The sequence below is a fragment of the Pseudoalteromonas fenneropenaei genome (genome assembly GCF_042643375.1).
In the GTDB taxonomy this organism is placed as follows: Bacteria; Pseudomonadota; Gammaproteobacteria; order Enterobacterales; family Alteromonadaceae; genus Pseudoalteromonas; species Pseudoalteromonas fenneropenaei.
This window is the reverse complement of sequence record NZ_JBHRSD010000002.1, coordinates 57,672-115,212: the sequence shown is the minus strand read 5'-3', so window position 1 is coordinate 115,212 and position 57,541 is coordinate 57,672. Positions and strand designations below refer to the sequence as shown.

Here is a 57,541-nt window from a genome sequence, read left to right as displayed (position 1 = left end):
CATCAATAAATGATGGAACTGATAGATAAAACCTAAATGACGATTACGAAAGTCTGCTTGTTTAGCACGGCTTAAACGGCTGATGTCAGTGCCTTTGATTAGCACTTTGCCTGACGTTGCGCTATCTAATGTGCCTAAAATATGTAGTAAGGTGCTTTTTCCAGAACCTGAGCTGCCAAGGATAGCTACCATTTCACCTTGTTGAATGGTGAGATCAACCGCTTTGAGTACTTCAGTTTTGCCGCTACCATCTTGATAATGCTTGGCCACTGCTTGGCATTCTAAAACTAACTCACTCATATCTTAACACCTCAGCGGGTAATACTTTTGCAGCTTTTCTGGCTGGAAATAAGGTCGCCAAAAAGCTTAATCCTAAACTTACACACGCCATCATGGCGATACTCATTGGTTCTATTAATACAGGTAGTCGCATTCCACCGAGCAAGTCCAATCCTGCTAAGGTAAGCGCTTCATTGATGTAATGAGCCAGCAATAAACCACCAGCAAGCCCGCAAACAGTGCCAATAACACCATTATAAATCCCTTGTACCATAAATACTTGCGAGATGCGCGCAGGTGTAAATCCTAAGGTTTGTAGAATCGCGATTTCAGCAATTTTCTCATTCACCATCATAGATAACGCAGACAGGATATTAAACACCGCTACCAGCACGATAAGCGCTAACATTAAAGTCATGATGCGCTTTTCCATGGCGACTGCGGCAAATAAAGCACCTTGTTCACTGCGCCAATCACTTACCTTAAACTCAGCGAGTTCAGTTTGATATTGCGATTGGAATAACGCAGCGTTAAACGCGTCGTGAAGCATAATACTGTAGGTCGTTGGTGTATCATCCCGTAGACGCAACAGTTTGCTTAAGCTAGAGAAATTGGTGTAAGCCAGATGGAGATCCGCTTCGCTTTCGGTGCTAAATAACACCCGCACTTCAAATAAGCGTTGTACCGGCACGCGGCCCATTGGCGTATAGTTTGATACTTGTGGAATTATCACCCGAATTTGGTCGCCGATGCCAACATTGAGCTGAGTTGCAAGATAGCGACTGATACCTATTGAAAAAGGGATTTCGCTTAACTCTTGCCAACTACCTTGTTGAATAAATCGGGTCAGACTAGTATCACTGCTCACGCCGCCTTGCAGCATCACACCTTGTAACTGTCGATTGGTTTGTAGTACCGCTTCGCCAGCTAAATGCGGTCCGACTTGCCTTACTAATGGATTGTCTTGCAAGGTCTCGGCAAATGCCGCGAGGTTAGCCGGCTCGCCACTTATCTGCACATGAGGAATGAGGGCTAGCATCGACCCTTTTAAATTTTGTTCAAAGCCGTTCATCACCGAATTCACAGTGATAAGTGCTGTCAGGCCTAACGCAATCCCGGCTATCGAAAAAAACGAGATAAACGATATAAAGGCATTGCCCTTGCCGGAACGCGAATAGCGCAATCCAACAAACAAGCTAACTGGTTGAAACATAATCAGTTGCATGTCTTGAAAATCATCATGCTGTGAGTCTAACACATTCCCAAAAGGCTTGGGTACGGCGAAAAATGTAAAAAAGAATTAAAAAATCCAACCACTTGTCACTTCATTTTGGGCTAGAATCGCCAACCAGGTTATTTGAGGAACACAAACAGGGCTTTCAATGTTATCTAAATCTAGATTTAAACATATGAATATAAAAGGAGATCTATTCGGTGGTGTAACAACTGCGATTATCTCCTTACCATTGGCACTGGCGTTTGGGGTGGCATCAGGTGCTGGCGCTGAGGCTGGAATGTGGGGTGCAATTCTAGTTGGATTATTTGCCGCCTTATTTGGTGGCTCTACTTCGCTTATTTCAGAGCCTACCGGCCCTATGACAGTGATCATGACAGCCATTTTAACGACTATGATGGCGAACTATCCGGAGCAAGGTCTTGCCATGGGGTTTACTGTGGTCATGATGGCTGGCGCGTTCCAAATTCTGCTTGGCACGCTTAAACTCGGTAAATACGTCACACTGATGCCCTACAGCGTAGTATCGGGGTTTATGTCCGGTATTGGGGTGATTTTAATTATTCTCCAGCTTGCGCCTTTACTCGGCCATAAAGCTCCTGCAGGTGGCGTCATGGGCACCATCACCCACTTGCCCGATTTACTACTAGGCCTGCACTTTTCCGAATTGTTCTTAGGCGTACTCACCCTATTAGTGCTCTTTTATTTGCCACAAAAGTACCGCCAATATGTTCCTGCCCAACTGGTCGCATTAGTGGCAATTACCTTGTTGTCAGTAGTGCTTTTCGCTGATGACGATATCCGCCGTATTGGCGAAATTCCGAGTACCTTGCCTAACCTTGTGTGGCCAACATTTGAAGCCGAGATGTTTACCAAAATGGTGATTGATGCTCTGGTGCTTGGCACGCTTGGCTGTATTGATACGCTACTGACCGCGGTCATTGGCGACAGCTTGACTCGTACTGAGCATAATTCGGATAAAGAGCTACGTGGCCAAGGTATCGCGAACATGGTTGCAGGTGCATTTGGTGCGCTACCTGGGGCTGGTGCAACCATGGGCACGGTGGTCAATATCCAAGTGGGGGCACGCTCGCCGCTAGCGGGAATTTTTCGAGCATTGATCCTCATGGCTGTAGTGTTTGTTGCAGGCTCGCTAACCGAACCTATTCCCATGGCGGTACTGGCTGGTATCGCGGTTTATGTTGGCTTCAATATCCTTGATTGGAGCTTTATTCAACGCGCCCACAAGCTCAGCGTGAGCCAAATGGCGATTATGTACGGTGTAATGCTGTTAACCGTATTTGTCGATTTAATGGTCGCGGTTGGCCTTGGGGTCTTTATCTCCAATATCTTAGTGATTGAGAAATTAAGCCGCGTTCAATCAGAGCAGATCAAAGCCATTTCTGATGGTGACGATGATATCGTGCCCCTCACTTCCTCTGAGCGCGCTTTGCTAGACAAAGCCAATGGCCAATTGCTGTTCTTTTACCTTTCTGGCCCAATGATTTTCAGTGTTTCCAAAGCGATCGCGCGCCAGCATCGCCACGTCAGTAAATTTAAAGCGATGATCATCGACCTCTCAGACGTGCCAATGTTAGACGTCACGGTAAGCCTTGCTATCGAAAACGCCATTAGCGATGCGCTCGATGCCAATGTTGCGGTGTATATCTACTCGCCAAACCGCGAAACCAGTTTACAGCTCGAAAAACTCAACATTCGCAGTAAGTTGGAGCCTTTGGCTTTATGCGCAAGTCGTGAATTGGCGCTGGAACGTGGTTTAGCGGCGATTGAAATGCAGCAAAACAATGCACTTCCGGCTTAGAACCTTAACTTTTACCCTGTGCAACTAAGCGTTGCTGCACAGGGTAATTCACGCTATTTAATCGCTTGCCAAAGACCTGCTATTTCATTAAACACGCTGGCATCATCTATGGTTGAAGGAATTTGTAGCGGTTCTCCGTCTACCAATTGGCGCAGATTCTTACGTAAGATTTTCCCTGAGCGCGTTTTTGGTAAACGCGGTACAGTTAATACCCGTTTTAAACAGGCAATTGCGCCTATTTTGCTGCGGATCTCAGCGACAATTTGCAGCTCAACTTCGTTGGGGTCTAATCGGTTGCCATCTTTCAGTACTACCATTGCTACTGGCAACTGACCTTTTAACTCATCTTTGCTGGCAAACACGGCGCATTCTGCCACAGCTGGATGGGCTGCAACTATCTCCTCCATTTCACCCGTCGACAAACGATGACCGGAAATATTTATCACATCATCTATGCGTCCCATGATGAACAAGTAACCATCATCATCAATAAAGCCACCGTCTCCTGTTAAATAATAACCGGGGTAAGCATTGAGATAGCTACTTTTATAGCGTGCGCTGTCCTGCCAAAGACTGGTTAAACAGCCCGGTGGTAAAGGTAACTTAATTGCCACTGCGCCTTGTTCATTAGGCTGACAAGGTTCACCCAGTGCATCCAAAATCTCAACTTGATAACCAGGAGTGGCTTTGGTCGCACTACCCGGTTTGGTGGTAAAAGCGTGTAAACCCATGGGATTGCTAGCAATCGCCCAGCCAGTCTCGGTTTGCCACCAGTGATCTATCACTGGGAGCTGCGTTTTCGTTTGTAGCCATTCATAAGTTGCAGGGTCTAAACGTTCTCCGGCTAAAAACAGGGTTTTTAAACTTGAGGTATCGTAGCGTGAAAACAACATTGCATCTGGATCTTCCTTTTTCATCGCTCGGAACGCCGTCGGGGCGCTAAAGAGCGCATTGACCTTATGCTCCTCAACCACTCGCCAAAATGCGCCTGCATCCGGCGTACGCACCGGTTTCCCTTCATACAGCACAGTAGTACAGCCGTACAATAAGGGGCCGTAAACGATATAAGAATGCCCTACCACCCAACCTATGTCTGACGCCGCCATAAACACTTCACCGGGCTCCATGCCATAAACGGTTTTCATACTGTAGTGGAGCGCTACGGCATGACCACCATTTTCGCGGACCACTCCTTTGGGTTTGCCTGTCGTGCCTGAGGTGTAAAGAATGTATAAAGGGTCCGTGGCATCTAAACTCACTGGCGCAACAGCTTGCGCGGCTTGACTTGCCGCATACCAGTCTAAGTCTCGGGGGGATTTCATCGGAGCTTGATAGTGTTCGCGCTGCAGTACAATACAGTGTTGGACCTGATGTGTGGCTTTATGCAGAGCTTCATCTAACAGAGGTTTGTACGCCACTACACGGTCGATTTCAATGCCACAAGACGCACTGAGAATTACTTTAGGTTTTGCATCATCAATACGTACGCTCAGTTCATGAGGAGCAAAGCCACCAAACACCACAGAATGAATCGCACCAATCCGAGCACAGGCAAGCATGCCTATGACAGCCTCTGGCACCATAGGCATGTAGATGACGACTCTGTCACCTTTTACCACCCCAAGTTTGTGCAATAGCCCTGCAAATTGTGCAACTGCATCACGCAGCTCAAGGTATGTGTACTTGATGACTTTTTGTGTGACAGGCGAGTCGTAAATCAATGCAATTTGTTCGCCTCTACCATGTGCAACATGATGATCAAGCGCTAAATAGCAAGTATTCAACTTACCACCAGCAAACCAATGGTCAAGGCCTTCGCTATCTTGCGTTAGGGCACAGTCCGGTGGTGTATACCACTCGAGTTGCTGCGCCTTTTGCAGCCAAAACGATTGTGGGTCGTTTAAAAAATGTTGGTACTCAGCCTCGTATGCGTTTGTCATCATTCTTTCCTGCTGTGAGAGATACTGACAAAGTAGGAAAGCCGTGACATTAACTCCATTAGACTTTAGGTTAAATCGCGCGGGAGTTTGACTTAGCGCATACCCCTGATGTACACATCCATTTTTGCACATTCAAACTGCTTCAACACTCTAAGCTGCGCTAACACACTAAATAGCAACGAGGTTACTTTAATGTGCTTGCACCTTGCCCATGAAAAGCAGGCTTTAAAGAGCATTTGATACGATTGCCACTTTTTTCATGCCAGTCAGGCACCTGTCCCGTCAGTTTCGCTAGCAAGGGTTGTTTAGCCCATTGACTTCGGTCATATTCAATGGCTTGTTTTACCGCTAAGTCTGGCATCGCGAGAATACGCTTACTAAGTAGCAGCATTTCATCACACAATACGCTTAAATCTACCGCGGTTAACTTCACTAAGCGCAGTGCTTTGTCGGCGTTGTTGTTAAGTAATAACAAGTAAACATTGTGCGCTGCAGTTGAGAAAACCCGTTCGCTTGGCACATTCAAATCGTGTAGAAAGCCGTTACATTCACGGCTAAGTGACCACAAAAACCGAAATAATGCGACTGTTTCGCCACTCGGCTCAAGGCTTGAGGTTTGGGGTGGTGTAAAGGTAACTTCCATTATTGCTTATCCTTGCAATTCTATGTACCTAATAAGACTAGCGAAGCCACTACCTGCGCGCAACCCATTTGTTTCACTTTAGTTACACAAAACCAACAAGCGGATTAATCCGGCCATCTTATGCTTTAGTCTAAACTGGTTGCTACTTATCTCTTAATGCTTGATTTTGTCGACAACAATGCTTTACTCGAAAACGAATCCAAAAATTATCTGTGTAGGCAGAAAAGGAATCTGTAAATGGAAAAGGTTAATAATCGATTAGAAGAATCAAGATATAATGGTTTAAGTTACCATACTGGAGAAGTGAATAGTGAGTTAAGCTCTCTCACCATCGGTGACTACTTTGAACATATTGTCGACAAAAATCCTGAATCCCCTGCAATTATCGTAAGCCATCAGGGCCACAACTTGAGCTACCGAGCCTACCTAGACAAAGTTAATAAAGTTGCCGCAGCTTTGGTTGCTCTCGGTATCAAACCGGGTGATCGAGTGGGCATTTGGTCACCGAATAATTTAGAGTGGTCTTTAGTACAATTTGCCACCGCTAAGCTCGGTGCAATTATGGTCTGTATCAATCCTGCTTATCGACCAGATGAGCTTGCCTACGTAATTAATAACGTTGCTTGTAAAACGTTAATCATGGCCAAACAATTTAAATCCAGTAATTATCTCGACATGTTACGACAACTCGCGCCAGAGTCCTTACATGACGAATTTGACGCACTTAATAGCGCGCGTATGCCCTCATTAAAGCAAGTTATTCTTATTGACGATGATACCGACGCGCCCGCAGGGGTCATGAATTTTAACGCGCTTTATGGCTTAGCCGCCGCACATCATCACCAAGAGTTGCGTGACTACGCACAAACCCTGAGCTGCCACGACCCTATCAATATCCAGTTTACATCTGGTACTACAGGTAACCCGAAAGGTGCCACGCTCAGTCACTACAATATCCTCAATAATGCCAAGCTCGTCGCAGATGCAATGCAGCTTACTGAGCACGATAAACTCTGTATTCCGGTGCCACTTTACCACTGTTTTGGGATGGTACTTGGCAACTTGGTATGTTTGAGCGTTGGCGCCTGTGCGGTATTTCCAAATGACAGCTTTGATCCGTTAAAAACACTTCAAGTGGTTGAGCGAGAAAGGTGTACCGCTTTGCACGGCGTGCCTACCATGTTTATTGCTCAGTTAGAACATCCACAATTTCATCAATTTGATTTGTCATCTCTGCGTACCGGTGTAATGGCAGGCGCCACCTGCCCTGAGAAGGTCATGCGCCAAGTGCAAGAACAAATGCACATGCGCGATGTGCTGATCGGCTATGGGCAAACTGAATGCAGCCCTATCAATCACATTACAGATATTGCCTCCCCACTTGAAAAGCGAGTGCAAACGGTCGGTAAAGCTATGGCTCATACTGAGGTCAAAATTATTGATGAATTGGGTCAGCTAGTGCCGATTGGCAAACCCGGTGAAGTGTGCGCGCGAGGTTATTGCGTAATGCTCGGCTATTGGCAAGATGAGGAAAAAACCAAAGCGACAATAGATCCAGACAAGTGGCTGCATTCGGGTGATTTAGGTGTGATGGACGAGGAAGGCTATGTACAAATTGTTGGTCGTATTAAAGATATGATCATCCGCGGCGGGGAAAATATCTACCCTCGCGAGATAGAGGAAGTGCTCTACCATCATCCGGCAATTCAAGATGCCGCAGTATTTGGCATTCAAGACGAAAAGTACGGTGAAGAAGTCTGTGCTTGGCTACAACTTAAACCCGGCCAATTTGCCTCTGAGCAAGAGTTCTCTGCTTATCTCAAAGATAAAATGGCTTACTTTAAAGTACCGCGTTACCTCAAGATTGTTGAAAACTACCCAATGACAGTGACTGGCAAATTGCAAAAATTTAAAATGCGCGAGCAGATGGAAGCTGAACTCGCTACGCAGGATAGTCAAGTCATATAACACTTTAACTTCTCGTTATGGTAAATAAAAAGGCGCCCAGAATAAAACAGGACGCCTTTATGTTGCTTAACATTAATCTGTTCGTTGCGGTACTATTTATTCGTTAGATCCGCATAAGGGTTTTTTACTTGCAAAGAAATTGGTTTATCAAATCCAGGCACATTGAGCTGCTCAGTATCAATCGTGAGTAATGCCTCATCTATCATACCTTCACCAAAGCGATAGATAAGCTCGTACTGGCCAAGATCAGCTTGGGTTTGATAGGCAACTTGCGCTGCGTGAGTTTGATTGAGCTTTTGCTGATATTCAGCCAACTGTTCTGGGGAATAACGGCTAGATAATAGTGCCATTGTTTTGGTTGGCGAGAATACCGTTGCAGTAGCATTATTACCGCCAAAACCTTTTGAGTTAATAAAGGCAATATCCATCGCTTCGCACGGATAGTGAGCGTTGCGAATATCCAAATGCTCGGCATATACATCATCCGCGACTTTGTCGATAGTCGTGATCCCCGGCATAATGTTATGGCTAAACACCCCAAGCGCCATGGCAAGTTGATCGCCACTGGCCGGAGCTATGGTATGGCCCACAAAGGCTTTTGTTGCCACAACCTTCCAACCATTAATGCTAAAGGCCTCCGCGACTTTGTGGTAAATCAGTGACTCTGTAACCCGGTTTTGTGGTGTGCTTGAACCGTGAGCCAGGATAAAACTACGTTTTTGTACAGACTCTAACCCTGAAATCTCCGCAGCCAATGCGACAGATTTTGCCATCGTGATGTAGTTACCAGGACCTGGCGCAGTAATCGACTTTTTAATACCGTCGGCGTTTACAAACACATCAGCCACTGACCCTTGGATCTCAGCGCCAAGTTCAAGCGCTAACGCATCATCCATTAAAATTGCAACTTGCGCCCCTTCACCGATAGTAAAGCCACAGTTTTCACCAAATGGACGACTGGTACGGCGATAATCCACTTCAGTGGTGTTATCAAGTTTGCGCAAACCTTCTTCGTTGGCAAGGGCACTCATATTGCCAAAACCTTCGATAATTTCCGGTGTAAGCGCACATTCCACGCTGGCAACTACCGCCACGCGCGTACGTCCTGCTTGAATATCATTTACTGCGGCACGTAAGTTATATAAAAACGTTGCACATGCACCTGAGGTCGTAAAGGTTGTGCCCACATTGCCTGTCACATAAGCATTGATAAAGTCCGTTGACATGGTATTTAAACCAAGTGCCAATTGCTTGGTGCTCACCCGCTCACCCAGTAAACGACTTTTTAGTAGGCCACCAAAACCTTCATCATTGACTTGACCTGCTACCGATGCCGAATAGGTGCCGACCTTATCCGGTTCAACACTATTCATCACCTTTTGCCAATCTAGGCCTGTTGACTTAATCGCATCTGTGGCAGCAAAAATAGTCACTTGCAAACCACGCGGCTGATAACGGCTGTTATACAAAATTGCAGGGTCAAAACCGCTCGGTAACTGCCCTGCCGCTTTGATTGGATTATCGCGGTAAGTATCGTGTTTAACTTCAAGTACGCCTTCGATACTGACTTCAACGGTTTTAGCATCGAGTTCCGTTAGCACCCAACCTTTCGGCAATGGCTCAGGTAAATCACGTGTTTTAGCGACAAAACGAATTGCCTCACCGGCTTTGCTGTTCATTGTCAGCTTGGTATGACCGTGCGTTGCATCAACGTCAAAGTGCTGTTTCTCTATCTTACGGATCAAAGTCCCTGCTAAAATTTGCTCACCGAGCTTACTTTCGATGTCATCTTTACTGATTGGTTCTCCATTAGCTAGGCGTAATTCACCTTGGCTGAATTTAACCAAATTCATTAATGTGGCTAATCCCAAAAATGTTTCTTGACGCGCAGTGCCAGACAGCTGGCTTAAGACGATGCGTCGAAACCCTTGGTGAAATGACGTACGGCCAGCAGCGTTAATGCCACCCATGCCAACGATAACGGGTAATGCAGTCATTATTTTACCTAACCAAAATACTACTATTGCATTTATTCTAAATGCTTTAATATCATATGACTTTACATATAGGGCCACGAATCACTCATTTTAGGCCAAAGTTAACTGGTCGGAGCATTATGAATAAACCCGTACGCATTGCTTTTGTGATTTATGAACAGATGCTATTAACCAGCTTAACATTGCCGATTGAAATGTTGCGCGCAGGTGAGGCCTTTGCTCGGCGCCACGACCGCACGAACTTTCGCGCTATTGAAACCTCACTGCTAAGTGAACACGGTGCGCCTATTGAAAATGGTGTGCTTGCCCCGATCTCAAGCCAATCTATCGCAAGCGTTGATGGCAACTTCGATTTTGTTGTCGTACCGAGTATTTGGCGCAATCCGCGCCCTGTGATCCGCCAAAGCTTAGATACCATAGCTTGGTTGGCGAACAGTTGGCAGCAAGGTTCAACCCTGATTGGGGTCGGCACTGGGGTGTGCTTACTGGCAGAGTCAGGTTTATTGAACACCCATTCTGCTACGACACATTGGCATTACGCCGACCAATTTAAGCGTGATTACCCTAAAGTGTTGTTAAAACCCGATTTCTTCATCACCCAATCAGAGCGTTTATATACCGTAGCAAGTTTAAATGCTTTGGCCGATGTCATAGTGCATTTAATTGCGCAATTTTATGGCACACTCGCCGCGCAACATGTGCAGCGCAACTTCTCTCATGAAGTACGTAAGCCGTATGAAGAACAAAGATTTTTAGAAGGTGGTAATGACCGCCACCCTGATGAACTCATGGCCGCAATTCAATTTTGGTTAAAAACCAATATCGCCAATGAAATCGATTTTTCACAGTTAGCTGAACAATTTGGCATTTCATACCGCACCCTTACCCGCCGTTTTAAACAAGCCACCGGTCAAAGTGTGTTGGATTACCTGCAAAAATTGCGAGTTGAGGCAGCAATCGAGCTATTGGCAAGCAGCAATTTGACAATTCAAGACATCGCGCTCGCAATTGGCTTAAGCAATCAAAGCCAGTTTACCCGTTTATTTAAACAACACCTTGGGCAAACTCCGAGCGAATACCGCAAAGTCGTCAGAAAAAAGCTTTTTTCTTAACTTACCGTTCCTATATCAGGATGCTAACCTCTAACACACAAATTCAACCGTCAACGTTTGGCTACGCCCCGCATGCTCAAAGACCACCTCATCATCTGCCATTAAGCCTTGCAAACGCATGCCAAGCGGTGAAGCTAACGTGATCACTACAACGGCTGTCCCAGCGACAAACACTTTAAGGCCGCCTTCATGCGGGCCGAGATAATAGTAGTGGCGCTCGTCTTGCTCATTAACCAGCGCGAATAGTGCTCCAGGCTGAATAGTTTGGCACGGTTTACCAAATAGCGCGTTGAACTCGCTTAAATGCCTGCTTGCGGCATCACAGCGTTCGCTATGGCCATGTGCAAGGTAGGCAGATTCAATTGCGAGTGAATCGTATTGAGTTTCAGCAACGCTTTGCTCATGCACAGCATCCTCGCGGGCACTTGCTGCGGCTTGTTTGGCCGCAATAATGTTTGCTTCTAAGGCAAACTGCAGCTGTGCTTCAACTATATGCTTACGTATTAGTGCGGTGGTCATCGCAATACCTCAAATTCGCGTGTCACAATAGCGCCATCAGCATGCTCAATGCGGATCTGCCAAGTCATTTTGTCAGTCGTGCATATGCCCACCATGCCCTCGGCAATAAACACACCGGAAGTACTTGCTTTAAATACTAAGGGGATATAACCCATTTGCATGGATAGCCCAACAATTTGCCCTTTGGGCGGTGTTGGTGCTTTCACTACAATATAAAATGGCGTTTCTGGTGTGATCTGAGCTGAGCTGAGTACTATTTCGCCACTCAATAAAGTATTTTTGCACAATTGGTCATTTAAACACCAATCTTGAAATTTTGAACTTTCACTTTTTTCTGAACTTTCGTGTATACTCTCAGTTGAGTCTTTGCACCCAATCATCAGAGTGCCAAGAATCAGCAACAACAAGGCATAAAATGCCGACATGAATTTCATAAATAGACTCGTTTTCTCATTCAGCGCGAATGATAACAAAGATCGCTTTGAATGTCAGAACAGCATCCGCAATAAATCGCGGTCGAAAATTTGATTGATGTCATTATTTTATGCGATTGCGGTATCTTTTTATTTGCAAAAAAATTATCATTTTCCTTGCAAAAAATAAGGTTTCTCGAGTTCGTTTTTTGTACTTTTCAAGCACTTGTGACGAGTTTTTGAGCAAGTATATGAAACGGGTTTGTTGAAAATATAACAGGGCCTGTTTATCAGGTAATTCATTTCTAAACGCATTAATTGCAGCGGAATCCAGAAAATGAGCCAAACAGTAGCATCACAAACTGAGTACAATTATAAAGTTGTACGCCAATTCGCTATCATGACAGTGATTTGGGGCATCGTTGGCATGGGTGTTGGTGTGTTTATCGCGGCCCAGCTTGCCTGGCCGTGGCTAAACTTCGACACGCCATGGTTAACATACTCTAGACTACGTCCGTTACACACGAACGCAGTTATTTTCGCATTTGGTACCAGTGCGCTTTTTGCAACATCTTACTATGTTGTACAACGTACCTGCCAAACTCGACTTTTCTCTGACAAACTTGCCGCATTCACCTTCTGGGGTTGGCAAGCGATTATCGTATCAGCAGCTATCACTCTACCTTTGGGTATTACTTCTTCTAAAGAATACGCAGAACTTGAGTGGCCTATTGATATCGCAATCGCGGTTGTTTGGGTATCTTATGCGGTGGTGTTCTTTGGTACGCTTATCAAGCGTAAAGTATCACACATCTATGTAGCGAACTGGTTCTACGCTGGCTTTATTATCACTGTTGCGATTCTGCACATTGTTAACAGCATGGCTGTGCCTGTATCTCTGACTAAATCTTACTCTATCTACGCAGGTGCGGTAGATGCGATGGTGCAATGGTGGTACGGCCACAACGCAGTAGGCTTCCTACTCACTGCCGGCTTCCTTGGTATGATGTACTACTTCGTACCTAAGCAAGCAGGTCGTCCGGTTTACTCTTACCGTCTATCTGTTGTTCACTTCTGGGCTCTAGTTTCACTTTACATTTGGGCAGGCCCACACCACTTACATTATACTGCTCTACCAGACTGGACTCAGTCTTTGGGTATGGTGATGTCAGTTATCCTATTCGTACCTTCATGGGGTGGTATGATCAACGGTATCATGACGCTTTCTGGCGCATGGCACAAACTACGTACTGACCCAGTACTACGTTTCCTAGTTGTGTCACTATCGTTCTACGGTATGTCTACATTCGAAGGCCCGATGATGGCTATCAAGTCAGTAAACGCGCTTTCTCACTACACAGACTGGACTGTAGGTCACGTTCACTCTGGTGCGTTAGGTTGGGTTGCGATGATCTCTATTGGCGCTATCTATCACCTAATTCCAGCTCTGTTCGGCCACGCTGGTATGTACAGCGTTCGTTTGGTTAACACGCATTTCTGGTTACACACTGTAGGTGTAGTACTTTACATCGTTGCAATGTGGATCTCTGGTGTTATGCAAGGTCTAATGTGGCGCGCAGTTAACGCTGACGGTACATTAATGTACAGCTTCGTACAAAGCCTTGAAGCGTCTAAGCCATTCTACATCATGCGCTTCTTAGGTGGTGTGTTCATCGTAACAGGTATGCTGGTAATGGCTTACAACACTTACCGTACAGTTACAGCGAAAAGCGGCTCACTAGCTGACGACGCTAAAGCACAATTGGCTTAAGAGGTGTAAAACATGGCTAATCATAATTCATCCAATAAACATGAAATTGTTGAAAAGAACGTTGGCCTGATGGCTATCTTGACAGTGTTCGCTATCAGTTTCGGTGCTTTGGTAGAAATTACACCACTTATGTTCCAAAAAGACACCACGCAACCAGTTGACGGCTTACGCCCTCTAACTGCGCTTGAAATGGAAGGTCGCGACATTTTCGTACGTGAAGGCTGCTACGGCTGTCACTCGCAAATGATCCGCCCTTTCCGTGATGAAGTAGAACGTTATGGTCACTACTCAGTAGCAGGCGAATCAGTATGGGATCACCCATTCCAATGGGGTTCAAAACGTACTGGTCCAGATCTAGCTCGCGTAGGTAAGCGCTATTCAGATGACTGGCATTATGCTCACTTAATGGACCCACGTTCTGTGGTGCCTGAGTCGAATATGCCTGGCTATCCTTGGTTAGATAAAAACGTACTAGATGGCAAATTAACTGCCAAGAAACTTGAAGTTTTCAAAGGGTTTGGCGTGCCTTACACCGACGAAGACATCAAGAACGCGCAAGCCGCGGTTGAGGGTAAAACAGAAATGCAAGCTCTTATCGCGTACCTGCAGCAACTTGGTACTCACTTAAAATAATGTTGAAGTAATTTACTATGGATTACGGCACATACAGAGGCATTTTGACTCTGGTAATATTGGTACTGTTTATCGTGATCGTTGTGTGGGCGTACAGTAAACGCACAAAAAATCGTTTTGATGATGCAGCAAACGCTATATTTGAAGACGAGAAAGCCCATAGCGACACGGTCTCTAAAGAGGAAAAGGAGTCTGAAAAATGACTAGCTTTTGGAGTATTTGGGTCATCGTATTGACCATAACATGTCTGGCTCTGATCTTTGGCTTACTACTTTGGAACCTGAAAAACTACACAGGCGTTAAAGAAGGCGAAAGCTGTGGTCATGAGTTCGACGGCATTGAAGAGCTCAACAATCCATTACCTAAGTGGTGGACTATCATGTTCTTTGCAACCTTCGTTTGGTCGGTGTTCTATCTTGCCGCTTACCCTGGCCTAGGTAACTGGGAAGGTCTCTTCAAATGGACCAGCTCTAACCAAGGCGTGACGTCTTTAACTGAGTCAAAAGAAGCAGTTATTGCCGCGCAAGAAAACGGTGAGCGTGTACAGCTTGACGCTGAATACCGTGCAGCAGAAGACCGCTTCGGTCCAATTTTCAAAGAGTTTGCATCTAAAGATATCGAAACTTTGGTAACTGACGCAAAAGCATTGGAAATCGGTCAGCGTTTATTCTCGCAAAACTGTGCGCAGTGTCACGGTTCAGATGCTCGCGGTGGCACTGGCTTCCCTAACCTTGCGGACAACGATTGGCTATATGGTGGTACACCTGACAAAATCAAAGAAACCATCCTAAATGGTCGTGTTGCAGCAATGCCAGGCTGGAAAGATGCACTAGGCGAGCAAGGCATCAAAGAGATGACAGCTTATGTACTGAGCCTATCTGGTCGTAAAGTGAACCAAAAAGACGCTGATGCAGGCCAAGCTAAGTTTGCTATGTGTGCAGCTTGTCACGGTATGGACGGTAAAGGTTCTGTTGCGCACAACTTACCATTCGGCGCGCCTAACCTAACGGACAACATCTGGTTGTACGGTGGATCTCAACGTGCAGTTGAAGATACATTGGCACATGGCCGTCAAGGTGTAATGCCAGCGTGGAAAGACATTTTAGGTGAAGACAAAGTTCACCTATTGACTGCATATGTTTACAGTCTGTCGCACAACAGCGCAGCGCAATAATCTTAAGATTATTTAAGATCAAAAAAGCCTCCGATAGGAGGCTTTTTTTTGGGTTTTTTCCGCTAATTAAGATAAAATGGCGCCACCATTTTTTCGTTGTTGAGTCGTTATGAACCCTACTCCGTGGTATAAAAATTTTTGGCCTTGGTTTTTGATGTTTTTCCCCTTTATAACCATAGTTTCTTGTGTACTGCTGGTTTTTATTGCTGTTGGTAATGGCCCTGACATGGTTGTCGATGATTATTACAAAAAAGGCAAAGCCATTAATTTAGAACTCAGCAAATTCGATAAAGCCAAAGCGCTTTATTTGCATGGCGACCTTGATGTAACAACAAGTCGTATCGTCTTTAAGTTCACCAAAGGCGATGCAAGTCAGGTAACCGCCTTAAAAGCGTCGTTTTATCACCGCACGATTAAAAGCCACGACTTCGCAGTAAACCTGTTAAAAAATGCCAACGGCGAGTTTTCTACCAGTGTTGAACATTACGAGCCGGGTGCTTATACCATCTTTTTAGAGCCGATGGACGGCAGCTGGAAGCTAAAAGAAAACCTGTTGTTACCTACGGCAACAACGGTATCGATAGCGCCTGAATATAAATAGTAGGTGGATATGACACAAAGTTGTTTCCACTGCCTTGAGGCCGTCCCATCCGGTTTTAATGGCACAGTGCGCTATGATGGCGAATCCCAACCAGTGTGTTGTATTGGTTGCCAAACCGTCGCCGAGCATATTCTGCAGCAAGGTTTGAGTGATTATTATAAGTTTCGTACCGTTAAAGCCGGTAAAGTTCAGGAGTTGGTGCCTGAGCAGTTGAAGATCATCGCCAGCTACGATAATGCCGCTATTCAGGAAGATTTTGTTGCCAAACAAGGCAACCTCAACGAAGTGTTACTCAGTGTCGAGGGCATTAGTTGCGCAGCCTGCGCTTGGTTAATTGAAAAGCAACTCCTTGCTATCAAAGGCGTTGCGCGAGTCGATGTGAATACCTCGACGCATCGCGCCATGATTTTATGGGACCCTAACCAAGTTGCGCTCAGTACCTTAATTGAGAATCTACATACCATTGGCTACAAAGCCTATCCTTTTCAAGCCGACGAAGAAGCTCAGCAAAAACAAGCCGTAGCCAAAGCCTACATCCGCCGCTTGGGCGTTGCAGGACTCATGACAATGCAAGTCATGATGTTTGCTTTTGCCATGTATTTTGGCATGTTTTCCGGCATGGATGATAATTTCGAAGAGTATTTTCGCTGGATAAGCTTTGTCCTTGCAACTCCGGTTATCCTCTACTCTGCTTTACCCTTTTTAACCAATGCCATCAAAGGCCTCAAAGCCAAGCAACTGAATATGGATTTGCCGGTCTCGATGGCCATTTTTGGTGCCTACGTTGCAAGTAGCTACGCAACCGTGATGAATACCGGTGAGGTTTATTTTGAATCTATCTGTATGTTCACGTTTTTATTGCTCCTTGGTAAATACCTCGAATTTCGCGCGCGCCTTAAAGCCAGTGAATTTACCGCCAATTTGCATAAATTATTGCCCCTTACCGCAAGACGGATTTCAAGCGATAAGCAAGAAGAAATTGTGGCCGCAAAACAGCTGCAACTTGCTGACCGTATTTTGGTTAAAGCAGGCGAAACCATCCCAGCTGATGGCCTAGTTATCAAAGGCGTGACCACAGTCGATGAGTCAATGATGACAGGTGAGCATTTACCGGTACGCAAACATGCCGGTGACCAAGTCTTTGCTGGCACCATTAACCACGACGGTGTAATTGAGCTAGAAATTAACAAGCTTGGGCAAAATACGCTGTTAAATCAGATCATTCGCTTGCAACATAATGCTTTAACCAAACGTCCTAAATTGGTTGAAGTCACAGATAAAGTAGCGCAGTGGTTCGTTGCCTGTTTATTGGTGTTTGCTTCAATTACCGCCATTGGTTGGTATCCCGTCTCTCCAGATAAAGCCTTTTGGATAACAATTGCGGTTTTAGTGGCCACTTGCCCTTGTGCACTGAGCCTTGCTATCCCTACGGCATTAACCTGTGCGGTTGCGACCTTAACCAGAAAAGGCATTCTTATCAAAGAAGCCCATGTGCTGGAAACCTTAACTAAACTGACCCGCGTGGCGTTCGATAAAACCGGAACGCTCACCGAAGGTCGTTTTACCATCAACAAGGTCAATAAGTTAACCGACTCTTGGTCCGAGCAACAATTACTGGCTATGGCAAGTGCGCTGGAATCCTATTCAGAGCACCCTATTGCCCGTGCTTTTGCCGACATATCCTCAGACACAATTAGCTTAACTGAGGTGCAAGTTGATGCTGGCACAGGCATAAGTGCAAACACAGTAATTGATGATGTTGTGCTGAATGTGGCAATTGGTAAGCAAAACTGGTTTGGCGAGCGTACAGGTGACGCTCAAGCGAGTTTGTTTATCAATCAAGTGGCGGTAGCAGACTTTTACTTTAATGACCAAGTTAGAGCCAACGCACAAACCGTTGTTGGTGAGCTTAAGCGTCAAGGGCTGACATGCCATATGCTGACCGGTGACAGCTCAGGTGCAGGTGAGCAATTGGCAGCGCAACTGGCGCTTGATTCTGTGCAAAGCGCGTGCTTGCCTGAAGATAAGCAACAAGCCGTTGATAACTGGGCTGCGCAGGGTGAAGTGGTCGCTATGGTGGGTGATGGCATTAACGACAGCCCAGTGTTTAACTCAGCGCATTTGTCGATTGCCATGGAAACCGGTGCTGATATTTCCAAAAACACCGCCGATGTGGTGTTGCTGCGTAGCGACCTCAGTGCCATTACCTCGCTCTACGTGGTCGCAAAACAAACTCGTCGCATTGTGAAACAAAATCTGGCATTGTCACTAGCTTACAACGGCTCTATCTTACCCCTTGCCGCCATGGGCTGGGTTGAACCTTGGCAAGCCGTAATAGGTATGACTACAAGCTCGATAATCGTGATTTGTAACTCATTGAGGTTACTGAAAGTATGAGTATTATTTACGTTCTGATCCCTATTGCTATTTTGCTGGTGTTAATTGCCATCGGCATTTTTTTCTGGGCGGTAAGAAGTGAACAATTCTCTGACCTTGAAAAACAAGGCCATAGTATTTTGTTTGACGACGACAAAGCCCAGCATAACAAAAGTAATGAGCGAGATTAATCTCACTGCAGCCTTCATTATGGGGCTATTCGGTAGCGGCCACTGCATTGTGATGTGCGGTGGCATCGCTTCCAGTTTACAACTGGCGGGGCGCGATAAAAATGCCCTGCTGTTGGCACTTTGCTATAATTTTGGCCGTCTTGCCAGTTATGCCTTGGCAGGCGCTTTGGTGGCCAGCTTCGGCGCTGCTTTTGCCAGTCGCAACAATGTACTTGCACTTAGCCTTGGCGCCCTAAGTGGTCTTTTTATTATTCTTTTAGGTTTGTATGTGATGCGCGTTGGTGCAACCCTACAATGGTTTGAGAGAATCGGAAAATCGTTGATTTGGCAGCATATTGTCGGTCTTAACCGCTATTTGTTACCCATCAATAGTTACCCCAAAGCACTTGCGTATGGCGCGCTCTGGGGTTGGTTACCTTGTGGATTAGTTTATTCTGCACTCATTTGGACCTTAAGCGCTCCCAATGCCGCTTATGGTGCGGCTCTGATGGTAGCTTTTGCCCTTGGCACTTTCCCTCTGATGTTGCTAAGCGCCCAACTCGCCAACAAGGTTGCTCATTTTATCAATAACTTAACCGTACGTCTTATTTTAGGCAATGTGTTCATTTGGTATGGTGTTTATCTACTAATCATTGCAACCAACAAACTTGTGCATTACTCTAACTGATATAAAGGCGTCGTTATTAATGGATTTATTATGGATTTAAGTCATCACAATCGTGCAAAGTCACAATGTGCCATCAGTTGTAACAACTGTAGTATTAGCCAACTGTGTCTTCCATTTAGTCTAAATGGCGCGGAAATGGATAAGCTGGACGAAATCATCGAACGTAAAAAGCCTCTACATAAAGGTGATTTTTTGTTCGAGTCTGGCGCAGCATTAAACTCAATCTTCGCGGTGCGCTCTGGTAGTTTTAAGTCCTTTACGCTGTCCGAGCAAGGTGATGAGCAGATCACAGGCTTCCACTTGGCTGGCGATTTAGTTGGCTTTGACGCGATTAACAAAATGCAGCACCAGAGCTTTGCCCAAGCACTAGAAACCTCAATGGTGTGTGAGATCCCGTTTGAAACGTTAGACGACTTAGCGGGCAAACTACCAAAGTTACGTCAGCAGATCATGCGTTTAATGAGCAGCGAAATAAACTACGACCAAGAAATGCTGTTGCTTTTAAACAAGAAAACCGCAGAAGAAAGATTAGCGACCTTTATCTACAACCTATCTAACCGTTTTGGTGAGCGTGGTTTTTCACGTCGTGAGTTTCGCTTTACTATGACCCGTGGTGAAATCGGTAACTATCTAGGTTTAACCGTTGAAACCATTAGTCGCTTGCTCAGCCGTTTCCAAAAATCTGAGCTTATTAAGGTCGAAGGTAAGTTCATCACTATCCTTGATGCGGCTAAATTGGCACAAGTTGCAGGGCTATCTGTTTGATCTAAGGCAAGCAATTTGCGCTTTCTCCTTTCACCTCAGGGGATTTGGTATACACTGATACTATACTGAATCAGCCTGAGGCAATAAGGAGTCTGTCATGGAAAGTATCAAGAATATTCTTGCGGTTATCGACCCCACTAAAGAACATCAACACAGTCTGGACCGCGCCGTCAGCCTTGCCGCCAAGACTGGCGCAAAAATTACCGCATTTCTCTCTATTTACGACTTCTCTTACGAAATGACCACAATGCTCTCCAAAGAAGAGCGTGAAGCGATGCGGGACGCTGTGATCAGTGACAGACAAAACTGGATTGTAGAGCTGTTAGCGGAATACCCTAATTGCGCTATTGAAAGCCAAGTAGTTTGGCACAATCGCCCTTTTGAATCGATTATTAAAGCGGTTTTAGAGCAAAACTATGACTTGGTAGTGAAGAGCACGCATCAGCACGATACGCTAAAATCGGTGATCTTCACCCCGACAGATTGGCATCTTATTCGTAAATGTCCTTCCCCCGTGTTATTGGTAAAAGAGCAAAGTTGGCCAGAAAACGGCCATATTCTAGCTGCGGTGAATGCGGTTTCTGATGATGAGCTGCATCTAGAGCTTAACGACCGCATTATGAAAGACGCGCAATTTATTTGTCGCCTTGCCAACGCCAAACTGAGTCTAGTCAATGCTTACCCAGCAACGCCAGTGAATATCGCCATTGAGATCCCTGAATTTAACCCATCACAATACACCGAAGCGGTTAAAAAACATCATCAGGATTCAACTTATGCACTGGCTGAAAAGTATGGCCTAAGCAAAGAGGACTGTATCGTTAAAGAAGGCTTACCGGAGGATGTTATTCCTTTTGTTGCCAAAGACAATCGCACTGAGCTTGTTGTGATAGGTAGTGTTGGGCGCACCGGTTTAAGTGCCGCGCTCATAGGTAATACCGCCGAGCATGTAATTGATAATCTAGATTGCGATGTGCTGGCATTAAAACCCGACGGCTACAAAAGCCCCCTCGCTGACTAATGCCCAAATCTCGCGTTCAGGTTTATAAGCTGTCAACTTGAAGCCGCGGCGGTGTTGGTTAGGTTTGCTGAGCCCAATCACATAGTAAATCTATGTGATTGGGGATTCGTTCACTGGCCGCCTCACAGCAATGCCAAGTCATTTGGGTGATAATCTGGAGCGCTGATTATTGCGCCCTTTAATACCCGCCCTACTCGCATTTTCTATCCGTTTGGGTATAATTGCGCCCTCAAATTTGCCGTCAATGATTAGGGGGGCGCGTGTCGCACTCAAAAGAAGCGAAAGCTGCATACAATCTCAATAAATTACAAAAACGTATCCGTCGCCTTGCAGGCCTTGCGGTTGGCGATTTTAATATGATTGAAGACGGCGACCGTATTATGGTGTGTTTGTCTGGTGGTAAAGACAGCTATACGCTGCTTGACACTTTACAGCATTTACAGCGCGTTGCGCCGATTAAATTCGACCTCTTTGCGGTCAACTTAGACCAAAAACAACCGGGCTTCCCAGAGCATATTTTACCCCAATACCTAGACACGCTTGGTATCGAGTACAAAATTGTCGAAGAAGACACCTACAGCATAGTGAAAGAGAAGATCCCTGAAGGGAAAACCACGTGTTCACTGTGCTCACGTTTACGCCGTGGTATTTTATACCGCACGGCGAAAGAAATGGGCGCGACCAAAATTGCCCTTGGTCACCATCGCGACGACATTATCGAAACCATGTTTTTAAACATGTTTTACGGCGGCAAACTCAAAGGTATGCCACCAAAACTGATGAGTGATGATGGCGAGCATATGGTTATTCGTCCATTAGCCTATGTAAAAGAAGCAGATATTGAGAAATACTCAATCAGCCAAGGCTTCCCTATCATTCCTTGCAACTTGTGTGGTTCACAAGAGAATCTACAACGTGTGTTTGTCAAAAACATGCTACAAGAGTGGGATAAAAAGCATCCGGGTCGTATTGAGAGCATCTTTACTGCTATGCAAAACGTGGTGCCTTCACACCTTGCAGACGCCAATTTGTTTGACTTTAAAAACTTGGACAAAAGCCAAGTAGTTGATGGTGGCGACTTAGCGCTAGATAAACCTGAGTTTAAAGCCCCCGTAGTTGCAGATGAAGAAGAAGCTGACAACAGCGTACAAATTCAAACTATTGAATTAGCATAAACGCTTGCTATTTATAGCGCACAAAGCCACCTAACGGTGGCTTTGTTGTTTCTAACCAAGCAACTTTACCCCAATGCTTGATGTGCCACTTTTATGGTTTGGCATAAGGATAGCGCGCAATGAGGCTTGGGTTGTAATAGCCATCCAGCCCATTGATACACACACTGCCCGCCGCCACTAAATCCACATGGCCGTCATCACCAATAAGTTCAGGCGGTAAATGCAGCGCCATAATTTCGCCAATAACAAAAACTGTGCCGTTTAACGCGAGGGTTTGATGCGCTTTATAATGCATGGCGAGTTTTATCACCGACTCTTTGACAAAAGGCGCGCTAAAATCATCAATAAACTCTTCGCTTAACCCTGTGGCGTCAAACTCAGATTGTTCCTTTGCATAACGCGCAGAGGTTTGGTGAGCTTGCTCTGTAATATGCTGATTAATATGATTAATGGTATAACGCTCAGTGGTTAAAATGTTTTCTAAAGTATGCCGAGAAACTGAATGAGGACGAAACACCACCCCCAACAAAGGTGGGTTTGCCCCTAAATGTACCACTGACGACACCACCGCCAAATTGGTCTGCCCTGCATCGTCTATGCTGCCAATAAGATTGGCACTTTTATACCCGGACACCGAATTAATCAGCTTTGCGCGATAACGCTCGTCCATATTGTTTAGATCTGATTTTGTAATACTCATCTTCACCACGCTATTGGCTGCTCTTGCCAATCAATAAATTCAAGCTGCGTGCCGTTGAACGGCCGCGCAACTAGGCTAAGGATTTTTTCCGCAACAAACTGCGGGGTAAAAAGCTTGTCTGCTGGTACATTTTTTTGAAATGGCCGCGACAGCGGCGTGTCTGTTGTGCCGGGGTGGAACAAAATCATTTTTGCTAAAGGATGCGTGCGTGCCAATTCAATGGCGTAACACTGACACGCCATATTTAGCATTGCCTTACTCATACGATAGCTATACCAGCCGCCCGAGCGATTATCGCCAATACTGCCAATCCGTGCGCTTAGCACTATGACTTTAGACTGCTGACTTTTGCCAAGCACTTTGTGCAAATGCGCAAACCACAGCATATGCGGTAAAACATTACTTTGCGTTAGACTCAGTAAATAAGCTGGGTCAAACTGTGCGACCTTCTTTTCCGGCATGGTATCTTTTAAATGCAAACGGCCATTAAAAAATAGCACCGCATCAAATATCAGCCCATTCGCAACAAAATGCTCAGCAAGCGCCTCTACGCTTGGCGCACTATAATCGCTCAGATATGCAACCACAGGCGCATCTAACGCCAACAGCTGGCTAGAAACGCAATGTAACTCAACACCGGTTGCGCCATACTTAGCAATAAAACCCGCAATAGTTGCGGTGGCAATCGCACTCGATGCACCAACAATTAGAACCCGATACATAGCTTACGCCCTCGCCTAAGCACCATAAGAATTTACAGCAGTTTGGCCAATGTACTTGGCAATTAACCACTATAGAACGCTTATAACGCACTGATGTAATACATAAAAACTGGTACGAGAAAATGATAAATTTAGATCAAAACAAGCGATTTTAGTCTAAGCTTGGTTAATGTGCAGGATTGGTGAATTTGCTTGGCGAGCTGGAGTTTTTGAGGGTTACAAAGGGTGGAATTAGTTAAATTGACAGGCTGGTTTAAGCGAAGCAGACGCTCGATTTCTCCAAATAATGAAGCAAGTGACTTGACCCCTTTATCCTCCGCGCAAAGGCACAATCAAGACGGATCAGGCTGATATCCGACTGAGTTAGCAGCGTCAAGGAGCTGCTTAAATTCAACGAATTATCCTAATTAAAAGGATTGGGATGGGATGTGCTGCGCGGGTTAAAAAAAGGTTGCTTACAGACCCTGAGTTAGCTGTAATAGAGACCTAAAAACACGACTGAGCGATGCTAGGAAGCGTAAAATACGGTAAAGGATTGAGCAAATCACCTAATTGCCCCTTAGACTTAAAAAAGCAGATTCCCATAGCATAAACTACACCAAGCTACGTGCAGGTAACGTCTCAGTTCAACAAGGGATTATGTGACACAAACAACCTGTCCCATAAATACTAAGATGTTAAGCATCATATAAAGTTGGTGACAAAATGAAAAATAATATTCGATTTGATCTTTCTGATTATCTTATTCACTTTTTCCGTGATGTTGATTTGCAAGGAAAGAACTACATTCACTTTCCAGAGCATTGTGGATTCAACAACCTAGCCCACTCAGATTACCTAGATGCACGTTTTTTACTTCGTTGTGCTATTAGGCATTGTAAGATTAGTGCCTCATGGTCCTTTCGAGGTGCTGTACGTACAATTTATGGTGAATCGCCAGCGGTGTGTTTTACTGATATGCCTGTTTCTGCATTCGTGAAAACCAGCGTAGATAGATTGGGCATGGGCGAAAATATAGGTTTATATGCCTTGCTTCTACCTAAAGCTGATATGTTCAATGTCGGCGCTAGACCTGTGATTTATGGCTTAGATGGTTTTGGTTCGATCTTACCCTCTGGATATGATGGGGGTAAGCGTATTATTAACTCGAGCCTTCTCCCATTAAATGAGCAATATAGATATGTTACATATGTACCTGGGTCAATAGATTGGACACATGAAAGGGAGTGGCGTTGGCCATTCCGTGGGGAGATGGATGACTATGAAGCTGAAATTAAAGAGGATGGTCGTCATAGTGATTTTGAAAATACTCCGGGGCTTGAATTAGAGTATGTAAATTTAAAAGGTGCAGGAGTAATAGTACCTAATAATCATGACGTAAACCACATCCTTAATGATTTGTTAACGTTAATTGATAGGAACATACTTTCAAGAAATTCGTTTACTTTTATTATTTCAACTGAAAATCTATCTTCATATACAGACATTGTCGATCCCGCCTCCTTGTCTGATTATATTAATCAGAATTTACTAGATCTTGATAAATTCTTTAATTTTCCAGGGCCAGTTGTTGATAAGTTTGGCCATGATGTAGGCAATATTATTTCTTCTGAGTTAGCTAAGTATTTACCAAGTTGTAGCTCACACAGCCAAGAGTTTGGAAGAGCTTGGGTTTGGTTGCTAGACAACAAGTCAGATTTAACGAGAGCATTACTGGAATATGGTATTGTTGAGGTTAGTAAAGAGGGGCGTTATCTCTTGGATTTGGGTTATAGAGTATTGAATAATTTAAATCTATCCCAACAGGAAGAGTTTGCACGTATTGTAGCCAAAGAATTGAATCGAAAATATGGTGTCTTATGTTCTTACTTTTCAGTCCTTAACTCTGAATCATATGATGATATTCCATCCTATGCAGGATATCATGATGAAGCACATGAGTTTTTTAATTCGACACTACGTGTTGACTGATGCTTAACAAGAGACTATGGCGTCAATAAGTAATTTCAAACCGACTTTGCGTTCCACATGACGCCGTCTCCGAGCATCGAATTTAAGATCACAACCATCTTCCTGACACAGGCGATTATGGCTACTTTTTTCGGTTTCCCGTTAGCAACCAGCCGCTGGTAGGTTGATTTAAAAACCGGGTTACACTGCATCGCAGACATCATCGCCATGTAGAGAACGGTTCGCACCTGAGGCCTGCCGCCCTGGATGGTCCTGAGTCCCTTATAGCGGCCGCTTTCTCGGTTCATCGGGGCTACAGGTAATCCTCCCGAGGAAAAGCTGGGGGTCAAGTCTAATGAAATGGTTCGCCTCAATATCACCTGTTAAGGTGTTGTTGAGAAGACAAAATAGAGAGGCAAACCATGACCCATATAAAAACACTCGGAATCGATTTAGGCAAGACTAGTTTTCACGTCATTGGATGGGATGAGCGAGAGCATCAAGTTAAAAAAGCTAAGTACAGCCGAAGTAAGTTAATTGAATTCATCACACACTTGCCACCTTGCGACATCGCGATGGAAGGCTGTGCCGGAGCACACTGGCTTGCCAGAAAATGCCAAGAACATGGCCATAACGTTAAACTAATCCCAGCGCAATTTGTGAAGCCGTACGTTAAGAGTAACAAGAACGACTATATTGATGCGGAGGCTATTTGCGAAGCATCTTCTCGGCCTAATATGCGGTTCATTCAAGCTAAAACAGAACAACAACAGATTATCAGTGCGTGGTGTCGTGTTCGTGAAGGCTATGTGGTGCAAAAGAATCGAGTAAGCAATCAAGCTCATGCCTTCTTGTTAGAGTTTGGTTTTCCTCAACAAAAGGGCAAAAAAACGATGAATAATTTAATGTCCTTAATCGAAGATGCAGAGTCCCCAATTCCACACGGTTTGCGAGCTGTGTTGAATACACTCTATGAGGAATATAAACAGCTAAAAGCGAAGATGTCGGATGTTGAAAACAGGCTGACAGAATTGCTAAAAACCGAACACTTAGCGCAAAAGCTACTTGAAATTCCTGGTGTTGGACTGATGACGACGGCGTTACTCATAGCAAAAGTTGGCGACGGTAAACAGTTTAACTCGGGTCGCGACATGGCTGCATGGATAGGTTTAGTTCCGAGGCAACATAGCACAGGTGGGAAAAACACATTGCTCGGTATAAGCAAGCGAGGTGACAGCCACTTAAGACGTTGTTTAATACACGGCGCAAGGTCAGTCATTCAATGGCAAAAAGATAAATCGAATCGTTGGACACGCTGGTTAAAAACATTACAGGAAACGAAAAAACCAAATGTGGTGATTTGTGCCATGGCGAACAAACTTGCACGGATTGCTTGGGCGGTAATGACAAAAGACGAGCGTTTTAAAGCGAATGCATAACTAACTTACAGAGAAAGATTTCAGCACAAAGCTTGAAAGTCGTGACGAAAACCAGCTTTACGGTATCACCATAAGCCTGAAAAATGCTTAAACAGTCACATGTTGACGGTCTTGATAGGATGGTGATATGCGTATTTTCATAGCGGATATAGGGCTAACAACTCCTATGGTAAATCCGAATACATTGACGCAGCTCATTTCGACACGATAGATAAGTAGTGCCTGAATTAATTTGACGAGACGAAGCGAACCATACATTGCTTTTTGCATAATGTACGCTGTTGGCGACGAGCATACAATTAGGTTTGCTGGGGGGAGTTAATACTAAGCCCAATCGCAAACCTAACCTCTATAAATACCAATATTTTTCAATACATTGAATATTGCTAAGATTTATACTGCATAAAGTACTCAGCCTCACTTTCGCCCACTTGCACAAAACCAAGTTTTGCATATAAATGCTGGGCTGGGTTGGTTTTTAGTACACTAAGTTGAATACTACTGTTTGTAGAATTAGCTTTATCAATTATTTGCGCAATTAATGTGCTGGCAATCTTGTTGTTTTGATAGCTTGGCTGTATTTGGATTTGCACTAAATGCCATTCGTTGTGTGCGTGGTCAAATTTGGCTTTAAACAGACCTATGGCAGTACCATCGACTTCAATAATTTGTGCATGGGCAAATTCATATAACACGCGGCTTAAATACGCGTCATAAGTGGTCGGCAAGCCGCATTCTTTAAGGTATTTGCCCATGGTTATATCACGCAGATTAAGCAGAAACTCTATATCTGATTGTGCTGCTGGTCGCAGTGAATACTTCATGCCCGCTCCATCAAAAATAATATCAATTATCAAACCCAACTTGAGAAAGTGTTTTGTAGTGCGGGTTTATGCCGTTATATTGACTTTCCAAGGTGGGCTTAAACGATTCTCCCCCGCCCAGTAGAGCTTAATTTTATTGCCTGACGGGTCTTTTAATACCGCCTCTCGCCACAGATATCTTTCATCGGTTGGCATTTGCTCAAAATTAAAGCCTTTCTCAACAAGGCTTGAAACCCATTCATCGAGGTGCTCGCATTCAAAATAAATCACCGCACCATTACAAACTTCACCCTCTTGCAGCGAAAGCGAAAATGTTGCGTCGCCTTCTGGGCATTTAAAGCGCGCATAGTGTGGCGTCGCTACTATCTGCGTAAATCCAAGCGCAAGATAAAACTGTACGCACTCGGCCATATTGCTCACCGGCAATGTAACTTGATTGAGATTCATCCACACCTCTTACTAAAAGCCACATTCAGCCCAAGAGCTTGTAAAGCCAATTACCACTTATTTACCGTGATCACATCAATATGGTGCGGTAGCTCTAGCGGATGATATGACACGCAAGTCAACTGAAAGCCTTTATAATGCTGCATATAGTAATTTCTTTTTTGCGTGAATATCCAAAAGATCTTGCGATTTACATGTACAACGACAGCATCAGGATTGTTTGTTAAAGCGGTAACAAAGTCTTGACTGGAGACAATATTAATTTGGTTTTCGCGTAGTCGACCAACGATATAAATTAACGCCAATACCATTAAAAATTCCATTTAGAACGAACTCCTTTGTTATTTTTGTTTTTTAAGTTTGTCAGCACCTTTTTAGCTCCGCTGGGGTGTGGCTGAATTCAAAAGCGCTATGTACAGATTTTTAACACAATCTGGGGCACTATGCCAGATCGGCGGGAAAAGCTAGCAAGTAAAAATGAACGTTAAATGAGGAAGTTAGCTAAAACTAGGGAAAGCGTATTTTGGCTGTTGGCGACTTATATTGCACCGATAAAGTGTATATAAGCCGCGCAAGAAGTGCTTTACTTTACAATCCAAGGGGTGACTTTTTTCACCTCAGTTTGGATCAAAGGGAGTTTTACACTTTGCCAAGCATCGTCAATTTTAAACTGGCACACTTTATCAGCACAATTTACGCCGGGCAGCGGCAAATTGACTGGCTCGCTAAATTCGACTTGAACCCCTTGTTGGCTTGGCAACATAAATGCCAATAACTTGCCGACAAAAAAACCAGACAAATCGGTCAAAAGCGTGTCAAATTCAGTATTGAGCTGTGCCAAGGTTTGCGTGTTTAGTTTATCTGCGCTGATGTTATCCGCTTCAATTTGCATTTTAAGCTGACAATCGTGCGCAGGGTCGCTTGGTTCTACCACTATCACTGCTTTATCGGTATCCAACTGTTTATCATATGGCAAGAGCAGCTGTGCATTAGCAGTGTAAGTGAGTGGCAAACTATAGTTTTCTGTCACTAACTTGCCACTTGCAATAACACAAGGCGCCATAGTGGCAATATCCACTAAGTAAAAATTGACCCGCGCATATTCAAATTGGCCTTTTTCAACCACTTTAAGACGGTCATAAAATCCGTCATACGAGACCACAAATTCCTTTGCCATGGCGGCGTTGGCAAGTGTTGCAATGGCCAATGCCGATAAAACTTTGACGACTTTATTCATTAAAATAAACCTGATTGTGGCGGATCATCTCATTCAGTTCTTCAATATATTCAGTGCCTCGCTCTGAATATGAATGTAAACCAGAGGCCAGTTTACCCGGGTCTAACGGCTCGCGGTTGAGGCGCATTTCAGCTCTAAGGTCGCGCAAGCCGCGATAAGCTTTATTGGTGTTGATGTTACGGAAATACGAACTCACCGACGCTTGTACAGATTTAAATGCCGCCACTTCATGGTCAGCGCTATCATCACGGCGTTTTGGCACCATGCCGCAGCCTTTTTTATAGCACCACTGGCCGAAAAAATTCAGGCCAATGCGGGCAAAGCGCGATGTGCCCCATGCACTCTCGTTGGCGGCTTGCATTAAAGCTAATTCCCTTGGGATCACGTCAACACGTTTTAACGCATGTTGAAGTAGCTCAACACTGACCTCTTCTTCACCCAACTTATAGGCAGTAAGGATCTTTTTAACTTTCCTGACTTGAGTACCAGTAAGTGGCTCGTCGTATTGCAGCATCATCACCGCAATCTCAAGCGTCGCACGGTCTTCAAGGATGCGCTTATTTTCTGCAATGACATGCGGTTTAATAAAATCAAAAAATGCCTTTTTCTTTTCCGTCACATCAGAAATCGCGGAAAAGTCTGGTAACCTTACGTTATGGAGCGGTTTTTCCTCTGGCTCTGGCTCTTCGTCAGGCACGCTGATAACCACTTCTTCTGCTATCTCGACTTCTTCCGGTGCGTAAAGAAAAGGATAGCTAAATGCCCAAACGGCAAGTAACAATACAAGAATCTTAGATACAAAACTTCGCATTCAATGCCTCAAGTTGAAATAGACGCGCTAACGCCTCACTAATTTCGACAAAAATTGTGCTGCATTATACTAAAAATAACAGCTAAAGGCGAATTAGCCAGATGCCCGATTGACAGCGTTTTATGTACTTGTTTACATTTGTTTATATAGCCGTAAAGAACCTGAATTATGACTGAAGCATGGCAAGCGCGTCGACTCGCGCAGCACAAAAACAGACCCAACGATAACCGTTCGCCTTGGCAAGTCGACCGCTCGCGCATTATTCATGCCGCCGCATTTCGCCGTTTGCAAGCCAAAACGCAAATCATGAGTATTGGCGTCAACGACTTTTATCGCACCCGCTTAACCCACTCTTTAGAGGTCGCTCAAATCGGCAGTGGTTTACTGCGGCACTTACGCAGGCTACACCCAGATTACCGCGAGCTGGTTTCCACCAGCCTGATTGAAACCCTATGTTTAGCGCATGATATCGGCCACCCACCGTTTGGCCACGGCGGCGAAACCGCACTTAATTTTTTGATGCGCAACCATGGCGGGTTTGAAGGTAACGCACAAACCTTGCGAATAGTAGCCAAACTAGAACCCTATAGTAACGGCTATGGCATGAATCTAAGCCGCCGCACTTTACTTGGCTTTATCAAGTACCCGCAATATATCGATACACTGTGGCATAGCCAACCTAACATCAACCCGAGCAAACGTTTTATTGAAGCCCATGCGTGGACGCCAGCCAAAGGCGTGTATCGCTGTGATAGCGACTTGTTTGACTGGATTTTAGCGCCGCTCAGCCCTAACGACCGAGATTTACTTTCCTCTTTTCAATTATTTAATGAGTATAAAAGTAAAACTCAGTTTAAATCTGTGGATTGCAGCATTATGGAATTGGCCGATGACATTGCTTATGCCGTCCATGATTTGGAAGATGCAGTAGCGACTGGCACGCTCAGCCGTGCCCAATGGGAGCAATTTGCCCTGCCCAAACTGCAAGATATTCAATCCGATTGGGTAAAAGCCAATATTGCCACTGTGACTGAGCGCCTATTTAGCTTTGACGAAGCAACACGTAAGGATTTAATAGGTGAGTTGGTGAACTTGTTTATCGTCAATGCCAGCTTGCAAGTTCAACATCCTGAGTTTGAATCTGAATTGCTACGTTATCAGGTGCAACTTTGTGATGAATATCAGGCGCTGCTTGATGTGTTTAAAGTGTTTGTATTTGAGCAATTGATCCGCGAACCTAAAATGCAGCAAATTGAGTTTCGTGGCCAAAATTTGTTAATCGACTTGTTTGATGCGTTTGCCAGTGCCCCGCTACGTTTACTGCCGAAAACCACCCATGATGCGTGGCAACAGGCGCCGGACGACAGCGCGCAATATCGTATTCTGTGCGATTACCTTTCGGGTATGAGTGACGAGTATGCGATGCGTACGCATCGTAGACTATTTGCGGGAAATGATTAGGCTTACTTACCACACTATGCTGTAGCATAAAGGTTTATGTAATTTGCGAATAACAAAGTAGTGGAAACCTTTGGTTAAACGGTCAGGCAAAGCGGAGCAGTTATTACCCCGGAATATAAAATCGAACCCACAGGGTACGAGGCGCTCCACCTTTCACCAAGCTAGCTATAACAATGATTTAATTATAGATTTTTGGCAAAACTTAACTGTTGATAATGACCTACTGAAGTAGGCGGTTTCGGCCCAAAAACGAAAAAGGCACTTGCCATGCAAAGTGCCTTTTTACTTGTTTATCATGCGCTAAATGTCATGATTAACGCAATACCACGCCAAATTAGATAGCAGCGTGTTGGTATTGTTTTACGAATTCTTTAACTGGCATGTTGTTACAGCGTAGTGAGTGTGACTTAAAGCCTAAGCTGTTTACGCCGCTTTCAACTGCTTTAAGGCACAGTTGTGTTTCTTCAGTTGCTTGCTTAGCAACCAACTGAACCGCTTTCGTCGTGCCAACGGCTGCTGTTTTGCTAACGTTTGCTAGTTCGCGGATATCCTGACCATTACAGTTTAGAGTGGCAGAAAAACGCGATACAACCATGCCGTATTTACGTGCAAATTTAGCAGCAGCATCAAAACCTTGGTTTGCTGCAACAGCACACACTTTAGATTCTACAGATGCGTTTGCTTCAACATAAACTTGAGCGTTTGCAGAGAAAGCAGTAGCAGTAACAACAGCGATGAGAGAAAGTGACTTAAACATAATAAACCTCTAATGAACGAGCTGCGCGCATTATATAGACGAACAGCTTGCTGTAAAGCACATTTATTATTCAAAATGAACATTTAATACACCGTTCACAGCTCGCTAATCTTGCGCTACATTGCCGTTAATTTACACTGAATTGTTAACAAAAGCTGAGTGTGTCCTTAGCGTCAGTTCGATGCTAAAATTGCACGCGACAATAACAATCAAGGAATCGCATGAAAGTCGTCTCTTTTAATATAAACGGCCTACGCGCCCGTATTCATCAGCTTGCTGCCTTAATTGAAAAACACCAGCCGGACATTATTGGTCTGCAGGAAATTAAAGTGCATGACGAAGCCTTCCCGCTCGAGGAAGTTGCCGCGCTTGGCTACCATGTGGCTTTTCATGGTCAAAAGGCGCACTACGGGGTCGCACTGTTATCAAAAACAGCACCTATTGCGGTTCAAAAAGGCTTTCCAACCGACGATGAAGAAGCCCAGCGTCGTATTATTATTGGCACCTATAACACCAGCAGTGGCCAAACGTTGACGGTTATTAATGGCTACTTTCCACAAGGTGACAATATTAGCCACGAAACCAAATATCCTTACAAGCGCCAGTTTTATGCAGATTTAATGACCCACCTGCATAGCCAATGTGATAATCAACAACATCTGGTGGTCATGGGGGATATCAATATTTCGCCAACGGATTTAGATATCGGAATAGGCGAAGCGAACCGCGTGCGGTGGTTAAAAACCGGTAAATGCTCATTCCAACCAGAAGAGCGCGAATGGTTAGGCAAGGTATTGGATTGGGGTTTAGTGGATACCTTCCGTCATTTACAACCAACTGAAGCGACTAAATACTCGTGGTTTGACTATCGTTCAAAAGGTTTTGATGATAATCGCGGCCTGCGCATTGATGTGATCCTTGCTACTGCGGGCCTCAATAGTTTGTGCCAAGTCAGCGATATTGACTATGAATTGCGTGGTATTGATAAGCCTTCAGATCACGCGCCAGTTTGGGCTGAATTCGCACTCGACATTGTATGACCTTGAGCTTATTGCTGGCCGTTTGCGCGTTTGCGCTCAGCATTGAGCGCTCGGCCTACTTGCAGCTTTATCACACCCCTGCGCGGCAAACCGGTGTGTTTGCAACCGCTGTGGTGCTTTGTTTATTATGGCAAATCAAAGCTGGCATTTTACCCGGACTCCATATTCATGTACTTGGGCTTACCGCAGCTACGCTTATTCTCGGCTGGCGTCTTGGTCTGTTAAGCGCAACCTTGGCAACTTTACTCAGTTTTGTATTGCAAAGTGAAACTACGCTCGCGGAACTTGGTGACATCTGGCTGCTTGGGGCGATTTTCCCAGTGTATTTTAGCTACGGCTTATTTTTGCTGGTGTATCACACTTTGCCGCGACATTTTTTCGTCTATATTTTTGTTTGTGCCTTTTTAGCTGGCGGCTTAACCGCAGCCATGCGTATTGTGCTTACTTCAGTCTATTTTTGGGCGAGTGGTGAATATGATTGGCACACGCTACAAGAAAACTTCTTTTATTTTTCAGTGATAATGTGGTTCCCCGAAGCCATGCTAAACGGCATGGCAATAACCTTACTTATCACCTATCGCCCGCACTGGGTAAAAACCTTTTATGACAAGGAATACTTGAATCAATGAGCATGCTCTACCGCTGCCCGCTTTGTGGTTTGGCGCTGCATAAACAGGAACACGCCTATTTTTGTGACAACCGCCATCAGTTTGATATTGCCAAAGAGCACTACGTTAACTTATTGCCTGTCCAGTTCAAAAAATCTAAAGATCCTGGTGACAATTTGGCTATGGTTCAAGCAAGAAGGCAGTTTCTAGCCTCTGGCCACTATCAGTTTATGTGTGATGCGCTAGCAAAACGTATTGCTACGGATAATCCCAGTACTTTGCTTGATATGGGATGTGGCGAAGGTTTTTATACCAGTCAATTAGCAAATCAGATCCGTACGCAAGTCCATGGTATCGACATTTCCAAAGCCGCTATCCGTTACGCAGCTAAACGTTATCAAGATTGCCACTTTGCGGTGGCATCAGCTAAGCAAAGCCCGTTTCAAGACCACAGCTTTGATGCCATTGTCAGTATCTTTGCACCACTCTTTGTAGAAGAGTGTTTACGGCTATTAAAACCAGACGGCTTGGTTTATCAAGTAAGCCCAGGTCCTCGGCATTTATTTGAACTGAAAAGCTGTATTTATCAACAAGTGAATTTACATCAAGCGCCTCAAGCGCCAGCGGGAATGCACTGCGTTGACGAAATTGTGTTAGAAAAACAAGTGGTGCTGACCGAGCAAGAAGCGTTAGATTTGATCTATATGACGCCATTTGCGTGGAAGTTTCAACCCGAGCATTTAGCAGAGCTGCGCGCACAAGCTAAAATCGTGGTCACACTCAGCTTTATTATTTCCGCGCTGGCACGCGACGCCGCGTAACCTAAGATGGGCAAAGGAGCAGTTTAAAACTGCTCCTGAGTGAAGGCTTTATCCATTTTTTCAAACATGTCACGCAGTAACTGCGCTAACTCAAAGTAACGAGGTTTACGCGCACAGGCTTTAGCTTGATAACCGTTAGCGACCATCTTTTGATGTAGCTCTTGATACCAGCTGGTCATGGCTGGGGTTAAATGGGTTTCAGCACGTTTGCCTAGCCACAGTAGCCCTTGTACTGGTAAAGACAAGAAAAATAATGCCATCGCCAATGCCTGCGGCAAATACTGATTGCCAAGCAAGCTGGTTTGCAGAAATACAGTTAACACAGCGAGCATAGGCATAACTTGCAGTGCCAGCTCAGTTGCTTTAATCACTCGATATTCGGCAAATATCGGCGCTAATTCCTTCCGCAGCGGCCATGCTTTTGCATAGTCGCGTCCAAGTCGAACTTGAGAAATCATACTTTTTTGCATCATGTCCCCTTGGTGCTAACGTTTTTTCGAAAATTCGGGTAAAATTTACAGATAACTCAGTCAATTCTACTTAGGTCTAGTGCGTCTGACTCAGAGCGCCTACACTTAGAGCTTAATACGCGTTTACGGTTATTGTCAAAACGGATATCAATCTATGCCTTCTCAACATGTCCTCGTGCTCAATTGTGGCAGCTCAAGTCTTAAATTTGCCATCATCGACGCCAATCAAGGCGACGAAATTCTCAGCGGCCTTGCTGAGCGTCTTGGTGACGAATCACCCTTGCTCAAGTACAAATATAATGGCACTAAACAGCAGCTTTCACTCCCAGCGGGCAGCGCACACCAAGTGGCAATTTTGCAATTGGTTACCCTGATTGAACAGCTTTCTTTAACGAATCAGTTAGTTGCGGTAGGCCACCGAGTGGTCCACGGCGGTGAAACCTTTACTCGTTCAGTACTAGTAGATGAGGGCGTAATAGCCGCAATTCAAGCCACCAGCACCTTGGCCCCATTACATAACCCTGCCAATTTAATTGGTATTGAGGTTGCAAGTAAAGCTTTTAGCGATTTACCGCAGATTGCCGTGTTCGATACCGCATTCCATCAAACTATGCCAAAAACGGCGTATTTGTACGCAGCCCCCTACCGTTTGTACCGTGAACATGGTGTACGTCGCTACGGATTTCATGGCACCAGCCATTACTATGTATCGGAACAAGGTCGCCAAATTTTAGGCTTAACGAAAGAAAATAGTCGAATTATTTGTGCGCACCTTGGTAATGGTTGCTCGGTCACGGCTGTATTAAACGGTCAATCTGTTGATACCAGCATGGGTATGACACCACTTGAAGGCTTGGTAATGGGTACCCGCAGCGGCGATATTGACCCTGGCCTTATCATCTTCCTAAGCCAGCAGCTTGGTTACAGCATGGCAGAAGTGGACACCTTATTGAATAAACACAGTGGCTTACTTGGTATTAGTGAGTTATCTAATGATTGTCGCAGCATTGAAGAAGCTGCCGCAAACGGAGATGCGCAAGCGCAATTAGCGCTAGATATTTTCTGCTATCGTTTGGCTAAATATATCGCGTCACTCGTGGTGCCACTGGGTGGTTTAGATGCCTTAATTTTCACCGGTGGCATTGGCGAAAACTCGGATCTTATCCGAGCTAATGTGCTCAAGCAGTTACAATTCCTAGGTCTAGACTGCGACAGTGAAAAAAACACCGCAGCACGTTTTGGCCAAGCGGGCGTCATAAGCTCAGACACAGCTAAAACCGTTGCGTTGGTCATCCCAACAAATGAGGAATGGGTTATCGCAACGGATGCTGCCCGTTTGGCTCAGGAGGTGTAAATGGGCAGACGTATTATGTTAGTGCCGATTTCAACGGGAGTCGGCTTGACTTCAGTTTCTGTCGGTTTAGTTCGCGCACTCGAGCAAAAAGCGGTGAAGGTCAATTTCTTCAAGCCTATCGCTCAGCCACGTAAGGACGAGAGCGGTCCTGAAAAATCAACGCTAATAGTAAGGCACGGCTCCAATATTAGTCCACCTACCCCTTTTGAGCTTACCTACGCCGAAAACATGATTGGTGGTGGCAAAGGGGATGACCTACTTGAGGAAATCGTCGAGCGTTTTGAAAGCGCGACTAACAGTGACGAAGTGATCATCATTGAAGGCATGGTGCCCACCCGTCGCCAGCCGTATGCAGGGCGAGTAAACCGTGAAATTGCACAAGCGCTAGGTGCAGACATAGTGTTTGTGCTCACGCCGGGCAACGATTCAAATGATGAGTTAGAAGATAGATTAGAAATCGCTGCTGGCAATTATGGTGGTGTAAAACACAACCGTGTGTTGGGCTGCATTTTTAACAAAGTCAATGCGCCGCTGGATGAAGAAGGCCGCGCTCGTGCTGATCTGGTTGATCAACACAAACCAGAATTACTCGAAAACGAATGCCATCGTTTAGCGTCTTTGCCAATCTTCCGTAAACATCCGTTTATGTTGCTTGGGATGATCCCGTGGGATTTCGATTTAGTCGCGCCGCGTGTCAAAGACTTAAGTGCCTATCTTGATGCCGAAATCATCAACGAAGGCGATATGGCGCATCGTCGTTTACGCCGCGTTACATTCTGTGCTCGCACCGTATCAAATATTCTTAACCACTTTACCCCAGGCGCCCTGCTGGTAACGCCGGGCGACCGTTCGGACGTATTAGTGGCAGCTTGTTTGTCAGCCATGAATGGCACCAAATTAGGCGCAATTTTGCTCACCGGTGGTTACAAACCGGAAGAGCGCATTATGAAACTCTGCGAGCAAGCGATGCAAACCGGTTTGCCAATCCTTGCGACCCATGAAGATACTTGGCGTACCTCACTGCTGCTGCACAACTTTAATATGGAAGTGCCGTCAGACGATGAACAGCGTATTGAACGGGTTAAGCTCCACAATGCCCAACATATAGATTCTGATTGGTTAGATAGCCTTGCGCAAGGCGTGGCTCGCACGCGCAAATTATCGCCGCCGGCATTTCGTTACTTACTCACCGACCTTGCCCGTAAAGCTCAAAAAACCATTGTGCTGCCAGAAGGTAACGAACCTCGTACGATTAAAGCCGCTGCTATTTGTGGCGAGCGCGGTATAGCCAAGACCATTTTACTTGGCGATAAAGACGAGATCTTACGCATCGCCGAGCAGCAAGGGGTTGAGCTTAACGACAACGTAAGCATTTTTAACCCGGCCGAGCAGCTTGAGCACTATGTTGCTCCTATGGTTGAACTACGTAAGAGCAAAGGTCTTACCGAAGTAGTTGCCCGTGAGCAACTACAAGACAATGTGGTGCTTGGCACTATGATGTTGGCAGAAGATGACGTGGATGGACTGGTCTCTGGTGCGGTCAACACTACAGCCAATACCATCCGCCCTGCTTTGCAGCTGATTAAAACTGCACCGGGTTCGTCTTTGGTAAGCTCAGTGTTTTTTATGTTGTTGCCAGATCAAGTCTTGGTGTATGGCGACTGTGCCATTAACCCCGACCCAAGTGCTGAACAACTTGCTGATATTGCAATTCAATCCGCCGACTCAGCCGCCGCATTTGGCATTGAGCCACGGGTGGCAATGATAAGTTACAGTACTGGTACATCAGGCCATGGTGCAGATGTTGATAAAGTGCGTGAAGCCACAGCAATTGCCAAGCAAAAGCGCCCTGACTTAATGATTGATGGCCCGCTGCAATACGATGCTGCCATTATGGAAAACGTCGCGAAGAAAAAAGCGCCGAACAGCCCAGTTGCGGGTAAAGCAACAGTGTTTGTGTTCCCTGATCTAAACACCGGTAACACCACTTATAAGGCCGTGCAGCGTAGTGCCGACTTAGTCAGTATCGGCCCGATGCTACAAGGTATGCGCAAGCCAGTTAATGATTTAAGTCGTGGCGCGTTAGTGGACGATATCGTCTACACCATCGCTCTTACCGCTATTCAAGCCAAACAATTAGAGCAGCACTAAGCTGCTCTTTTTTGCTTTGCAAGAAACGGTTTTAATTTTAGTTAGTTGTCTATACTATGGTTTAAAGCGACGGAATTGAGCATCACTATGTCTAAGCAAACACTGCAGTTATTACCTCAGAGTTTTACTATTCACAGTTTGGACGAGTCTGCGGCCATTCCTGCTGCGGTGTTCAGTGCTGAGGTGTTTTTTATTGCTAAAACGGCTGATGAACTTTCTATCGTTTGTCCTAGTGATATTGCGATGCCAAGTTACGCCACTGAACCGAATTGGCGAGCACTTGAAGTTATTGGCCCACTGGGGTTTTCCTTAACTGGGATCATGGCAAACTTGTCTGGCGTACTGGCAAAAGCGAATGTCTCTATTTTTGCAATCTCAACCTATGACACTGACTATATTTTGGTAAAGCAACATCAGGTTGACCTTGCGGTTAACGCATTGAAAAAAGACGGTTATCAGTTTTTAAAATCGTAAGGCACTTTGTACTTATCTACCAGTGAACTATGCAAACAACTATCCAGTATTGCCCGATTACCCAAATTGCTGCGCCGCTCTTTAATGTCGCAAGCCCCTTTTCTGGCAAAGTCCACCCTTTAACCCAGCACCCTGAAGCCCTTTTTGCTACTAGCCTGCTTGGTCAAGGTGTGGTGGTAGAACACAACGGTCCTCTCATGGTGTCGCCATTTGACGGTGAAATAGAAGCCATTAAACGTTGTGGCAGTGAATGGATAGTGCGCAACCAACATATTCGCTGCTTATTGAATTTACATCTGCCAGATTTATACCTCTCACCTGAATATCTCAAATTGCAACGCGTGAATTTGGGCCCAGTTGCACTTGGTGAGCCTTTATTGCGCCTTGATTTACCAAGCGATATCAAGCCTATTGCGGCTGTGGTAATATTAAAACCTTATTCATTTAGTGCTTGCTACTATCCGCTTAAGCAAGTCCGAGCGGGAAAAGATCCGCTCCTGACAGTAACCTAGGAAGTTAACTCATGAGTACAGTCATGTACGGTATCAGTAACTGCGATACCATTAAAAAAGCTAAAAAGTTTCTTACTGATGCGAATATCGAATTCACTTTTCATGATTACCGTAAAGACGGTTTAAGCCCGACTCTGCTTGATACTTTGATCGCTGAATTAGGCTGGGAAGCGCTACTAAATAAGCGCGGCACCACATTTCGAGCGCTGAGCGATGAACAAAAAAATAATCTTAATGAGACCAGTGCAAAAGCTATCATGCTAGCACAACCTGCGATCATCAAACGACCGGTATTACTGCACCAAGGTAGCTATCATCTTGGCTTTAGCGCAGCCCAATATCAGGCTTTGGTGTAAGCCATGTCTAACCTCAGCGAAACCGTTAAACTAGCCCAAGCATTAATTCAGCGCCCTTCTGTTACACCAGAAGACGCAGGATGCCAAACCCTTATCAATGAACGCTTGGCCAAACTTGATTTTAATGTTGAAGAACTGTTCTTTGTCGACACGCTCAATACTTGGGCCCGCAAAGGCAACCATGGTCCACACTTTTGTTTTGCTGGCCACACTGACGTGGTACCGACTGGCGATGTTAACGCATGGCATTATCCGCCATTTGCAGGCACCATAGCTGATGGCATGTTACATGGCCGTGGCGCGGCAGATATGAAAGGTGCCTTGGCTGCCATGGTGGTTGCCACTGAACGTTTTGTGCAAAAGCATCCAAATCACCATGGTTCGATTTCCTTTCTAATAACCTCAGACGAAGAAGGCCCCTTTGTAAACGGCACCACAAAAGTGGTTGACTTGCTAGAAACACGGAACGAGAAAATCGACATGTGCTTAGTGGGCGAGCCTTCCAGCCGTGCGCAGTTAGGTGATGTGGTGAAAAACGGCCGTCGTGGTTCATTAACTGGTCACTTAACCATTATCGGTAAACAAGGCCATGTTGCGTATCCTCATTTAGCGAAAAATCCTATTCATATAGCGGCCCCTGTTTTACATGAGCTTGCCTCTACCGTTTGGGACCAAGGTAATGACTATTTCCCTGCAACTAGCTTCCAGATTTCTAATATCCATGGCGGCACCGGTGCCGGTAATGTGATCCCAGGGACGTTAGATGTGCAGTTTAACTTTCGCTTCAGCACTGAATCGAGCGCCGACAGCCTGCAGCAGCGAGTGATTGATATTCTAAATAGTTTTGGCCTGCAGTATAAACTCCATTGGACCCTTAATGGCCTGCCATTCTTAACTGAACCGGGTGAGCTGTTAGATGCGACATTAAAAGCCATCAAAGCCGTGACCGGTATCGACAGCTCCCCAGAAACGTCTGGTGGCACATCAGACGGCCGTTTTATTGCGCAAACAGGCTGTAAGGTTATCGAGCTTGGGCCAATCAATGCCACTATTCATCAAGTAGATGAATGCGTCAGTATCGCAGATTTAGATGCGTTAACGGATATTTATGAGCACATTTTAACTGAGTTACTGGCATGAGAACGCAGCTCGCCGAGGCGCTTGGCTTAAACACTGAACACCTTGTCGCCTGTGGCTCTCAATCGATGCACCGTGAAACACTTAAACCTTGGCTGGCACTACAAGCCGCCGCACGCGATGCCGGTTTTAACTTGCAATTGGCCTCCGCACACCGCGATTTTGCCCGCCAAAACCTGATTTGGCAGGCAAAATTTCAAGGCAAGCGTCCTGTTTATGATTTAGCGGGCAATATGGTCGACATCGAGCCCTTGAATGTGCTTGATAAAGTCCAAGCAATCATGCTTTATTCTGCTTTACCTGGGTTTAGTCGTCACCATTTCGGCACCGATTTTGATGTCTACGATCCAAATCTACTTCGCGAAAATGAACAGTTGCAGTTGACCCCTTGGGAATATTTAGAAGGACCTATGAAGCCGCTTAACGACTGGTTGAATACCCATCTCAGTCAATTTGGCTTTTATCGTCCCTACGATTGTTATCGTGGTGGAGTGGCACAAGAACCATGGCACATTAGTCATAGTCGTGTTGCGGCTGAATATGGTGGGTTATTAACACCAGCGATTGTGGCGGATTTGGCACTAGAGCAGCAAATTGCTGGTGCTGAGGCGATCGCTGCCAACGCGACACTGTTGTTTGAGCGTTTTATCTCTAATGTCGCAAGTCCGACATAAGATTACGCAACTTCATGTCAGCAAAAATCAAAAAGGCCACATAATGGCCTTTTGCAATGGTTGTCAGCAATACTGGTTACTGCTTGTAGTGGCTGAAGAACCTTGCCACTTTTGCCATCGCTGGCTCTAGCTCGTCTTTATGTGGCAAAAAGACCACACGGAAGTGGTCCGGTTTTGGCCAATTGAACGCGCGACCATGCACCAATAAAATACGCTCTTCACGTAATAGGTCGAGTACCATACGTTCATCGTTTTTAATGTTGAAGCGGGCTATGTCCACTTTAGGAAATGCATATAGAGCGCCGCGTGGTTTAGTACAGCTTATCCCGTCAATTTCATTTAAGCCTTGCCACACAATGTTGCGCTGTTCAAAGAGCCGCCCACCGGGCTGGATCAATTGATCGATTGATTGCACACCACCGAGCGCTTGTTGAATGGCAAATTGCGCTGGCACGTTGGCACATAAACGCATCGACGCAAGCATGTCTAAGCCTGAGATCAAATCACTCATCAGGCCAATTTTACCGCTCAGTACCATCCACCCCATACGCAACCCTGCTGCACGGTATGTCTTTGCTAGGCCATTGAATGTAATAAATGGTAAATCGTCACACAGTGACGCGATAGAAATGTGCTTCGCATCGTCGTAAAGAATTTTTTCGTAGATCTCGTCACTCAACACAAGCAGGTTATGCTCGCGCGCAATATTCAATAATTCCTGTAAGAGCGCTTCACTGTATACCGCTCCGGTTGGATTGTTAGGGTTTATCAATACCAAAGCTTTGGTGCGTGACGTCACTTTTTTACGAATATCCGCGATATCTGGGAACCAGTCTTGTTCTTCATCACACAGATAGTGCACTGGCGTCCCGCCTGCTAGCTTTACAGATGCAGTCCAAAGCGGATAATCAGGTGCTGGAATCAGTACCTCATCGCCATCGTTTAATAACGCCTGAGTGACCATCTGAATAAGTTCACTGACACCATTACCGATGTAAATATTATCGACGCTAATATTAGGTAGTTTCTTCTGTTGATAATGCTGATAAACAGCAACGCGCGCCGAATATAGCCCTTTAGAGTCACAATAGCCTTGCGCCGCGTATAGGTTGCGAATGATATCGCGATGCATATCTTCAGGCATGTCGAAGCCAAAAGCAGCCGGATTACCAATATTCAACTTGAGGACTTTTAACCCGTCTTCTTCCATTTTTTTTGCTTGAGCCAGAACTGGCCCGCGGATGTCGTAACAAACCCCATGCAGCTTGTTACTTTTTGTAATTTTTGACATTTTCCCCCCTCTGTAGACAACTAGAATAGCCTACTGTGGAGGGAAAAAACCAGAGGGAAAATCATGTCGCAACAATGAATTTTATTCAATTGTGACAAATTAGCTGTTGGCGTCTACCCAAGCCTGTAAACGGACTTTAGAACCCGCAACTTGTTCGGCTAAATTGTCTGCCATTTCTTTTGCCATCGCAAAATCATCTTGCATCAAAGACTGCTCAATCGCCCGCGCCACATTGCTTAAGCTAATGGCACCAAATTGCGCGGCATTCGACTTTAAACTGTGTGCATGCCTAATGGCGGCTTGTCTGTCGATATGTAAAGTCAGCATGACTTCGGATTCTAACCGCTCAAACTCACTGCAACAAAAAACCACGGTATCAACAAACTGCTCACCTAACAGTGACTGCATGCTTTCTAACGCGTCTTCATCAATTGTTACATTCATACTTTTTCCTTAGCCACTTACCTGATAAACTCAGCCCAAATTTCCAGCACTCGTATTAATGCTAGTCAAATCTTGATATTAAGCAACGCATTTTAACGTATTTGCTCGCTTGATAACATGCTAAAATGAAGCGAGAACATTGATTTAACTCGGTAAACCGATAGAAATTTGTATGACAAACCGAAGCTTATGCACTCGTTGTGGCTACGTTATCAACACTTGTTTGTGCGCGGCGCTACAGCAGCCCATTACAAACCAATGTCGAATACTTATCTTGCGAGACACTTCCGAAGTCAGCAACGTAAAAAACACCGCACATTTACTGAAGCTCGGCTTGGCACGATTAGACATTATAGATGGGGATGCACCGCCGCATTTTGCCGCTGCACTACAACAGCTTGACCCAACTACAACAGCACTGCTGTACCCAGGTACGCAAGCCCAGTTGCTGCCTCAAACTCCCAAAGAAGCAATAGCCAAATTTAGCACTTTAGTAGTTCTAGATGGCACTTGGAAGAAAGCTTATAAGCTTTTTCAACAACTCCCAGAACTCAAACGCTTTTCACAAGTTTCTTTTGCTACAGTGCCTGCATCGCAATATGTGATCAGAAAAGCCGAACAATCTTACAGCTTATCTACGCTTGAAGCTGTTGCGCTGTACTTACATTATACCGAAGCACTGGATCCCAAACCTTTATATCAATTACTTAGTGCCCTCATTGAGCAACAAACTCAGTACATGCCAGCTGATGTAAAACGCCGCTATTTGGGTGAAAATATATGAAGAATGTCGCTTCACGCTCAGGTCCAGATTATCGTTTTGGCGATCAGGTGGATTTTGACGATATCCGTATTACCTTTGGCTTTAATACCATCAAAATTGGCAGTTGGGTCACAAAACAAGAACGTTTAGTTGCAGCCAACTTGCTTTACGATGCCTTGGCAGATCTCACCCAAATCTTAGCTATTCCGCCACTCATGATTGGTCTGCGCCAAACATTGAACCTTGCCTATGGCACCGGTGGTAGAGCTGGGGTTCAAGCGCATTACGATGCAACAAGCCGCACGCTTGCCATGGCAAAATTTGCCGGCGCTGGTGCACTTGCACATGAATGGTGGCACGCTTATGATCACTATATCGCCAAGCACCTATTCAGCGCAGCAAGGCCTCTAGACTTTGCTTCGTCAATGTGGCTAAAACGTGATGATGTTCGCCCTCATCAACTCAATGAATTACTCAATCGCTACTTTTCGGCGGTATTTTTAAGCCCAGATAAAAAAACACAAAGCCACTTTGTAATGCAAGCGGTGAGTTTAGACCAAGCCCAAGGTGGGTATTATTACGCTCGCCCAGAAGAGTTAACGGCACGGGCATTTGAATGGATAATCGCGCAGCAACAGGAACTGCAAAATTCATATCTGGTCTCTGGGGTACTTAATTCATCGCTAGCTCAAGCGGGTGGATTTCCAGCAATGTCACAATATCAGCAATTAGCTGGACCACTACTCCGATATTTCAGTTACTTAGGCTGCTTGTTGCATCCAAAGTAATTTGAGAACTGCCCAGCCAGTCGCGATATTCACTAAACGACATTGGCCGCGCAATATAGTAACCCTGCCCGTAATTACAGCCTTGGCGTTTTAGCATCATATAGCACTTATGGCTTTCAATACCTTCGGCAACTACTTTAGCCCCTAAGCTGTGCGCCATATCACAAGTTGCCTTGCAAATGGTTTGGTTGGTTGGCATATTCTCCATGTTCATTACAAATTGTTTATCAATTTTAAGTTCGTCAAAACCTAAGTGCGTTAAATAAGCCAGTGATGAATAGCCAGTACCAAAATCATCAATCGCCATTTTCACCCCAATTTGCCGGTAATCTTCAAATACTCCACGGATGGCACTGGCGTTGCCTATAGTCGCAGATTCAGTAATTTCCAAGGTGATTTTCGACGGTGCCAACTCCAATTGCGTCAGCAAAGTGATCAGGTGTACAGGCAGCTCTCTGCGCGCTAAATCTTTACCCGATATATTTAACGACAACATATGTTCGGCATGAATGTCCACCAGCTCTTTCTGATAAGTTAGGCCTTTTTCAATGACCCATTCGGTTAGTTCGTGGATCATGCCTGATGATTCGGCAATTGGAATAAATTGATCTGGGGGAATGTGACCTAATACCGGATGTTGCCAGCGCAAGAGAGCCTCGGCTCCGTAGACTTGCCCAGTCTGAAGATTCACTTGTGGCTGTAGATAAAGTTCAAACTGATTTTGCTCAATTGCGTCCTTTAAAGCTGCGGAGATCTTAACTCTTCGCTCAGACATCACCGAATTTGCAATATCAAAAATATGCCAACGATCAGCACTAATGGTTTTCACTGATAGTGCTTGCAGTGCTCGTTGTACTAACTGATCAGGATTACTTGCATGGAGTGGAAAATTCGCTACGCCCACCTCCATCTGGTCAACCAATTGCGCGCCTTTAAATTTAACTCCCTCCTCAAACACAGAAGACAATAAACACACATATTGCTCAATTTGGCTAAGCTCCATTTTGCCTTCAAGCACAATTGCAAAAACGCTATCTTCAAGACGATATACGTACACATTACCTTGCTCGGTGGTTTCAATCACAGATTTGGCCAACACAGATAATTGGTCGTTAAGCTTGTTTAGTAAGATCTTCAAGTGCTTTTGCGCATAGTCCATACCAAAATTAATGCGCGTTTGTTCAATCACCAAAGGTTTAAATAACAACAAAGTATGTTCACGGTTGTGTTCGACTAATGCTTTGAGGTTTTTGAATAAGAAGGTTCGATTTGGTGCTCCAGTTTCGCTATCGTGCTGAGCATAAAAAGTAAATGCCTGTTTTCGTTGCTGTTCTCTTAAAAACATCGCCAGACTTAAACAACCAACATGGGCAACCATAGCAACATGCACAGTAAAGTGCATCGACCAAGGTAAGCGGACACCAAATTGCACCAATAGCCAGTAAGTAAAAAGCACCAGCAGCATTACCCACGCAGCCAACACTACATTGGTTGCGATAGACTTTCTGCGGTAATAGCTTATCATCCACAAATTGACCATTGCTCCGGCCACGATAAGACAGGCAATAACTTGAAACGGCAACGTTAAGGGGCTAATTACCACCATCCCAGCAAGTACAACTAGGGTTACAATTGCAATGTGTAAACCCTGATTAAACTTAGGGTCGTGGTCTTTTAACCGGTAAGTCATGCGATAAAAGCTGAGCGAAAGTACAATTGCTAAGATTATCCAGACATCCTGTAACGCAACCAAAGCGCGACTCACTGATGGCGAAAACAACGTTGCAGCTATGTTGCTCATACTGAGCATCAAGAGTGTGATACTGGCAAAGTATCCCGCGACATAGCCTGAAATTGGGTTTTTAGTAACAATCGCGACAACCGCAATAAAAACCGCAATAAAACTGATTAGGCCAATCTCAAGCCCCAACCAAGCTTGATTGCGGCTGTTGATTGCAAAGTAGCTTTCAGGGGTCAGCACTTGCAGCTTGATTTTATCTTTGAATGGCGCTTCAAATCGCAGATATAGGGATGGGTTACCTTTAGCTGACACAAAAAGTACGTGTTCAGCACTTATGTCTTTGTCGTCATGTGGTTTTAATTCTGCGGCTAGCTCACTGGCATTGACGGGCGTTACAGTACCTATTGAGGATGAGACAAGCTGTTGTCCAAACTGATTAAAAAACGCAACCTTCAAGCCAAAAGTCGCTGGCACTACAATCACATATTCTGCCTCAGCACGAGAGCTGTCTAAATGCAAGCTAACCCAGTGCGCCAAATTACGCTCAGTAATAATCACAGCATCGCCCATTAACGACACTTGCTCGGTTTGCTGTAAAACGCGATCTGGCGTATTTTGGTTGCTTGGATCAGTCCAATAGGTGGCACTAAAATGAGGTTTTTTGCTGCCAAACTCAGCAGCAGAAGCCAGTGCACCATTCATTAGGATAAAAGCGAATATCCCAAAGATAAGACTGAGCAACCGGCGCATTTGCATTTCGACCTCCTTGAACTGAAAACGCCGAAGCTTAAATTCAGTATGTAAGAAGGTCAGGAAATTACCAGTTTTAAGGTAAGAAAATACCTGTTTGGGAAAACTAGTGGAGCGAAAGAAGTAAAACTCAAGCTTTCGCTCTACCACATTTGGTTAGCTATTGTCGTCGCTGATACGGCTGGCAACCGCGCTGTTCTGCCCTTTATATTTTGCGTCTTTACGCTTGTTATAAGGGGAATCCGCGGGACTTGTCATAGTTTCAAAACTTAAAGCACCTATTTTCATTTTTGGTCGTAGTGCCAGTGGTAATTTACCCGAGTTATAAAACTCTAAAACAATATTACCAGACCAACCTGGGTCAATACGATGCGCTGTCACGTGAACCATAAGCCCAAGCCTAGCAAGCGATGAGCGGCCATCTAACCAACCGACCAAATCATCTGGAATGTCAACCGACTCATAGGTCATTGCTAGTGCCAACTCTCCAGGATGGAGGAAAAATGCTTGACCTTCAGCCAGTTCGATTTCATCGCTCATGATAGACTCCATCGCGGCATTGATCTGTTCTTTCTTACCGCTTAAGTCAACATACGGTGCTGCGTGGTCTTGAAATACGCGAAACTTGCTGCCAAGTCGTAAATCAACGGTGATCCCTGAGATCATATCGTCGCTTGGCATTGGGGTAATACTGATTTTCCCTGACGCCAAGGCTTCTTTAATGTGTTTGTCTGAAAGTCTCATTGTGTTAATCGTCCGTTATGACAATCTCCACCGCAGTGGCGGTGTGTGTCTGATAATATAATGTACTGGCAAGCTGCCGCGCAGCACTTTGGTACAGCGGTGCCAGCTCATCATGACGGCTATCGCTCCCCGCTTCGCCTTGCTCTCGGATACCTACATGTAGCGGGATCTCCGCCAACAAGGGTACACCGTGGCGCATAGCTAAACGTTTACCACCATGCTGACCAAAAACCGCTGTTTCGCTACCACATTGATTGCAAACAAAAAAGCTCATATTCTCAATTAAGCCAAGAATGGGCAGATTCACTTGCGCAAACATAGCAATGCCTTTTTGCGCATCAGCCAATGCTAAATCTTGCGGGGTCGTTACAATAACAGCGCCACTGGCTGGGACTTTTTGTGTCATGGTAAGTTGGATGTCGCCCGTCCCCGGCGGCATGTCTACCAATAAATAATCAAGCTCACCCCAAGCCGTTTCGTTCAACAGTTGCTGAAGCGCTTGTGATGCCATCGGCCCACGCCATACAGTTGCTTGCTCCGCAGGCACCAAAAAGCCTATCGATTGCGCTGCGATATCATGTTTTTTTAGCGGTAACAACGTTTTGTCGTCCGCAGCCTCGGGTCTTGCGTCCAAGAGACCCAACAAGCTAGGTAGCGAAGGCCCATAAATATCCGCATCGAGTATGCCAACTTTTGCACCCTCATCTCGTAATGCTAACGCTAAATTCACTGTTGTGGTTGATTTACCAACGCCGCCTTTACCAGAAGCAATTAACACTATGTGCTTAATATCCTTAAATTGATTTTGCTTGGGTAAACTCACTCGGCATTCGACTTCACACTCTTGGCCGCTTTTACCATTCAGATACGCGGCTATTTCTGGCGCACTTTGTTTCGCAGCAAAAGGCAATTGCAACGTTATCTTTAGCTTGGCTTGTGAAATACTGACGTCATTGAGCCATTCAGCCGCAATACCAACTGGAAACACCTCCGAGCGAAAGCCACTTAACCAAGTAATGAGCTCTTGCTGCAATGGGTTTTCTTTTTTAAACCATTTGCCCAAATTGAACATAGTAATAAAAACACGAATCTATGATGAAAAAAGCTTGGGAATTATGTAACATTCAGCACATTAACACCAGTCTCATCGTGGTGAATTGCCTTAATAGCAGACCAATTTGCCCAAAGCGTATTAATTGACGGAATCACAGCATGACTAAGAGAAAAATTCTCATCACCAGCGCCCTGCCCTATGCCAATGGCCCAACGCATTTAGGCCACTTGTTAGAATATATTCAAACAGATATTTGGGCTCGCTTTCAGAAAATGCGTGGTCATGAAACCTATTATGTCTGTGCCGATGATGCGCACGGCACGCCAATCATGCTTAATGCCCAAAAACAAGGCTTAACACCTGAAGAAATGGTGCGTAATGTCAGTGTTGAACGTCAGCGCGATTTCGCTGATTTTAACATTGAATTTGACAACTACCACAGCACCCACAGCGAAGAAAACAAAGTCCTTGCGGAGCTTATTTATAATCGCTTAAACGCAGCGGGTTACATCAAAAAGCGCACTATTTCGCAGTTATTTGACCCTGAAAAACAAATTTTCTTACCTGACCGTTTTGTTACCGGCACTTGCCCAAGCTGTAAAGCCGAAAACCAAAATGGTGATAGCTGTGACGCATGTGGCGCTACTTACAGCCCAACTGAGCTTATTAGTCCTCGCTCTGCGATGTCGGGCGCGGAGCCTGTACTTAAAGATTCTGAACACTACTTCTTTGATTTGCCAGCCTTTGAAGGCATGTTGAAAAACTGGCTGCACTCAGGTTCGCTTCAGCAAGAAATGGCCAATAAGCTTGAGGAATGGTTTGCAGAAGGTCTACAGCAGTGGGATATCAGCCGTGACGCACCATACTTTGGTTTTGAGATCCCGGGCGCACCGGGTAAATATTTCTATGTATGGCTAGACGCACCTATCGGCTATATGGCGAGCTTTAAAAATCTTTGCGACAAAAAAGGCCTAGATTTTGATGCGTTTTGGGCTGAAGGCTCTGACGCTGAGCTGTACCACTTTATTGGTAAAGACATTATTTACTTCCACAGCCTATTTTGGCCAGCAATGCTAGACGGTGCTAAGTTCCGTAAACCAACTAACATTTTTGCCCACGGTTTTATTACCGTCAACGGCGCAAAAATGTCGAAGTCGAAAGGCACTTTTATCAAGGCACGTACTTATTTAGACCATTTAGACCCAGAGTATCTACGTTATTACTACGCGGCCAAACTCAATAGCGGTATTACTGATCTTGACATTAACCTTGAAGATTTTGCGCAGCGCGTGAATTCAGACTTAGTGGGCAAAGTCGTTAATATTGCCAGCCGCTGTGCAGGTTTTATCACTAAACGTTTTGACGGCAAACTGAGTGACACTTTGGCTGAAGTCGAACTATTTAATGAGTTTACCACAGCCAGCGAGCGTATTGCTGACCACTATGAAAATCGCGAGTTTGGCCGTGCAGTACGTGAGATCATGGCACTCGCCGACAAAGCAAACCAGTATATTGATGCCGCGGCGCCTTGGGTGCTCGTTAAAAATGAAGACACCCAAACCCAAGCCCATGATGTGTGCTCAATGGGTATTCAGCTGTTCAAAGTGATCATGACTTATTTGAAACCAGTATTACCAGGCATGGCCAGTAATGTTGAGCAATTCCTAAATACTCAATTGAGTTGGGATGCTGTTGCCACGCCATTACTTGGGCATCAGATCACCGCATTTAAGGCGCTAATGCAACGTGTTGAAATGGATAAAGTGAATCTTATGTTAGACGAATCAAAAGAAAGTTTAGCGGCTAAAACGACTATCGATCCAAATAGCCCATTGGCCAAAGAGCCTATCGCTGCTGAAATTGAGTTTGATGACTTTGCGAAAATTGATTTACGCGTCGCTTTGATTGCCAAAGCCGAGCATGTTGAAGGCGCTGAGAAGTTACTAAAACTGACTCTCGACTTAGGTGGCGAGACCCGTCAGGTGTTTTCTGGTATCAAGTCGGCCTATCAACCAGAACAATTGGAAGGTAAGTTAACTGTGATGGTTGCCAACCTTAAACCTCGTAAAATGCGTTTTGGTATGTCTGAAGGTATGGTGTTAGCAGCAGGCCCTGGTGATAAAGAAATTTACTTACTGAACCCAGATTCAGGTGCCAAACCAGGCATGCGCGTGATGTAAACTCACCAAATTGGCAAAAGGCTGCCTCATTCGATGCAGCCTTTTTCATTTCATCTACACTGAGAAACAAGTTTTAACTGTGGCCGACGCCATTCAACACGAATATCCACAACCTTTCACCAATCCAAATTGCAAAGAAATACTTGGGTTTACTGTAAGTAAAGTGCTATCAAGTAGGTCTGTTAGTTATTCTTATTTGTTCGGTACGCTCGATGCTGCAATTTGTTGTTTTATGCGCGCTGCTGCTCGCTTTGGTAATTCCGCCAGTAAACGCTGCTATTATTGATTGGCATGGTGAAAAGCGCCTCAGTACTGAACAATTTGAAACCGCCAAACGTTGGCTAGATTTTGGCATAAAAGCGACCACCCATGTAATTGGTCCATTACCGCAAACAACATTACCAATTCACTTAAAGCCACGCTACTTTGCCAGTGAGCCTGTGCCTTGGGCATTTATTCGCCGTGCACAAACGGCAACCCAGTATGATGGCATTGAACTACAATATTATCGTTATGCGTCATTCACGGCCCTGCAACAAGATTGGACGCTCTACCATGAGCTGGTGCACCTTTATCACCCTTATCTTGGACCACAAAACAGTTGGCTCAGCGAAGGTCTTGCAACCTATTTACAGCAACATATTTTGTTGAATGCTGGCATTATTAGTCCGGCTGAATTTACTGAACGGCTGGTTGCTGGTTTAAATCGTGGTAAAAAGCAAACCGTAAAAATAACAGGGAGCTTAAGTGCGGTGAGTCGTGCTATGTATGAAAAACGCGCCCAGCAGCGGGTTTATTGGTCGGGTACTGCTTTTTTTATTGAGGCAGAATTGCAGCTCAAGGCTAAAGGCACTTCGGTCGCCAAGATCCTTGCCAGCTACAATCAGTGTTGCCGTGAAAAAGACGATAACGCTGAGCAGTTTATCACCAAATTAGATAGGCTTGCGAAAGGCCCAATTTTTAGTAATCTTTATGCTCGTTATCAACAAAGGTTGGACTTTCCAACCGTAAGTGAAACAGATATTCATTTACTCAGCCACGCGAAAATACTCGCACTAAGCATCTGATTTAGCGCAACCATTTGCAATGGTGTGGTCGACAGCTTCAATTAAGTTCTGTACTCGTACATCCAAAATATCCAATTGCTGATTTTTCAACGCGGCGTCCAACTCCTGAGCGGCTTTTTGAATGTCGATACAATCAAACATGCCCGCAGTCCCTTTTATCGCGTGTACCGATTTACTTAACCCGTCATAGTCTTGATACTTAGCTTGATTCTGTAACTGTACTTTTTGCTCATGTAAGCCATTTAAATATTTCTGTTGTAACGCACTAAATTCTTCTTGCGGTAACTCCACTTCTACAGGTGCAGGGGCATTTAGATAGTAAGCCACTTTACGGGCAAATAAGGTACGGTCGATAGGTTTTGCCAAATGGTCAACAAAACCAAGCTTGAGATAGCGTTCGACCTCGTGCCGCATAGTATTAGCGGTGAGCGCAATCACTGGCACACTCGAACCTGTTGCTTGAATAAAGTTAAGCGCTTGTTCGCCATCCATAACTGGCATCTGAATGTCCATTAAGATCAAATCAAACTCTTGATCTAGTACCGCTTGGACTGCCAGTTGACCATTCTCCACACAAATAACAGTCAATCCCATTCGCTCAAGAATACGTTTAATAAGTTTGCGATTGTCTTCATGATCTTCCGCTAATAACACCTTGCCGCTGAGCTGTGCCTCGTTCGCTTCGTTAGTTTTATATTGTTGTGGCTCACGATGAATATCTTCAAAACGTTCAATCCAGCGCGTTTTTTCAGTCAAATAGAGCCCTATATCTAAGGTGAATTCAGTGCCAGAGCCAACTTCGCTGTCTACACTGATATCGCCATCCAGTTTCTGCGCTAAGCTTTTTGAGATATTTAAACCAAGCCCAGTACCGCCATACTTACGGCTGGTTGATGAGTCGGCTTGATAAAAAGCAGTAAATAGTTGTCGCTGTTCTTCAGACGTCATACCAATACCTGTATCGCGCACTCCCACCAACAAACGCTTATTTTGCTGTCTGACGGAGATAGCGATTTTACCCACTGACGTAAACTTCATCGCGTTGGAGGTTAAATTGAGCAAGATCTGCCGAAAACGAGTTGGGTCAATTACGATATAATCAGGGAGCGGGAAATGATAGGTTAGTTCAAACTCAAGTCCTTTATCGCGAATTTGTTTGCCAAGTAACGACTCAACTTGGGCAATGGTATCAAACAGGTTCGCTTCCACCAGCTCAACTTCGAGTTTATTGGCCTCAATTTTTGACATGTCGAGAATGTCGTTTATCAGTCCAAGTACATGTCGCGCATTTTGTAGCACAATACTGATAGCATGGTTTCTTTCATTGGGTTTAATATCGCCCAAAATAATACCATCGGCATAACCTATGATAGAAGTCATAGGCGTGCGGATTTCATGGCTCATATTCGCCAAAAAACGACTTTTAGCTTCGCTGGCATCACGTAATTCTGATGCCAGTAACTCCAGCTCATAAGTGCGTTTTAGGACTTTGGCCTCAAGGTTTTTATTAAGCTCAAGGTTGTCTTCATGCAACAAACGGAACTTGTCGGCAACAGCGAAAGCCAGCAACATGGCATCAGCTGCTGTGCCCATCAACCCAATCAAGTACAAGTTAACGCTGAGCTGCGGCAAAATACCTAAGTTGGTAAGATTCCCCACCATATTGGGGATAGCCATCGCAACATAAGCTAGAACAAAATAGCGGGCTGGCTTAAAGCCTTCCAAAATACACTTAATGCCGATATACAGACCAAGGCACAGCGCAACCGCTGTGACTAAAGTCGACCACAGGAAACCAAAACCGGGGAACAAAATGCAAAACGGCACCCCCATAGTGGCAATCACGCCAACAAATATCGAGGCTTGTGCTAAGTGTGGATGAGAATCCTTTAATCTTAATAAGTTATTGTAAAATAATATATTGGTGATTGGCGTCAAGGCGAAACCGAGCCAATGTAAATGCGCTGAGTAAACCCCAAATAACTGATCAGAAACATGGAAGAAATGACTCCATGCAAACACCCAACACGCGGTAAAAGCGGCATAATACAGGTGCGTCGCGTCCTTAGAACCAACGTAAATCAGTAAGTTGTACAAACCAAGTACAATACCTACACCAAAACATAAGGTCATGATGAGGTTTTCCCACACCACCTGACTTTCAAATGCTTCTATTGGCTTTAGCACAAGCTTAGTGGGTGTATAGAAAAAATCGCTCTCAAACAGCGTGACTAGCGTGTACTTTTCACCTGGCTTTAAAACGATGCGATTACCGTAATGAAATGGGAACTCGTTCCTCGCGTTACCACCCGTTACGTAGCGGTCAACACTAGTGCGGGTATATAAGCGCGATTCAATTCGCGATACCACGGTATTGTAGGGATAGAGCACCAATTCCTCACGCATCGACGCATTGGTGATATCAAGCACAAGCCAATAGCGACCGCCAAATAAAGCCGTACTTTCAAGTTTAGGTAACGCCTTGGCCCACTGCGCTATGTCATCATATTCTGAAGGAAAGCGAGTATGCTCCGCTGAGGCGTAGAGTGAGGCGACAGCATGGAGGTTTTCATCTTGGCGGCTATCGCTATAGACAAATTCCTGCGCATGCGCAAAGCTGCTTATTAACAACAATACTACTAAGCTAAGTAACCAATTTCGCATGCAATCGCCTTGTACATCTTATAATTATTATCGAGCTTAAAACGCCAATTTGAAGCTTGCGCCAAATCGTCGCCCTTCTCCTTTAAAGTCTTCTAACATACCCAAAAAGTTTGATAAATCGAACTTCAGGTGACTATATTCCTGATCAAACAGGTTTTTACCCCACACGCTTAGCGACCAATTTTTTCCTTGATACGCCATTTGACCATGCCACAAGGTATACCCCGCTTGCATTGCATAGGGGTTTTCATTTTGATCGAAATAATATTCCGATTGGTAATCCAGCCCCAAGGTTAAACTCACTGGCAGCGCAGTTAGTTGATAATGCAGTTCAGCGCTAGCATTCCACTTGGAGGTAAACGGTAAACGCTTATCCGTGAGAATCACACCTGCGGGGTCAATATACTCATCAAACTCCGCATCTGGGATGTAGCCAATTAACAGTTTGGTCGACAATGCGGCGGTTGGTTGGTAATAAACCTCTAACTCAGCCCCTGAAATTGTCGAATTACCGACATTCTTAAGGAGTTGCAAAGGTACTTGACCTGCAACTGACGACGGCTGATTCATAAATACCTGTTGATCGCGGTAATCGTAGTAAAAGGCCGCCATGTTTGCAGTCAGCTCACCTGAAGGTGCGTGATATTTTAAACCAACTTCATGAGCATTCAGCTTTTCTGGGCCATATTCTGCAAGCTCGGCCTGTTCTAATGAGGACAAAAATCCGCCATTATAACCACCGCTTTTCACCCCATTTGAAAAACTATAATAGCTGTCAAGTGTTGCCGACCATTTACGATGCCATGCAAATTTACCTGACACATTATTGTCCGTTACTGCTCCGTCAACCTGATAAAATGGGATCCAGATCCCTGCTAACTGAGTAGCATCGGCGACAACATTCAGTTGCGTGACAGAATCATAGTCAAACGATTCATGACTGTAACGTAAGCCAAATAGCAGCACATCATTATCGGTTACACGCCATTCATACTGCCCAAATAACGCCAACTCTTCACTATCAATACGATTGTCGTACAAAAATGTTGCGGTTAACGTTGCGGGCAACATACCTCGAAAGTCATGTAAAATATCGTTGAGGTTATCTTGCTTAATTTGCTCAAACTGGTGATAAGCACCTAAAGTTAAAAAACCACTGGCACTATTTTGCTGCCATTGCAGCTCGTTGCTGACAAGTTTAGTTTCTAAACCTAGATAACCTTCACACAAATTCGCCGGACTACCATCACAGTTAAAGTGATGTAACCTATCTAACTGACTAAATTGGCTAAGGAATACCAAGTCGGTGTCCTCATCAACATGCCATTGATAGTTAGCCTTTATGCCATTTGCTGCGGTGTGATGTGGCGAATCATTATTCACCGACACTTGCCAAAAATCATCACTGCCATCGTTAAAACCAAACGAGTCATAACATTGGCTTGAACCAGCAAGCTCTGGGCTACAGCGAGCGCCAGAAAGCGGATCAGCAATTACGCCAATACTTCCGACAGGTTGGACAATACCATTCCAGTGCGAGAAATATGCTTGAACATAAAGATCCGAATCATCATTCACCACTTTTATTCCGAGCCTGCCGTTATTCTGTTCCATACCCGCGGTTGGCGCCGCTACAAAGGTATTTTCTGTGGTGTAGTCGTAACGGTTATGACTGAGCGCAACACGCGCGGCGACTTTATCACTTAGCATCAGGTTTGCTGCGCCTTCTAGAGCGCGATAAGCATCGCTCCCCACATCAGCGCGGATATATCCAGAATCATTAAATTCAGGGCGTACTGAACGAATTAA

At 45.0% G+C, this 57,541-nt stretch carries 54 protein-coding genes and 1 pseudogene (2 of these 55 only partly in view); 31 read left to right on the top strand and 24 right to left on the bottom strand.

What is annotated here, in order from left to right; translation table 11 throughout:
• Positions 1 to 300 carry the 5' end (the start) of a lipoprotein-releasing ABC transporter ATP-binding protein LolD gene (lolD, locus tag ACFOEE_RS01820; protein WP_377120326.1) on the bottom strand. 405 nt of this gene lie to the left of the window's left edge, so the window shows 300 of its 705 coding nt (coding positions 1-300); it begins with the start codon at positions 298 to 300; the stop codon falls past the left edge of the window.
• On the bottom strand, positions 293 to 1,492 hold the full coding sequence (locus tag ACFOEE_RS01815; protein ID WP_377120324.1) for a lipoprotein-releasing ABC transporter permease subunit: 1,200 nt from the start codon (positions 1,490 to 1,492) through the stop codon (positions 293 to 295). The genes lolD and ACFOEE_RS01815 overlap by 8 nt, the downstream gene beginning before the upstream one ends.
• 169 nt (positions 1,493 to 1,661) lie before the next feature.
• Here ACFOEE_RS01815 and ACFOEE_RS01810 point away from each other — a divergent pair, with 169 nt between their 5' ends.
• On the top strand, positions 1,662 to 3,335 hold the full coding sequence (locus tag ACFOEE_RS01810; RefSeq protein WP_377120322.1) for a SulP family inorganic anion transporter: 1,674 nt from the start codon (positions 1,662 to 1,664) through the stop codon (positions 3,333 to 3,335).
• A 53-nt stretch (positions 3,336 to 3,388) separates the two neighbouring features.
• On the opposite strand, the gene ACFOEE_RS01805 is transcribed toward ACFOEE_RS01810, so the two are convergent.
• Together ACFOEE_RS01805 and ACFOEE_RS01800 are read right to left on the bottom strand one after the other, a co-directional pair.
• Complete coding sequence (locus ACFOEE_RS01805; protein WP_377120320.1) at positions 3,389 to 5,407, bottom strand: propionyl-CoA synthetase; 2,019 nt, start codon at positions 5,405 to 5,407, stop codon at positions 3,389 to 3,391.
• A 52-nt stretch (positions 5,408 to 5,459) separates the two neighbouring features.
• Positions 5,460 to 5,918, bottom strand: a complete 459-nt coding sequence (locus ACFOEE_RS01800) for a hypothetical protein (protein WP_377120318.1) — start codon at positions 5,916 to 5,918, stop codon at positions 5,460 to 5,462.
• 237 nt (positions 5,919 to 6,155) lie between these two features.
• Here ACFOEE_RS01800 and ACFOEE_RS01795 point away from each other — a divergent pair, with 237 nt between their 5' ends.
• Positions 6,156 to 7,886 carry an AMP-binding protein gene (locus tag ACFOEE_RS01795; protein WP_377120316.1) on the top strand — a complete coding sequence of 577 codons (1,731 nt, stop codon included), beginning with the start codon at positions 6,156 to 6,158 and terminating at the stop codon, positions 7,884 to 7,886.
• 92 nt (positions 7,887 to 7,978) lie between these two features.
• On the opposite strand, the gene ACFOEE_RS01790 is transcribed toward ACFOEE_RS01795, so the two are convergent.
• Complete coding sequence (locus ACFOEE_RS01790; RefSeq protein ID WP_377120314.1) at positions 7,979 to 9,883, bottom strand: beta-ketoacyl synthase; 1,905 nt, start codon at positions 9,881 to 9,883, stop codon at positions 7,979 to 7,981.
• Positions 9,884 to 10,002: 119 nt separating this feature from the next.
• Between ACFOEE_RS01790 and ACFOEE_RS01785 the strand changes: the two genes are divergently transcribed.
• The gene (locus ACFOEE_RS01785) at positions 10,003 to 10,995 is read left to right on the top strand and encodes a GlxA family transcriptional regulator (RefSeq protein WP_377120312.1); all 993 of its coding nucleotides are present in this window, start codon (positions 10,003 to 10,005) and stop codon (positions 10,993 to 10,995) included.
• Positions 10,996 to 11,025: 30 nt separating this feature from the next.
• On the opposite strand, the gene ACFOEE_RS01780 is transcribed toward ACFOEE_RS01785, so the two are convergent.
• Complete coding sequence (locus tag ACFOEE_RS01780; protein WP_377120310.1) at positions 11,026 to 11,514, bottom strand: transcription elongation factor GreAB; 489 nt, start codon at positions 11,512 to 11,514, stop codon at positions 11,026 to 11,028.
• Positions 11,511 to 11,948 (bottom strand): hypothetical protein, encoded by a 438-nt coding sequence (locus ACFOEE_RS01775; RefSeq protein WP_377120308.1) that lies wholly within the window; start codon positions 11,946 to 11,948, stop codon positions 11,511 to 11,513. Before ACFOEE_RS01775 ends, ACFOEE_RS01780 begins: the two co-directional genes overlap by 4 nt.
• 316 nt (positions 11,949 to 12,264) lie before the next feature.
• On the opposite strand from ACFOEE_RS01775, the gene ccoN reads away from it, so the two are divergent.
• The 11 genes from ccoN to ttcA all read left to right on the top strand — a co-directional run bounded on the left by ccoN (position 12,265) and on the right by ttcA (position 22,301).
• Complete coding sequence (gene ccoN / locus ACFOEE_RS01770; protein WP_377120306.1) at positions 12,265 to 13,698, top strand: cytochrome-c oxidase, cbb3-type subunit I; 1,434 nt, start codon at positions 12,265 to 12,267, stop codon at positions 13,696 to 13,698.
• Between the two features lie 12 nt (positions 13,699 to 13,710).
• Entirely contained in the window at positions 13,711 to 14,331 is a 621-nt protein-coding gene (gene ccoO / locus ACFOEE_RS01765; protein ID WP_377120304.1) for a cytochrome-c oxidase, cbb3-type subunit II, read from the top strand.
• A gap of 17 nt (positions 14,332 to 14,348) precedes the next feature.
• Positions 14,349 to 14,534, top strand: coding sequence for a cbb3-type cytochrome oxidase subunit 3 (locus ACFOEE_RS01760; RefSeq protein ID WP_377120302.1), 186 nt, complete (start codon positions 14,349 to 14,351; stop codon positions 14,532 to 14,534).
• A complete protein-coding gene (gene ccoP / locus ACFOEE_RS01755; protein ID WP_377120301.1) occupies positions 14,531 to 15,505 on the top strand; it encodes a cytochrome-c oxidase, cbb3-type subunit III in 975 nt (324 codons plus the stop codon). Before ACFOEE_RS01760 ends, ccoP begins: the two co-directional genes overlap by 4 nt.
• Before the next feature lie 109 nt (positions 15,506 to 15,614).
• On the top strand, positions 15,615 to 16,106 hold the full coding sequence (locus ACFOEE_RS01750; protein ID WP_377120299.1) for a FixH family protein: 492 nt from the start codon (positions 15,615 to 15,617) through the stop codon (positions 16,104 to 16,106).
• Positions 16,107 to 16,115: 9 nt separating this feature from the next.
• Positions 16,116 to 18,503 carry a heavy metal translocating P-type ATPase gene (locus ACFOEE_RS01745; RefSeq protein ID WP_377120297.1) on the top strand — a complete coding sequence of 796 codons (2,388 nt, stop codon included), beginning with the start codon at positions 16,116 to 16,118 and terminating at the stop codon, positions 18,501 to 18,503.
• Positions 18,500 to 18,673: a cbb3-type cytochrome oxidase assembly protein CcoS gene (gene ccoS, locus ACFOEE_RS01740; protein WP_377120295.1), complete on the top strand. Its 174-nt coding sequence runs from the start codon at positions 18,500 to 18,502 to the stop codon at positions 18,671 to 18,673. The genes ACFOEE_RS01745 and ccoS overlap by 4 nt, the downstream gene beginning before the upstream one ends.
• Complete coding sequence (locus tag ACFOEE_RS01735) at positions 18,660 to 19,340, top strand: sulfite exporter TauE/SafE family protein (protein WP_377120293.1); 681 nt, start codon at positions 18,660 to 18,662, stop codon at positions 19,338 to 19,340. Before ccoS ends, ACFOEE_RS01735 begins: the two co-directional genes overlap by 14 nt.
• A 30-nt stretch (positions 19,341 to 19,370) precedes the next feature.
• Positions 19,371 to 20,105, top strand: a complete 735-nt coding sequence (locus tag ACFOEE_RS01730) for an FNR family transcription factor (RefSeq protein WP_377120291.1) — start codon at positions 19,371 to 19,373, stop codon at positions 20,103 to 20,105.
• Between the two features lie 97 nt (positions 20,106 to 20,202).
• Positions 20,203 to 21,126 (top strand): universal stress protein UspE, encoded by a 924-nt coding sequence (gene uspE, locus ACFOEE_RS01725; protein ID WP_377120289.1) that lies wholly within the window; start codon positions 20,203 to 20,205, stop codon positions 21,124 to 21,126.
• A 260-nt stretch (positions 21,127 to 21,386) separates the two neighbouring features.
• Complete coding sequence (gene ttcA, locus ACFOEE_RS01720; protein WP_377120287.1) at positions 21,387 to 22,301, top strand: tRNA 2-thiocytidine(32) synthetase TtcA; 915 nt, start codon at positions 21,387 to 21,389, stop codon at positions 22,299 to 22,301.
• Positions 22,302 to 22,392: 91 nt separating this feature from the next.
• Here ttcA and ACFOEE_RS01715 read toward each other — a convergent pair whose 3' ends face one another.
• On the bottom strand, positions 22,393 to 23,001 hold the full coding sequence (locus ACFOEE_RS01715) for a flavin reductase family protein (protein WP_377120285.1): 609 nt from the start codon (positions 22,999 to 23,001) through the stop codon (positions 22,393 to 22,395).
• 2 nt (positions 23,002 to 23,003) lie between these two features.
• Positions 23,004 to 23,723, bottom strand: a complete 720-nt coding sequence (locus ACFOEE_RS01710; protein ID WP_377120283.1) for a hypothetical protein — start codon at positions 23,721 to 23,723, stop codon at positions 23,004 to 23,006.
• Positions 23,724 to 24,428: 705 nt separating this feature from the next.
• On the opposite strand from ACFOEE_RS01710, the gene ACFOEE_RS01705 reads away from it, so the two are divergent.
• Positions 24,429 to 25,694, top strand: a complete 1,266-nt coding sequence (locus ACFOEE_RS01705) for a DUF4427 domain-containing protein (RefSeq protein ID WP_377120281.1) — start codon at positions 24,429 to 24,431, stop codon at positions 25,692 to 25,694.
• A 35-nt stretch (positions 25,695 to 25,729) separates the two neighbouring features.
• Here ACFOEE_RS01705 and ACFOEE_RS01700 read toward each other — a convergent pair.
• Positions 25,730 to 25,990 (bottom strand): annotated as a pseudogene (locus ACFOEE_RS01700) (transposase); the annotation flags it as partial.
• A gap of 105 nt (positions 25,991 to 26,095) precedes the next feature.
• On the opposite strand from ACFOEE_RS01700, the gene ACFOEE_RS01695 reads away from it, so the two are divergent.
• Complete coding sequence (locus ACFOEE_RS01695) at positions 26,096 to 27,112, top strand: IS110 family transposase (RefSeq protein ID WP_377120279.1); 1,017 nt, start codon at positions 26,096 to 26,098, stop codon at positions 27,110 to 27,112.
• Positions 27,113 to 27,498: 386 nt separating this feature from the next.
• On the opposite strand, the gene ACFOEE_RS01690 is transcribed toward ACFOEE_RS01695, so the two are convergent.
• From ACFOEE_RS01690 to ACFOEE_RS01670, 5 genes are all read right to left on the bottom strand, one after another.
• Positions 27,499 to 27,936, bottom strand: coding sequence for a GNAT family N-acetyltransferase (locus tag ACFOEE_RS01690; protein ID WP_377120277.1), 438 nt, complete (start codon positions 27,934 to 27,936; stop codon positions 27,499 to 27,501).
• Positions 27,937 to 28,002: 66 nt separating this feature from the next.
• On the bottom strand, positions 28,003 to 28,383 hold the full coding sequence (locus ACFOEE_RS01685; RefSeq protein WP_377120275.1) for a VOC family protein: 381 nt from the start codon (positions 28,381 to 28,383) through the stop codon (positions 28,003 to 28,005).
• Between the two features lie 50 nt (positions 28,384 to 28,433).
• On the bottom strand, positions 28,434 to 28,706 hold the full coding sequence (locus ACFOEE_RS01680) for a hypothetical protein (RefSeq protein ID WP_377120273.1): 273 nt from the start codon (positions 28,704 to 28,706) through the stop codon (positions 28,434 to 28,436).
• A gap of 260 nt (positions 28,707 to 28,966) precedes the next feature.
• Positions 28,967 to 29,620, bottom strand: coding sequence for a DUF2987 domain-containing protein (locus ACFOEE_RS01675; protein ID WP_377120271.1), 654 nt, complete (start codon positions 29,618 to 29,620; stop codon positions 28,967 to 28,969).
• A complete protein-coding gene (locus tag ACFOEE_RS01670; RefSeq protein ID WP_377120269.1) occupies positions 29,613 to 30,431 on the bottom strand; it encodes a glucosaminidase domain-containing protein in 819 nt (272 codons plus the stop codon). The genes ACFOEE_RS01675 and ACFOEE_RS01670 overlap by 8 nt, the downstream gene beginning before the upstream one ends.
• Before the next feature lie 168 nt (positions 30,432 to 30,599).
• On the opposite strand from ACFOEE_RS01670, the gene ACFOEE_RS01665 reads away from it, so the two are divergent.
• Positions 30,600 to 31,892 (top strand): anti-phage deoxyguanosine triphosphatase, encoded by a 1,293-nt coding sequence (locus ACFOEE_RS01665; RefSeq protein ID WP_377120267.1) that lies wholly within the window; start codon positions 30,600 to 30,602, stop codon positions 31,890 to 31,892.
• Positions 31,893 to 32,226: 334 nt separating this feature from the next.
• On the opposite strand, the gene ACFOEE_RS01660 is transcribed toward ACFOEE_RS01665, so the two are convergent.
• On the bottom strand, positions 32,227 to 32,649 hold the full coding sequence (locus tag ACFOEE_RS01660) for an exonuclease III (RefSeq protein WP_377120265.1): 423 nt from the start codon (positions 32,647 to 32,649) through the stop codon (positions 32,227 to 32,229).
• Positions 32,650 to 32,870: 221 nt separating this feature from the next.
• Between ACFOEE_RS01660 and xthA the strand changes: the two genes are divergently transcribed.
• From xthA to rlmA, 3 genes are read left to right on the top strand one after another with little or no spacing between them, the layout of a single operon-like run.
• Positions 32,871 to 33,689, top strand: a complete 819-nt coding sequence (gene xthA, locus ACFOEE_RS01655; RefSeq protein WP_377120263.1) for an exodeoxyribonuclease III — start codon at positions 32,871 to 32,873, stop codon at positions 33,687 to 33,689.
• Entirely contained in the window at positions 33,686 to 34,318 is a 633-nt protein-coding gene (locus ACFOEE_RS01650; RefSeq protein ID WP_377120261.1) for an energy-coupling factor ABC transporter permease, read from the top strand. Before xthA ends, ACFOEE_RS01650 begins: the two co-directional genes overlap by 4 nt.
• Positions 34,315 to 35,118, top strand: a complete 804-nt coding sequence (rlmA, locus tag ACFOEE_RS01645) for a 23S rRNA (guanine(745)-N(1))-methyltransferase (RefSeq protein WP_377120259.1) — start codon at positions 34,315 to 34,317, stop codon at positions 35,116 to 35,118. The genes ACFOEE_RS01650 and rlmA overlap by 4 nt, the downstream gene beginning before the upstream one ends.
• A 23-nt stretch (positions 35,119 to 35,141) precedes the next feature.
• Here rlmA and yfbV read toward each other — a convergent pair whose 3' ends face one another.
• Complete coding sequence (yfbV, locus tag ACFOEE_RS01640) at positions 35,142 to 35,588, bottom strand: terminus macrodomain insulation protein YfbV (RefSeq protein ID WP_377120257.1); 447 nt, start codon at positions 35,586 to 35,588, stop codon at positions 35,142 to 35,144.
• Positions 35,589 to 35,742: 154 nt separating this feature from the next.
• Between yfbV and ACFOEE_RS01635 the strand changes: the two genes are divergently transcribed.
• From ACFOEE_RS01635 to ACFOEE_RS01605, 7 genes are all read left to right on the top strand, one after another.
• Positions 35,743 to 36,942: an acetate kinase gene (locus ACFOEE_RS01635; protein WP_377120255.1), complete on the top strand. Its 1,200-nt coding sequence runs from the start codon at positions 35,743 to 35,745 to the stop codon at positions 36,940 to 36,942.
• Positions 36,943 to 39,093 (top strand): phosphate acetyltransferase, encoded by a 2,151-nt coding sequence (pta, locus tag ACFOEE_RS01630; protein ID WP_377120253.1) that lies wholly within the window; start codon positions 36,943 to 36,945, stop codon positions 39,091 to 39,093.
• Positions 39,094 to 39,180: 87 nt separating this feature from the next.
• On the top strand, positions 39,181 to 39,567 hold the full coding sequence (locus ACFOEE_RS01625; protein ID WP_377120251.1) for an ACT domain-containing protein: 387 nt from the start codon (positions 39,181 to 39,183) through the stop codon (positions 39,565 to 39,567).
• 29 nt (positions 39,568 to 39,596) lie between these two features.
• Positions 39,597 to 40,079, top strand: a complete 483-nt coding sequence (locus ACFOEE_RS01620; protein WP_377120249.1) for a PTS glucose transporter subunit IIA — start codon at positions 39,597 to 39,599, stop codon at positions 40,077 to 40,079.
• Between the two features lie 11 nt (positions 40,080 to 40,090).
• Positions 40,091 to 40,435, top strand: coding sequence for an ArsC family reductase (locus ACFOEE_RS01615; protein ID WP_377120247.1), 345 nt, complete (start codon positions 40,091 to 40,093; stop codon positions 40,433 to 40,435).
• Positions 40,436 to 40,438: 3 nt separating this feature from the next.
• Positions 40,439 to 41,575 carry a succinyl-diaminopimelate desuccinylase gene (dapE, locus tag ACFOEE_RS01610; protein WP_377120245.1) on the top strand — a complete coding sequence of 379 codons (1,137 nt, stop codon included), beginning with the start codon at positions 40,439 to 40,441 and terminating at the stop codon, positions 41,573 to 41,575.
• Positions 41,572 to 42,246 (top strand): M15 family metallopeptidase, encoded by a 675-nt coding sequence (locus ACFOEE_RS01605; RefSeq protein WP_377120243.1) that lies wholly within the window; start codon positions 41,572 to 41,574, stop codon positions 42,244 to 42,246. The genes dapE and ACFOEE_RS01605 overlap by 4 nt, the downstream gene beginning before the upstream one ends.
• 76 nt (positions 42,247 to 42,322) lie before the next feature.
• Here ACFOEE_RS01605 and ACFOEE_RS01600 read toward each other — a convergent pair whose 3' ends face one another.
• Positions 42,323 to 43,537 carry a pyridoxal phosphate-dependent aminotransferase gene (locus ACFOEE_RS01600; protein ID WP_377120241.1) on the bottom strand — a complete coding sequence of 405 codons (1,215 nt, stop codon included), beginning with the start codon at positions 43,535 to 43,537 and terminating at the stop codon, positions 42,323 to 42,325.
• A gap of 99 nt (positions 43,538 to 43,636) precedes the next feature.
• Positions 43,637 to 43,981 carry an Hpt domain-containing protein gene (locus ACFOEE_RS01595; protein WP_377120239.1) on the bottom strand — a complete coding sequence of 115 codons (345 nt, stop codon included), beginning with the start codon at positions 43,979 to 43,981 and terminating at the stop codon, positions 43,637 to 43,639.
• Between the two features lie 172 nt (positions 43,982 to 44,153).
• Between ACFOEE_RS01595 and ACFOEE_RS01590 the strand changes: the two genes are divergently transcribed.
• Complete coding sequence (locus ACFOEE_RS01590; protein WP_377120237.1) at positions 44,154 to 44,765, top strand: tRNA-uridine aminocarboxypropyltransferase; 612 nt, start codon at positions 44,154 to 44,156, stop codon at positions 44,763 to 44,765.
• Positions 44,762 to 45,532, top strand: a complete 771-nt coding sequence (locus tag ACFOEE_RS01585) for a CLCA_X family protein (RefSeq protein ID WP_377120235.1) — start codon at positions 44,762 to 44,764, stop codon at positions 45,530 to 45,532. The genes ACFOEE_RS01590 and ACFOEE_RS01585 overlap by 4 nt, the downstream gene beginning before the upstream one ends.
• On the opposite strand, the gene ACFOEE_RS01580 is transcribed toward ACFOEE_RS01585, so the two are convergent.
• From ACFOEE_RS01580 to apbC, 3 genes are all read right to left on the bottom strand, one after another.
• On the bottom strand, positions 45,498 to 48,029 hold the full coding sequence (locus tag ACFOEE_RS01580; protein WP_377120233.1) for a putative bifunctional diguanylate cyclase/phosphodiesterase: 2,532 nt from the start codon (positions 48,027 to 48,029) through the stop codon (positions 45,498 to 45,500). The genes ACFOEE_RS01585 and ACFOEE_RS01580 overlap by 35 nt on opposite strands.
• Before the next feature lie 150 nt (positions 48,030 to 48,179).
• Complete coding sequence (gene dcd / locus ACFOEE_RS01575; protein WP_377120231.1) at positions 48,180 to 48,767, bottom strand: dCTP deaminase; 588 nt, start codon at positions 48,765 to 48,767, stop codon at positions 48,180 to 48,182.
• 4 nt (positions 48,768 to 48,771) lie between these two features.
• A complete protein-coding gene (gene apbC, locus ACFOEE_RS01570; protein ID WP_377120229.1) occupies positions 48,772 to 49,839 on the bottom strand; it encodes an iron-sulfur cluster carrier protein ApbC in 1,068 nt (355 codons plus the stop codon).
• Between the two features lie 140 nt (positions 49,840 to 49,979).
• Between apbC and metG the strand changes: the two genes are divergently transcribed.
• A complete protein-coding gene (gene metG, locus ACFOEE_RS01565; RefSeq protein WP_377120227.1) occupies positions 49,980 to 52,001 on the top strand; it encodes a methionine--tRNA ligase in 2,022 nt (673 codons plus the stop codon).
• Positions 52,002 to 52,213: 212 nt separating this feature from the next.
• Positions 52,214 to 53,068, top strand: a complete 855-nt coding sequence (locus tag ACFOEE_RS01560; RefSeq protein ID WP_377120225.1) for a M61 family metallopeptidase — start codon at positions 52,214 to 52,216, stop codon at positions 53,066 to 53,068.
• Here the strand turns inward: ACFOEE_RS01560 and ACFOEE_RS01555 are convergent.
• Both ACFOEE_RS01555 and ACFOEE_RS01550 read right to left on the bottom strand, forming a co-directional pair.
• Positions 53,057 to 55,732: a 7TM diverse intracellular signaling domain-containing protein gene (locus ACFOEE_RS01555; protein WP_377120223.1), complete on the bottom strand. Its 2,676-nt coding sequence runs from the start codon at positions 55,730 to 55,732 to the stop codon at positions 53,057 to 53,059. The two genes, ACFOEE_RS01560 and ACFOEE_RS01555, sit on opposite strands and share 12 nt — an antisense overlap.
• 36 nt (positions 55,733 to 55,768) lie before the next feature.
• A protein-coding gene (locus tag ACFOEE_RS01550; protein ID WP_377120221.1) for a TonB-dependent receptor crosses the window boundary here: on the bottom strand, positions 55,769 to 57,541 show its 3' portion. It continues 474 nt past the right edge of the window; 1,773 of the gene's 2,247 nt are visible here — the last part of the coding sequence; the start codon falls outside the window, past its right edge; its stop codon occupies positions 55,769 to 55,771.

Bases quoted from the DNA above. Each gene is read 5' to 3' on its own strand.
- ACFOEE_RS01660 (WP_377120265.1), bottom strand. From the start codon at position 32,649: ATGTTTAAGTCACTTTCTCTCATCGCTGTTGTTACTGCTACTGCTTTC.
- ACFOEE_RS01670 (WP_377120269.1), bottom strand. From the start codon at position 30,431: ATGCGAAGTTTTGTATCTAAGATTCTTGTATTGTTACTTGCCGTTTGG.
- ACFOEE_RS01715 (WP_377120285.1), bottom strand. From the start codon at position 23,001: ATGAGTATTACAAAATCAGATCTAAACAATATGGACGAGCGTTATCGC.
- ACFOEE_RS01745 (WP_377120297.1), top strand. From the start codon at position 16,116: ATGACACAAAGTTGTTTCCACTGCCTTGAGGCCGTCCCATCCGGTTTT.
- dcd (WP_377120231.1), bottom strand. From the start codon at position 48,767: ATGAGACTTTCAGACAAACACATTAAAGAAGCCTTGGCGTCAGGGAAA.
- ACFOEE_RS01665 (WP_377120267.1), top strand. From the start codon at position 30,600: ATGACTGAAGCATGGCAAGCGCGTCGACTCGCGCAGCACAAAAACAGA.
- ACFOEE_RS01625 (WP_377120251.1), top strand. From the start codon at position 39,181: ATGTCTAAGCAAACACTGCAGTTATTACCTCAGAGTTTTACTATTCAC.
- ACFOEE_RS01775 (WP_377120308.1), bottom strand. From the start codon at position 11,948: ATGAAATTCATGTCGGCATTTTATGCCTTGTTGTTGCTGATTCTTGGC.
- ACFOEE_RS01750 (WP_377120299.1), top strand. From the start codon at position 15,615: ATGAACCCTACTCCGTGGTATAAAAATTTTTGGCCTTGGTTTTTGATG.
- ACFOEE_RS01615 (WP_377120247.1), top strand. From the start codon at position 40,091: ATGAGTACAGTCATGTACGGTATCAGTAACTGCGATACCATTAAAAAA.
- yfbV (WP_377120257.1), bottom strand. From the start codon at position 35,588: ATGCAAAAAAGTATGATTTCTCAAGTTCGACTTGGACGCGACTATGCA.
- ACFOEE_RS01795 (WP_377120316.1), top strand. From the start codon at position 6,156: ATGGAAAAGGTTAATAATCGATTAGAAGAATCAAGATATAATGGTTTA.
- ACFOEE_RS01690 (WP_377120277.1), bottom strand. From the start codon at position 27,936: ATGAAGTATTCACTGCGACCAGCAGCACAATCAGATATAGAGTTTCTG.
- ACFOEE_RS01560 (WP_377120225.1), top strand. From the start codon at position 52,214: ATGCTGCAATTTGTTGTTTTATGCGCGCTGCTGCTCGCTTTGGTAATT.
- ACFOEE_RS01735 (WP_377120293.1), top strand. From the start codon at position 18,660: ATGAGCGAGATTAATCTCACTGCAGCCTTCATTATGGGGCTATTCGGT.
- ACFOEE_RS01780 (WP_377120310.1), bottom strand. From the start codon at position 11,514: ATGACCACCGCACTAATACGTAAGCATATAGTTGAAGCACAGCTGCAG.
- ACFOEE_RS01595 (WP_377120239.1), bottom strand. From the start codon at position 43,981: ATGAATGTAACAATTGATGAAGACGCGTTAGAAAGCATGCAGTCACTG.
- ACFOEE_RS01675 (WP_377120271.1), bottom strand. From the start codon at position 29,620: ATGAATAAAGTCGTCAAAGTTTTATCGGCATTGGCCATTGCAACACTT.
- xthA (WP_377120263.1), top strand. From the start codon at position 32,871: ATGAAAGTCGTCTCTTTTAATATAAACGGCCTACGCGCCCGTATTCAT.
- ACFOEE_RS01805 (WP_377120320.1), bottom strand. From the start codon at position 5,407: ATGTGCAAAAATGGATGTGTACATCAGGGGTATGCGCTAAGTCAAACT.
- ACFOEE_RS01790 (WP_377120314.1), bottom strand. From the start codon at position 9,883: ATGACTGCATTACCCGTTATCGTTGGCATGGGTGGCATTAACGCTGCT.
- ACFOEE_RS01800 (WP_377120318.1), bottom strand. From the start codon at position 5,918: ATGGAAGTTACCTTTACACCACCCCAAACCTCAAGCCTTGAGCCGAGT.
- ACFOEE_RS01760 (WP_377120302.1), top strand. From the start codon at position 14,349: ATGGATTACGGCACATACAGAGGCATTTTGACTCTGGTAATATTGGTA.
- rlmA (WP_377120259.1), top strand. From the start codon at position 34,315: ATGAGCATGCTCTACCGCTGCCCGCTTTGTGGTTTGGCGCTGCATAAA.
- apbC (WP_377120229.1), bottom strand. From the start codon at position 49,839: ATGTTCAATTTGGGCAAATGGTTTAAAAAAGAAAACCCATTGCAGCAA.
- ACFOEE_RS01730 (WP_377120291.1), top strand. From the start codon at position 19,371: ATGGATTTAAGTCATCACAATCGTGCAAAGTCACAATGTGCCATCAGT.
- ACFOEE_RS01815 (WP_377120324.1), bottom strand. From the start codon at position 1,492: ATGTTTCAACCAGTTAGCTTGTTTGTTGGATTGCGCTATTCGCGTTCC.
- ccoN (WP_377120306.1), top strand. From the start codon at position 12,265: ATGAGCCAAACAGTAGCATCACAAACTGAGTACAATTATAAAGTTGTA.
- dapE (WP_377120245.1), top strand. From the start codon at position 40,439: ATGTCTAACCTCAGCGAAACCGTTAAACTAGCCCAAGCATTAATTCAG.
- ACFOEE_RS01585 (WP_377120235.1), top strand. From the start codon at position 44,762: ATGAAGAATGTCGCTTCACGCTCAGGTCCAGATTATCGTTTTGGCGAT.
- ACFOEE_RS01555 (WP_377120223.1), bottom strand. From the start codon at position 55,732: ATGCGAAATTGGTTACTTAGCTTAGTAGTATTGTTGTTAATAAGCAGC.
- ACFOEE_RS01810 (WP_377120322.1), top strand. From the start codon at position 1,662: ATGTTATCTAAATCTAGATTTAAACATATGAATATAAAAGGAGATCTA.
- ACFOEE_RS01590 (WP_377120237.1), top strand. From the start codon at position 44,154: ATGACAAACCGAAGCTTATGCACTCGTTGTGGCTACGTTATCAACACT.
- ccoO (WP_377120304.1), top strand. From the start codon at position 13,711: ATGGCTAATCATAATTCATCCAATAAACATGAAATTGTTGAAAAGAAC.
- ccoP (WP_377120301.1), top strand. From the start codon at position 14,531: ATGACTAGCTTTTGGAGTATTTGGGTCATCGTATTGACCATAACATGT.
- ACFOEE_RS01680 (WP_377120273.1), bottom strand. From the start codon at position 28,706: ATGGAATTTTTAATGGTATTGGCGTTAATTTATATCGTTGGTCGACTA.
- ACFOEE_RS01710 (WP_377120283.1), bottom strand. From the start codon at position 23,723: ATGTATCGGGTTCTAATTGTTGGTGCATCGAGTGCGATTGCCACCGCA.
- uspE (WP_377120289.1), top strand. From the start codon at position 20,203: ATGGAAAGTATCAAGAATATTCTTGCGGTTATCGACCCCACTAAAGAA.
- ACFOEE_RS01685 (WP_377120275.1), bottom strand. From the start codon at position 28,383: ATGAATCTCAATCAAGTTACATTGCCGGTGAGCAATATGGCCGAGTGC.
- ACFOEE_RS01600 (WP_377120241.1), bottom strand. From the start codon at position 43,537: ATGTCAAAAATTACAAAAAGTAACAAGCTGCATGGGGTTTGTTACGAC.
- ACFOEE_RS01635 (WP_377120255.1), top strand. From the start codon at position 35,743: ATGCCTTCTCAACATGTCCTCGTGCTCAATTGTGGCAGCTCAAGTCTT.
- metG (WP_377120227.1), top strand. From the start codon at position 49,980: ATGACTAAGAGAAAAATTCTCATCACCAGCGCCCTGCCCTATGCCAAT.
- ACFOEE_RS01620 (WP_377120249.1), top strand. From the start codon at position 39,597: ATGCAAACAACTATCCAGTATTGCCCGATTACCCAAATTGCTGCGCCG.
- ccoS (WP_377120295.1), top strand. From the start codon at position 18,500: ATGAGTATTATTTACGTTCTGATCCCTATTGCTATTTTGCTGGTGTTA.
- ACFOEE_RS01705 (WP_377120281.1), top strand. From the start codon at position 24,429: ATGAAAAATAATATTCGATTTGATCTTTCTGATTATCTTATTCACTTT.
- pta (WP_377120253.1), top strand. From the start codon at position 36,943: ATGGGCAGACGTATTATGTTAGTGCCGATTTCAACGGGAGTCGGCTTG.
- ACFOEE_RS01605 (WP_377120243.1), top strand. From the start codon at position 41,572: ATGAGAACGCAGCTCGCCGAGGCGCTTGGCTTAAACACTGAACACCTT.
- ACFOEE_RS01650 (WP_377120261.1), top strand. From the start codon at position 33,686: ATGACCTTGAGCTTATTGCTGGCCGTTTGCGCGTTTGCGCTCAGCATT.
- ACFOEE_RS01580 (WP_377120233.1), bottom strand. From the start codon at position 48,029: ATGCAAATGCGCCGGTTGCTCAGTCTTATCTTTGGGATATTCGCTTTT.
- ACFOEE_RS01785 (WP_377120312.1), top strand. From the start codon at position 10,003: ATGAATAAACCCGTACGCATTGCTTTTGTGATTTATGAACAGATGCTA.
- ACFOEE_RS01695 (WP_377120279.1), top strand. From the start codon at position 26,096: ATGACCCATATAAAAACACTCGGAATCGATTTAGGCAAGACTAGTTTT.